This is a genomic window from Serratia sp. T13T92, assembly GCF_047530105.1.
Taxonomy (GTDB): domain Bacteria; phylum Pseudomonadota; class Gammaproteobacteria; order Enterobacterales; family Enterobacteriaceae; genus Chania; species Chania fonticola.
Genome location: NZ_JBLJAK010000042.1, coordinates 1 through 42,005, shown reverse-complemented (window position 1 = coordinate 42,005; position 42,005 = coordinate 1). Strand labels below are relative to the sequence as shown.

Here is a 42,005-nt window from a genome sequence, read left to right as displayed (position 1 = left end):
CAATCTCTCCCACGGGCTCATAGGCACTAGGGTTAGGGGGAGCTCACCGGCTATCTCCCGATGATCAGTCGGGGATCTTCTCCGCTAAGGCGGAGAAGATCAAGACATAAGGGTTGGGGTGAGGGGCCATCACGGCTGATCGACACGCTCTTGACCTGTGCATACAGCCACTGGCCGGGCCTGATAGCCAGATCGTCACGTGCCCATGGGGTGATGCGCGCCCAGAGGATATTTTCCCCGACCATCAGCTTCACCTCAACCTGCCCTGCCACATCCAGACACTCCACCACCTTGGCGGGCAGAATATTACGGATACTGCTGTTGGCTGGCGGTTGTAGCACTAAAGAAACGTCGGCGGCGTTGATACGAATACGCATTTGGCTGCCCACCGGCGCTTCAATACCGCCGACCCACAGCCGCTGATCGCCTAATGCCAACGCGGTCATGGCATAGCGCGGGTGATGCTCAATCACGCTAACGCTCAACACGCTACTCTGATCTTCACGCTGTAGCCAAGGCCGCAGCGCGCTGCTGGCCCAAACCTCCTCCAACCCGCCGTACGCCCGCACCTGGCCGTGATCCAACACCATCACCTGCTCTGCCAGGCGTAAAATCTCGTCCATGCTGTGGCTGACATAGAGGATGGGGATGTTGACGTCTTGCGCCAGCCGCTCCAGATACGGCAACAACTCACGCTTGCGTGGCATATCGAGCGAGGCCAGCGGTTCATCCATCAGCAACAGTTCCGGTGCGGTCAGCAGCGCCCGACCAATCGCGACGCGTTGTTTCTCACCGCCGGAGAGGGTCAAAGGCAAGCGGTTCAGCAACGGCGCAATCCCCAACAGTTCGACAATGCTGTCAAACTGGCCGCGCATACTGGCCGCCATACCGTATTGCAGATTGCCGCGTACCCGATAATGTGGGAACAGGCGCGCATCTTGGAAAACATAACCAACCCGGCGTTTTTCCGGTGGCAAACAGACACCGCTGGCGGTATCCACCAGCGTGCGGCCATTAAGCACAATACGCCCCTGCTGCACCAGCGTCAGGCCACCGATGGCATTGATCAAGGAGGTTTTACCGGCCCCGGAAAGCCCGAAGATCGCGGTGATCCCCTGAGCCGGCAGATTAGCCTGAACGTTGAGATTGAGATCGCCAAGCTGCTGGGAGAAATCCAGTTCTAACATCTATAAGCCCATACGCTTGCGGCCCCAGCGGGCCAGCCATTCGGAAACCATCAAAGCAGCCAGAGCCAACACGATGGCAATCACGCACAAACGCGCTGCCGCCGCTTCGGCCCCTGGCGTTTCGATCAGGGTATACATTGCCAGCGGGATGGTACGGGTTTCCCCAGGAATATTGGAAACAAAGGTGATGGTGGCGCCAAACTCGCCCAAAGAGCGGGCAAAGGCCAGCACCACGCCAACAATCACACCGGGCAGCGAAAGCGGTAAGGTGATGGTGAAAAACACCCGCCACGGATTGGCGCCCAAGGTGCGGGCTGCCTGTTCCAAACGGGTATCCACCGCTTCCAGCGACATGCGGATAGCACGCACCATCAGCGGGAATGCCACCACCGCCGAAGCCAAGGCAGCACCACGCCAGCTGAAACTGAAGCTGAAACCAAACCAGTTGTACAGCCATTCGCCGATAAAGCCGCGCCGCCCCATGGCGATCAGCAGCAGATAGCCTACCACCACCGGTGGCAGGACTAACGGCAGATGAATAATGCTATCCAACAACGATTTACCGGGGAAATTGCAGCGAACCAGGATCCAGGCCATCAAAATACCCAGCGGCAAACTGCAGATCACCGCCAGGCTGGAGACTTTCAGGCTCAGTTCGACCGCCTGCCATTCATACTCACTTAATATCATTTACGCGGGGTGAATCCATAACGTTCGAAGATAGCCGCAGCGGCCGGTGTCTTCAGGTAATCGTAGAAAGCCGTCACGGCTGGCGTTTGGTGATCTTTAACGATGGCCATTGGGTACTCAACCGGCTTGTGGCTGTCTTCCGGGAAGATGGCAATCACTTTGACCTTGTCGCTCGCCACAGCGTCAGAGCCGTAAACGATGCCCAGTGGGGCTTCTTCACGCTCAACCATGGCCATGGCGCTGCGCACGTTATTAGCCCGCGCCAGTTGAGGTTCCAGCGTGGTCCATGCCCCCAGGTTCTGCAACGCTTCTTTGGCGTAGATGCCCGCAGGAACATGATCCGGATCGCCTACGGACAAGCGGCCACCGTTGAGCAATTTGGCCCAGTCGGTTTGCTTGTTGATAGTGATTTTATCTTGTTTGGCCGATTTGGCGGCGATCAGCACCAGTTCGTTGCCTAACAGGGTATAACGGGTGTCTTTCACCATCTGCTGCTTATCGATGGCGTAATCCATCCATTGCTGATCGGCAGAGATAAACATATCCGCAGGTGCCCCTTGCTCAATCTGGCGTGCCAGCGTTGAGGAGGAAGCAAAAGAGGAGACGACTTCGACGTCTTTGCCTTTCTGGTATTCAGTGGCGATATCTTGTAAGGCGTTGGTCAGCGAGGCTGCGGCAAACACGGTGATTTTCTCCGCTGCAGAAACCTGTGCCACCAGCCCGCAAGCCAAGGCCACACCGCCAACCCAGTTAATCCATTGCTGTTTCATTGTTTTCTCCGCAAGTTAACTCTCATCACATCGCTATGTAAAAAATAATATAACGCAGCGAGAACGATTGTCATGCGGTTTATCGGCAAAGCGAGAGATAACTTGAGAAATACCCGCCAAGAGAGCTCAGCGGGCATTTGGGAGGGGGATTAGCTGCGGTTTTCTTTAGGATGGCCAACTTTGGAGAAGAGGTTAAACACCTCGCCCAAGCCATAAATCAAGCCTAAAATAATGGCCATCACTACCGGCACCATTACCACGGCAAACAACAGACTTTTCAATAATTCTAACATCGTAGCCTCACTTGACTGCTTTAAACCGCTGCGTAGGTTTCACTGTAAACCAAAACGCAGGCGAAAACGCGGTTATTTTACCGACTGCGGGAAATTTGTAACCGGCTAAACGTGCTCAGTTGGCGCTTTGCGGCAAATCGGCGACAATAGCCTGACTTACTGCCTTATAAGGACCCATCATGCAGGCCGAGATCCTCCTTACCTTAAAGCTGCAGCAGAAACTGTTCGCTGACCCACGCCGCATCGCGCTCCTCAAGCAAGTGGTGCATACCGGCTCGATCAGCCAGGGAGCCAAGCTGGCGGGGATCAGCTACAAAAGCGCCTGGGATGCCATCAATGAGATGAATCAACTGGCCGAGCAAACGGTGGTCGAACGCGCTACCGGCGGCAAAGGCGGCGGCGGTGCGCAGGTGACCCGTTATGGCCTGCGGCTGATCCAACTTTACGATCTGCTGGGCCAAATTCAGCAGAAGGCCTTTGACGTGTTACAGCAGGACAATTTGCCGTTGGACAGCCTGCTGGCCGCCATCGCCCGTTTCTCGTTGCAAACCAGCGCCCGCAACCAGTTTTTCGGCACCGTGATTGAACGCGACCACCAGCAGGTCCAACAGCATATCAGCCTGCTGCTGGCCGACGGCCACACCCGCCTGACCGCTGCCGTCACTCAGCAAAGCGCCGACCGGCTACAGTTGACGCCAGGCAAAGAGGTGTTGGCCCTGATTAAAGCGCCTTGGGTGAAACTCAGTACCGATCCGGCTTCGACTGGCCTGGCCGATAACGCGCTGCCGGGTTCCGTTGCCAGCATTCAGCCTGGTAGCGATCACAGTGAGGTTCTGGTGACGCTCAACGGCGGAGAAACGCTGTGCGCCACCGTCAGCAACCAGGAACTGGCGCAGTTGAAACTGAGCGTCGGCACGCCGATACACGCCTTGTTCAACGCCGATCGGGTGATTGTCGCGACGTTGTGTTAAACGCAACGTCACGTTGCAGTATTGCCGATTGACATCTTTTCCGCTTGCGCCTATTTCTAAAGCGAAACATTGCAGAATAGGGATTAGAAGATGTCGTCGTTGCACATTTCGCAAGGTTCATTTCGTTTAAGCGATACCCGCACGCTGGAGCTGGATCGGCTTGATATTCAGTCCGGCGATAGCTGGGCGTTCGTCGGAGCTAACGGCAGTGGGAAATCTGCGCTGGCCCGGGCGCTGGCCGGTGAGCTGACGTTACTGAAAGGCGAACGCCACAGTGATTTTCACCACGTAGTACGGCTCTCCTTTGAGCAGTTGCAAAAGCTGGTCAGCGATGAATGGCAGCGCAACAATACCGACCTGCTCAGCGCGGACGAAGACGACACCGGCCGCACCACGGCGGAAATCATTCAGGAAGAGCACAAAGATCCCGCTCGCTGCGCACAGTTGGCCGAGCAGTTTGGCATCACGCCCCTGCTTACGCGCCGTTTCAAATATCTCTCTACCGGTGAGACCCGTAAAACCCTGCTCTGTCGCGCCCTGATGGCCCAACCCGATTTATTGATCCTCGATGAGCCGTTCGACGGGCTGGACGTCAATTCACGCGCTCAGCTCGCCACCCTGCTTGGCAAACTTTCACAGCAGGGTTATACCGTGGTCCTGGTGCTCAACCGGTTTGATGAAATCCCAGGTTTCATTGAGCAGGTCGGCGTGCTGGCCGATTGCACCCTCACCAGCCAAGGGCCACGGGAGCAGGTGATGGCCGACGCGCTAGTCGCCCAGTTGGCTCACAGTGAAAATCTCAACGGCTTGACGCTGCCAGAAACCGAAGATCCCACCCAGGTCATCAGGCTGCCGGACGATCGGCCACTGATCGTTCTGCGTGATGGCGTAGTGAGCTACAACGATCGCCCCATCCTCAACCAACTCAGTTGGCAGGTTAATCCCGGTGAACACTGGCAGATCGTCGGCCCAAACGGGGCGGGAAAATCCACTCTGCTCAGCCTGATCACAGGCGATCATCCGCAAGGCTATAGCAACGATCTGACGCTGTTTGGCCGCCGACGCGGCAGTGGGGAAACCATCTGGGATATCAAACGCCATATCGGCTACGTCAGCAGCAGCCTGCATCTGGACTACCGGGTCAGCTCCAGCGTGCGTAACGTGATCCTGTCCGGCTTCTTCGATTCGATCGGTATTTATCAGGCGGTTTCCGATCGTCAGCATCAGTTGACCTCGCAATGGCTGGCGCTGCTCGGGCTTGGCGCTATGGGCGATGCCCCCTTCCAAAGCCTGTCCTGGGGGCAACAACGCCTGGCGCTGATCGCCCGGGCGTTAGTCAAACATCCGGCGCTGCTGATCCTCGATGAGCCACTGCAAGGCTTGGATCCGCTAAACCGCCAGTTGGTAAGGCGCTTCGTGGATGTGCTAATCCAACAGGGCTCGACCCAGTTGCTGTTTGTTTCACACCACGCAGAAGATGCGCCGCAATGCATCACCCACCGTTTCTCCTTCATCCCTGAAGGCGATGGCTACCGCTATCAGCAAGACGTCCTGGCTTAACCTACTCGGGATGAGTGCTACAGCGCTCATCCTGGGGACATATCCGGCAACACTTCCTCCATAACGCATCACATTTGGCCTTTTATCATTAAAGGATACAGAGACGTTTTTGGAGAAGGTATGTCCGCCGCGCTGATTATTATTGACCTGATTGAAGATCTGGCTGGTCCTAAAGGGCGGGCGAATCACTGCCGCGAACAGATCGTAACGCGTGATGTGATCGCACACGTCAATGCTGCTGCGGCCTACGCGCGGGTGCGTAAAATCCCGGTGATTTGGTTACGCACCGGTTTTGCCGACAATTACCACGATATTCCCCGACACTCGCCGCTGTTCAATCAGCTCAAACATATCGGCGCGCTGCGTTTAAGTAACGGGGGATGCCATTGGCTGGCCGGTCTGGAGGTAAAAACCGAGGATCTGTGCCTGGAAAAGAAAGGGCTCAGCGCGTTTGCCGGTAACAATTTGTTAGCCTGGTTACAGCAGCATCGCTGCCACCACCTGTTATTGGGCGGTATCAGCACCCCGCTAGCCATTGAGAGCACCGCCCGGCAGGCGCACGATGCGGGCTTACAGGTAACAGTGCTACAAGATCTGTGCGCCGCCCCAACGGAAGAGATCCACCAGCAAAGCCTGGAGACCTTGCAGAACCTTGGGGAGGTTATACGTTCGCAGGCGTGGATGAAGGGTTAAAACCGTTTGCGCACGATTAACTACTGTCCCGACCTTTACTAGCGCTAGCTTGTGCTACTATCCCAATTAGTGCTCATTTAACCAGACATTAACACGCCGGACTTCCGGCATTGAGCGCCGTGTATCTATTTTAAAGGGATAGCTATCATGTGGGGCGTACTTTCGGCTTCGTTGTTTTTTTTGCCATTTAATCGGCTGATTGCCTCGGTAGTATTGGCTGCGGCTGCCGCAATGGGGATTTACCATCATATCCTGACGCCCGTCGGGCTGGGCTATTTGGCTGTTATCGCCATTGCCATCTGGCTTCATCAGCATTATCGCCAACAGCGCAGCATCGCGCTAGCGCTGGAAGTGTTTTTAGTCGCCTGCTCAATCGCGCTGTTTTATCACCTGATACCGGGCTTCAATAACCAATTGATGGTCGATCAGGACAAAGTGGGCCCGATGAGCTCGCTGTATTCCATGTATTACAACTTCGATAAGGCACTGGTGCCCTTTTTGCTGGTAGCCTGCCTGCCCACGCTGTTTAACGCGGGTAAGCCCGACAAACAAGTAGGCATCAGCGCCTGGCTGATCCTGGTGCTCTGTGTACCTGCGGTGCTGCTATTGGCGGTGGCGCTCGGTGGGCTGAAAGTTGAGTTGCACCTGCCCTCCTGGATCCTGGCTTTCATTATGGCCAACCTGTTTTTTGTTTCGATGGCAGAAGAAGCGCTGTTCCGTGGCTATTTGCAGCAGCGTTTGCGCCAGTGGCTGGGTGCCTATCCGGCACTGATTATCACCGCCCTGCTGTTTGGTGCAGCCCACTTTGCCGGCGGCACGTTGATGATGGCATTTGCCACGCTGGCGGGGGTGATTTATGGCTTGGCCTGGATGTGGAGCGGTCGCCTATGGGTGCCCATTCTCTTCCACTTTGGGCTAAATCTGGTCCATTTGCTGTTCTTTACCTACCCGGCTTACCAATATTAGTCCCCTACAGGCTGGCAGATTTCACTGCCAGCCTGCGCCGTGTAATCGCTACCACTTAACCAACCCCGCAGCCTTACCTACCTCAACCGGATTAAAGCCTCAATCGATGTAAGCGATTCCATTTTTCGCGCTAGATCACCTTTTTATCACCGCGACCGTGCTATCTTCTAGCCATTATTTTCCAAAATGCACTCGGCTAAAGTCGGTCACACAGCAGGTGAAAGCGATTACAACTAGCCCCGTCGCGAGATAAAGGAAGCGCAATGCCTGATTTCAATCCTATCGATCATCCACATCGCCGTTTTAATCCCCTTACCGGGCAATGGGTGCTGGTATCTCCGCACCGGGCCAAACGCCCGTGGCAGGGCCAGCAGGAATCCCCCGCTCAGGAAACACTGCCAGCCCACGATCCCGACTGCTTCCTTTGCCCAGGCAACACGCGCGTGACCGGTGATAAAAACCCTGACTATCCGGGCACCTACGTGTTCACCAATGATTTTGCCGCACTGATGCAAGATACCCCGCAGGCACCGGAAAGTGACGATCCACTGATGCGTTGCCAAAGTGCCCGTGGCACCAGCCGGGTGATCTGCTTCTCCCCCGATCACAGTAAAACGCTACCGCAGCTGACGCTACCCGCGCTGGAGCAGGTGATCGCCACCTGGCAGGAACAGACCGCCGATCTGGGGCGCAGCTACCCCTGGGTGCAGGTGTTTGAAAATAAAGGGGCCGCGATGGGCTGTTCCAATCCTCATCCACACGGTCAGGTATGGGCCAACAGCTTCCTACCGAATGAAGCCGAACGAGAAGATCGCCTGCAACAGGAGTATTTCAGCCAGCATCAATCCGCCATGCTGGTGGACTATGCTCAGCGCGAGCAGGCCGACGGTAGCCGTACGGTGGTGGAAACCGAGCACTGGTTAGCAGTTGTTCCTTATTGGGCTGCATGGCCCTTTGAAACGCTGCTGCTGCCAAAAGCGCCGGTACAACGCCTGACCGACCTTAGTGCAGCACAAAGCCGCGATCTGGCCATCGCGCTGAAGAAACTCACCAGCCGCTATGACAACCTGTTCCAATGCTCTTTCCCTTATTCCATGGGCTGGCACGGCGCGCCCTTCAACCAGGCCGATAACCGCCACTGGCAACTGCATGCCCACTTCTACCCGCCGTTACTACGCAGCGCCACGGTGCGCAAATTTATGGTGGGCTATGAAATGCTGGCGGAAACCCAACGCGACCTGACCGCAGAACAAGCCGCTGAACGCCTGCGTGCGGTCAGTGATATCCATTACCGCGAAGCCGGAGTGAAATAATGAGTCTAAAACAACTTACCCAAGCCCTGTTTACCGAACACTTTGGCTACGCACCCACCCTGACGATTCAGGCTCCGGGCCGAGTCAATCTGATCGGTGAACACACCGATTACAACGACGGCTTCGTCCTGCCCTGCGCCATTGATTATCAAACCGTGATCAGCGGAGCTCCACGTAACGATCGCCAGATCCGCGTATTGGCCGCCGATTACGAGAACCAGCAGGATCAATTTTCGCTGGATGAGCCGATCGTCAGCCACGCCAATCTGCGCTGGGCCGATTATGTACGCGGCGTGGTGAAACACCTGCAGACCCGCGATGCCAGTTTTGGCGGTGCCGATCTGGTGATCAGCGGCAACGTCCCGCAGGGCGCCGGGCTTAGCTCTTCCGCCTCACTGGAAGTGGCCGTCGGCCAAGTGTTGCAGGCGCTCTATCAATTGCCGTTGGACGGCGTAGCGCTGGCGCTCAATGGCCAGGAAGCAGAAAACCAGTTTGTCGGCTGCAACTGCGGCATTATGGATCAACTGATTTCTGCGTTGGGCAAGAAAGACCACGCCCTGCTGATCGACTGCCGCTCTTTGGAAACTCGGGCGGTGCCAATGCCAGCCGATGTCGCGGTGGTGATCATCAACTCCAACGTCAAACGCGGCCTGGTCGACAGCGAATACAACACCCGCCGGCAACAGTGCGAAGCGGCAGCTCGCTTCTTCGGCGTCAAGGCGCTGCGCGACGTGAGCCCGGATCTGTTTTTCCCGATCATGCATGAACTTGATCCGATCGTGGCCAAACGGGCGCGCCATGTGATCACCGAAAACGATCGCACCTTGGCCGCTGCCGATGCCTTGGCCGCTGGCAACCTGAAGCTGATGGGCAAACTGATGGCCGAATCGCACGCATCGATGCGTGATGACTTTGCCATCACCGTGCCCCCTATCGATACGCTGGTCGAGATCGTTAAAGAGGTCATTGGCGAGCGTGGCGGTGTGCGCATGACCGGAGGGGGCTTTGGGGGTTGCATTGTGGCCCTGATGCCGCAGGATCTGGTAGAGTCGGTACGTACGGCGGTAGCTCGCGAATATCCATTGCGAACCAACGGCCTGCAAGAAACCTTCTACGTCTGCAAAGCTTCACAAGGATCCGGCCTATGCTGAGCGATAATTCCGCCGTTGCCCCAGACGGCCAGCCCTTTATTCTCACCACCCTGCGAAATGCCGCGGGAATGACTGTCACGTTTATGGATTGGGGCGCAACCTGGCTTTCCGCCGTGCTGCCCTTAAAATCAGGGGAACAACGTGAGTTGCTGCTGGGATGCCAAACCCCGCAGGACTACCTGCATCAGGGAGCTTATCTGGGGGCCACGGTCGGGCGCTATGCCAACCGTATTGCACATGCCAGCCTGAACATTGATGGCAAGCCACACCCGCTGATCGCCAATCAAGGGGAGCATCAGTTGCACGGCGGGCCAAACGGCTTCCACGCTCGCCGCTGGCAGATTGTGAAGCAGGATGAGCAGCAGGTGAGTTATCAGCTCCATTCGCCAGACGGCGACCAGGGCTTCCCTGGCAACCTCGACGTAACGCTAACTTATCGACTCACCGCCGATCACCGGCTGGAGATTGAGTATCAGGCACAGACCGATCGCGCCTGCCCGGTCAATCTGACCAACCATGCCTATTTCAATCTGGATAGCGCAGGCCACGACGCCCGACAACAGCGCTTGCAGCTGTTCGCCGACCGTTATCTGCCCGTAGACGGCGATGGCATCCCCAGTGCCGATCCGACGGCGGTTGCAGGCACCGGGATGGATTTCCGCCAGCCGAAGACCCTGCAGCAAGATTTATTGCGCGACCGCGATCAGCAACGGGTAAAGGGTTACGACCATGCTTACCTGTTGCACGATACCTGCCACGGGTTGGCAAGCCCGGCGGCTCACCTGTGGTCTGCCGACGGCAAGGTCGCGATGACGGTGTTCACCACCGCGCCAGCGCTCCAGCTATACAGCGGCAATTATCTGGGTGGCACACCTGCGCGTGACGGCGGTAGCTACCAAAATTACGCCGGGGTGGCGCTAGAAAGCGAGTTCCTGCCGGACAGCCCGAACCACCCCGAATGGCCACAGCCGGATTGTTGGCTACAACCTGGCCAGCGTTATCAGAGCGCAACGCACTATCAGCTTATTCCTATCTGAGCCGCCACGCCCCTTGTCACGCGGTAAGGGGCTTAATTGTTATAATTGCTTACATTGCCCACCTAGGCCGTTACCTTTCCTTATTGCCAACCCCGCACTAGAATCAGGCTACCGTGGTATGCACAAGCCCGTGAGTGATATCACAATTTTCGGCCTGCTGGCCGTTCAATAGCTGAAGGAACACCTAATGCGTCTGATCACTGCACTTCCATTACTGGCAGGTTTACTGCTGAGCACCAATCTGATGGCTGCCGACACCGCAGCAAAAACGCCTTCTCCGGCGCAGGCTGCCCAGCAAAAACGCATGACCGATTGTAATCAACAGGCTACCACCCAATCGCTGAAAGGTTCTGACCGCACCACCTTCATGAGCACCTGCCTGAAGGCCGAAGGCCACCATACCGAGAAGGCCCTGACGCCGCAGCAGCAGAAGATGAAAGACTGTAATGCCGACGCCGCTAAAAAGAGCCTGAAAGGTGACGAGCGCAAAACCTTCATGAGTAGCTGCCTGAAAAAAACCGCCTGATCGCATTAACGCTGTGGCGCGAGTGAATAGCTCTCATTCGCGCCCTTCGACCAGCCTGAACGATTCAGCTTTTTCCTTTGCCCCCCTCTTACCTTGCGGCCAAAAATTGGCTATGGTTAACACTATGCCCAGTGGCAGTAAGGGTTAGACAATGTCGCATGTCGTACGAAACCCTCGACTTTTAGTGGATATATTCACGGGTATATCGATTGCCGAGTAAGTAGCAGCGGAATATAATGATATTCGTTATCATTAAACCTTCAGATTATTAAGGAGTTAAGCTATGGCTGTAACTAAGCTGGTTCTGGTGCGCCACGGCGAAAGCCAGTGGAACAACGAAAACCGCTTCACCGGTTGGTATGATGTCGATCTGTCCGACAAAGGCCGTACCGAAGCAAAAGCAGCGGGCAAGCTGTTGAAAGACGAAGGCTTCTCTTTCGATTTCGCTTACACCTCCGTACTGAAGCGTGCTATCCACACTCTGTGGAACATTCTGGACGAGTTGGACCAGGCCTGGCTGCCTACCGAAAAGTCCTGGAAGCTGAACGAACGCCATTACGGCGCGCTACAGGGTCTGAACAAGGCTGAAACCGCAGAAAAATACGGTGACGAGCAGGTCAAGCAATGGCGCCGCGGCTTCGCAGTCACCCCACCAGAGCTGACCAAAGAAGATGAGCGCTACCCGGGTCACGATCCGCGTTATTCGGCGCTGAGCGACAAAGAGTTGCCGCTGACCGAAAGCCTGGCGCTGACCATCGATCGCGTTATCCCTTACTGGGACGAAGAGATCCTGCCACGCATCAAGAGCGGCGAGCGCGTGATCGTCGCGGCTCACGGTAACTCCCTGCGTGCGCTAGTGAAATATCTGGATAACCTGAGCGAAGACGAAATCCTCGAGCTGAACATCCCAACCGGCGTGCCGTTGGTGTATGAGTTCGATGAGAACTTCAAGCCAATCAAGCGTTACTACCTGGGTAATGCCGATGAGATTGCAGCCAAAGCTGCGGCCGTCGCCAACCAGGGTAAAGCGAAGTAAGTTTTCGCCCCTGAAAAGCAACAAGCCCCCGGTGTTGAGCCCGGGGCTTTTTTATTGCTCTTTGATCCTGGCCGCTTCGATAGCCTGCAAACGCGCCTGCATCTCTGGATGGGTACTTAACCACTCCGGCACCTCTAGTGCCACGGTTGACGTACTTGCCGCCTGTTGCAATGCGCGGTAAAGATCTTCCATCGCCAATAACGAACGTCCCTGGCGTTGCATTTCTGCGATTGCCCAGTCGTCTGCCTCACGCTCCACGCTGCGGGAGAACTGCATTTCATGCATAAATGAGGCTGATTGCAGCAAGGTATCACCAATGCCACTGACATCGCCGGTCATCCACATAAACGTCAGTGCCACCAGGGATGAACGCACCACCATGCGCATGGGATGACGGTACGCATGATGCCCCATTTCATGGAGCATCACCGCAGCCAGACCGTCGTCATTGGTCGCCAACTTGGCCAGATCGTCGGTGATCACCAAAGTCCCGTCAGGTAACATGAACGCATTGGCAACCTCTGGCACCGCCAGTAATTTCAACTTGAGCGGAGTGCGCTCATGCCGCATCTGCTCCGGCATCACCTGCAGGAATAGCTTCTGTATCGCCAGCTGTTTCTCGGTGGGCAATTGCGACGGCTTGAAGCCACTGGTTTGCAGGAAATCGAGCGTATGTTTACCCAGCTTCTGTTCGGCCGCAGTAGGAATGCGCATGGCGATTTCACTGCTCGCCCAAGGGAGAACCAGGAAAACATAAACCAGGGTCAACAGAACGGTTAGCAACAACGTCAGCAACACGCCACGCTTATAACGCTCTAAGCGGTGCACCAACCCCGGTGAACGGCGTTGATAAAACCACTGGCGGAATAATGCATCATCGGCGGGCACAAACCTGCCACCGTCTGGGAAGGTCAGGGTCAGCGGAATGCGACCCAATGACTCGGAAACGGTAATTTGCGCTAAAGAAAAATAGCGATGTTCGCCATCATATTGCAGCGTTACCCCATCGCCCATATCGTTTAACAGCAGCCGGGCCGCCTGTTGGGCGGCCCGGCCAGGGCACTGATAGTGTCCTTCAAGGATCATCAGTCTTTACTCAAAAACTGGTGCCCAGATCGAGCGCCTGTACGGCTTCTTCAGCGATAGCGGTATTAGCCGTATCGTGATGAGCCTGTACCGACAATAGCGACAGATCGCCTTCAACCTGAGTTGACTCAGCAATATAGCGAGCATGACGTACATGGGCCACCGGGGCTGCAAGGCCCAATGAGAACACGGTGATCAGGCTGTTGGTGATCAACAGTCCCATATACGGCAGAGTCTGCATGGAAGAACGCAGTTTAACCTCGCCTTGCAAGGTGGTTTGGTTAAATACGTAGTTACGCTGAGCGACAACCATATAACTGCTGGATACCATCACACCTAGCAACAGCACCAACATCATCATGAACAGGCTACCAATATTATTTGCCATCTGGGCTTGCAGCATTGCATCGGACATACCGCCAAACAGCGCCATTTGGAATAAGCTGACAAAGAACGAGCCAACCAATACCAAGGCGATGACCAGGAATGGCAAGAAGATCAGCAGGCTGAACAGCGCAATCTTAATGAACTCCGCTTTCTTGAATTTGGCCACAAATGGTGAAGTGCCAAAACGCAGGTTGTTCACATACAGATCATGTTGCAGGGTCGCCAGGATACCATTGATTGCGGCCAGCATCGGCACAAACAGGATGACCGTAATAGCTGCCAACACAATGATCGCAGTCGGGCTGCCCAGACTGCTGCCAATCACACCCAATACGATCATAACCGCATACAGACCAATCACTAGCAGTATCGGGCAGAACAGTAATACCCAGTAGGCGCGCCCGGTTTGGCATAAGTAATTGAAGCGAACACCACGATAGCTAGACATAATCGCGTTATAACGCCAGCTACGGATAATAATCCAAGGGATCAACGCAAGGAGTGCCAGCATGGCTACCATGCCAAGCAATGGGTTGATAAATAAAAGAATATAGAACAGGATCACGGCGCCGATCACCAGCAGACGGCCCTTGAGGATTTGCATTGGCTGCGCGTGGTAATCAAAGCGGTCGCCATTCAATTCGGTATTGCCATAAAAATAACGACGACGACGCACCGTTGCCCAAGCTGAGTATATTCCCAACGTAATAGCCGTCAGTAATATGTTAACCAGCCAGATTGCGAAATACTCCCCACCCGTACCACGAAAATAAATTTGATGCCGAGAACTATTGTTTTCCATCAGCTATTCATCCTGAAATTAAAGTCATTCACCATCATGCCCTTATTTTTAGATTGGGTATTTTGGTTGTAAAAAACGCATCATCATAATCATACCGTGCGGCAAGAGCAAATTGTGTTTAACGAGTAACAGTTACGCAAGATGAAAACCGCGGCGGGCCAAATAAGATGTTTCCTGGAAATAAAAAGTATAGCCGGTAACACCGACTTATTATCATCAGAAAAGGCCCAGCAGAACGAGGAAAGCTCTACAAAATTAGTATAACGTCAGATTTTGTTCTGGTGATATTGTTGCATGAGGCATTTCTTAAAACCACACTAAACTTGGCCCCGCAGCAATGCTACAGGGCCACAAACACGGTTAGCTTATCGGCTACGGCGCGCCTTCACCGCTGCGGCCAGATCGCGCAGTACGGTTTCGGTATCTTCCCAGCCAATACAGGCATCGGTCACGCTTTTGCCGTAAACCAGCGGCTCGCCGCTTTCCAGGTTTTGATTTCCTTCCACCAGGTGGCTTTCGATCATCACCCCGATAATGGCTTTTTCACCACCACGCAGTTGCTGGCAAACGTCCGCGTTCACCTCCAGCTGTTTTTTAAACTGCTTGCTGCTGTTGGCGTGGCTGAAGTCGATCATCACCTGTGCAGGTAAGCCCGCTTTGGCCAGACCCTCTTTCACTTCTTTCACATGGGCCGCGCTGTAGTTTGGCTCTTTGCCGCCACGCAGAATAATGTGGCAGTCGCCATTGCCGCTGGTGTTAACAATCGCGGAATGACCCCATTTGGTGACGGACAGGAAACAGTGCGGTGCGCCTGCGGCATTGATAGCATCGATCGCGACCTTGATGGTGCCGTCGGTGCCGTTTTTGAAGCCCACCGGGCAAGACAGGCCAGAAGCCAGTTCACGATGCACCTGGGATTCCGTGGTGCGTGCGCCGATAGCTCCCCAGCTCATCAAATCTGCCAGGTATTGCGGAGTGATCATATCAAGGAACTCGCCCGCAGCAGGCAAACCGCCGTCATTGATATCCAGCAGCAGCTTACGCGCCAAGCGCAGGCCTTCGTTAATCTGGAAGCTGTTATCCATCTGCGGATCGTTGATCAGCCCTTTCCAGCCAACGGTGGTACGTGGTTTTTCGAAATAGACCCGCATCACCACTTCCAGCTCACCGTTGAGCTCCTGGCGCAGGGTCATCAGGCGCGCGGCATACTCTTTCGCCGCTTTGGTATCGTGAATGGAACAAGGCCCAATCACCACCAACAGGCGATCGTCATTGCCACGCAGGATGTTGTGGATCGATTGGCGAGCCAGTGACACCGTCTCTGCTGCCTGAGCCGAAGCCGGAAACTTTTCCAACAGGGCCACTGGCGGCAGGAGTTCCTTGATTTCTTTAATACGTAAGTCGTCGTTTTGGTAATTCATCACTTTTCCATTCGGTATCGGGTGTATCGCACAGCGCGTAGAGTAGATTTTACCAATCTAGCTTGTGAGGCTGGCGCTGTAAATCACCTTTAGATCCCATAATCGCTATCGGCAAATATTCAGCTCTCTACCAAGGACGCCTATAATGAGCTAAGTAACGGCCAAACTTAGACTTTGGCACCCGACAAATTTTGCAAAAGGATAAGTAATGTCTGGAGCTTCCCATGTCCATCAGCCTAAAGACGGCAACAGTAAGCGCCTACTAGCCGCATTTTTAGTCACCACCCTGTTCATGGTTGTTGAGGCCATTGGCGGATTACTTTCTGGCTCACTGGCGCTGCTGGCAGACGCCGGGCATATGCTGACGGACTCCGCAGCCCTGCTCGTCGCGTTGATGGCGGTGCACTTCTCACAGCGAAAACCCAACGCCCGCCATACTTTTGGCTATCTGCGCCTGACCACCTTGGCCGCCTTTATCAATGCTACCGCATTACTGCTGATCGTCGTATTCATCCTGTGGGAAGCCGTACGGCGTTTCTTCGAACCACAGCCAGTGATGGGTACCCCAATGCTGGTGATCGCCGTAGCGGGTCTGCTGGCTAACCTGTTCGCCTTCTGGCTGCTGCACCGCGGCAATGAAGAGAAAAATATCAACGTGCGTGCCGCCGCCCTACATGTTCTTGGCGACCTGCTCGGCTCAGTCGGGGCGATCGCAGCAGCCATCATCATTCTCACTACCGGCTGGACCCCCATCGATCCGATACTCTCGGTCCTGGTTTCCTGCCTGGTATTGCGCAGCGCCTGGCGCCTGCTGAAGGAGAGTTTCCATGAACTGCTGGAGGGAACACCGCAGGAGGTAGATATCAATAAACTGCAAAAGGATTTGTGCCTGAATATTCCGGAAGTGCGTAACATCCATCACGTGCATGTCTGGCAGATTGGCGAACAAAAGCTGATGACGCTCCACGCCCAGGTGATCCCACCCCACGATCATGACGGTCTGTTACGCCGCATCCAGGCCTATTTGCTGGAGCATTACCAGATTGGCCATGCGACGATCCAGATGGAGTACCAGCATTGTGATACCCCTGACTGCGGCATTGCGAGTGACCACTCACACTCCGGCCATCTGGGGCATCATCATTAACATCCAGGGGTGCTTGTTGCGCCCCTGGCGTACTAAGGTGCTGAAGAAAGCGGTTGGGAGTGATTCTTCGCGGCGCTGCGTATCCATAGCCAAGAGCCATTGAGCGCAATCAGCGTCAAAATGACGTATTCCAGCGCCATGGCGTACACGCCCTGGTAAGCAAAGATCGCCACGCTGATCACATCAATCACTACCCACAGCAGCCAGTTTTCGACGTATTTTCGCGTCATAAGGATCATGGCGACGATAGACAGCACCATCATGGCAGAATCCCAGAACGGGAAAGCGTCCGGTTGCAGTTCTGGCATCTGTACGTTAAGACCCAGCCCCTGCATGACCGCCACCGCAATTTGTGTCAGGTAGGCAAATACCCGGTCGATATTAAACGTCATCAACGCGATACCAACCACGCACACCGCCCCCCATGCCAATGCTTTAGGCAGTGGCAACCAACGGATCTGCAATTCCGCCTGATTATCCTGCGTCTGGCGGCTCCAGGCGTACCAGCCGTAAATATTGGCCACGAAGAAAAACAGTTGCAGCAACAGGCTGGCGTACAGTTGGATCTGGAAGAAGATCACCGCAAACAGCGTGACGTTGATCAGCCCAAACAGATAGTTGATGATTTTCTCTTTGCTGGCATACCAGATACAGAGTAAACCAAACAGCGTACCGATGGCCTCAATCCACGACAGGTCATACCCCCCTGCACCAATCGGAATATGGACCAGAATGTTGCCAGTGCTGAAAAAGCTCATATGTCTTCCTTATAAAACGTCAGCCTGGATTCAGGCGTTGCCTTTAACCTGCATTTTCAACTGCGCTGCAAAGTCCAGCATGCGGTTGAGCGGAATAAGCGCCTGCTCACGCAGTGCGCCATCAACAAAAATCTCATGCTGTGAACCGCCTTGTTCCAACCCTTCGGCAATGGCCTTCAGGCCGTTCATCGCCATCCACGGGCAGTGGGCACAGCTGCGACAGGTGGCCCCCTCGCCGGCAGTAGGGGCTTCAAACAGTTCTTTATCCGGACAAGCTTGCTGCATCTTGTAGAAGATACCGCGATCGGTGGCCACGATCAGTTGCCGGTTGGGCAAGGTTACCGCCGCCTGGATCAGTTGGCTGGTCGAACCGACGGCATCAGCCAGATCGACAATCGCCTGCGGTGACTCTGGATGCACCAGTATCGCGGCCTCCGGATATAGGGCTTTCATACGTATCAGTGCCTGGGTTTTAAACTCGTCATGCACGATACAGGCCCCCTGCCAGCATAGTACGTCTGCGCCGGTCTGCTTCTGCACATAGTTGCCCAGATGGCGATCCGGCGCCCAGATGATTTTCTCCCCCAGGCTATCGAGATGTTCAATCAGCTCAACGGCAATGCTGGAAGTGACCACCCAATCGGCACGCGCTTTGACGGCGGCGGAAGTATTGGCGTAAACCACCACTGTCCGATCAGGATGGCTGTCGCAGAACGCGGCAAACTCCGCCTCAGGACAACCGAGGTCCAGCGAGCACTCGGCATGCAGCGTTGGCATCAGCACCTGTTTTTCCGGGCTGAGGATTTTGGCCGTTTCCCCCATAAAACGCACGCCAGCAACCAGCAAAGTAGACGCAGGATGTTGGCTGCCGAAACGCGCCATCTCCAGTGAATCGGCGACACAGCCACCAGTCTCTTCGGCCAGTGCCTGGATCTCCGGATCGGTGTAGTAATGGGCTACCAGGACCGCATCACGCTGCTTGAGCAAGGTTTTGATCTTCTGCCGATAAAAAGCCTTCTCTGCGACGTCTAACGGCACCGGTTTCGGCGGGAATGGATATATCGCCGCATTGACATCAAACATTTCACTCATCGCTGTTATCTCTATGCTAGGCTGTGGGTCTGCTTTTTAGGCTGTATCTTGCCGCTTGCTCAACCGCTTCGTTTTATATACTAAACAAAATACCTAATTTTTGGCTAAAAGTCGCTGAACATTTCTTTTTTTGGCTTTATTTGTTTATTAGATTGAAAATCTCGGATTACAAAAGGGAGCGGCGGCTGGCAATACACAGGCTGAGCAAAGTAGGGGCGCTGCATGCTGCGCCCACCTGACCGATAAATTGGCGAGATTAAGTGTTGAGGAATTAAAGGCAAGTTAGACGGGAGTACGATTCAAGAACTGGTGGGTCTGGCAGGATGACCGGCTGCCGCCGTTGTCTCGCAAGCGAGACTCGAACCTGAGCGCAGGATCTCACCTACACGACTGGTTCAATATGCGATTTTATTGCTGGGATTTTATTACTGAGAATTCTTTAAGATGGTGGGTCTGGCAGGATGACCGGCCGCCGCCGTTGTCTCGCAAGCGAGACTCGAACCTGAACGCAGGATCTCACCCGCACGACTGGTGCGATATGGTGCGCTGGAGTTTAGTACTTTGGAATTTTTAAGATGGTGGGTCTGGCAGGATGACCGGCTGCCGCCGTTGTCTCGCAAGCGAGACTCGAACCTGAGCGCAGGATCTCACCTACACGACTGGTGCGATATGCAATTTTATTGCTGGGATTTGATTACTGAGAATTCTTGAAGATGGTGGGTCGTGCAGGATTCGAACCTGCGACCAATTGATTAAAAGTCAACTGCTCTACCAACTGAGCTAACGACCCACTGATGTGGTTTACTGCTGAACCGCGTTAGCAACGAGAGGGACTCGACTGCAATGCTTTACCAATTCATCAAGAATTGGTGGGTCGTGCAGGATTCGAACCTGCGACCAATTGATTAAAAGTCAACTGCTCTACCAACTGAGCTAACGACCCACTGACGTGGTTTACTTCTTAATACGAGAGCAACGAGGAAGGACTCGAATGCACATAATGGTGGGTCTGGCAGGATTAACGGCTATTGCCGTTGTCTCGCTTCGCTCGGCTCGAACTTTTAACGGTTCTCATCCTCACGATTTGACTCACAAATAAATCTTAAAAATGGTGGGTCGTGCAGGATTCGAACCTGCGACCAATTGATTAAAAGTCAACTGCTCTACCAACTGAGCTAACGACCCACTGTAGTGGTGGGTGATGACGGGCTCGAACCGCCGACCCCCTCCGTGTAAAGGAGATGCTCTACCAACTGAGCTAATCACCCACTGTCGTGGTTACTACTCCACTCATAACCAATTCACTATGAATTGGTGGGTCGTGCAGGATTAGCGGCCATGCCGTGGTCTCCCTACGGTCGGCTCGAACCTTTGACGGTTCTCATCCTTCACGATTCCAGCTTTACCAACCCATTAAGAATTGGTGGGTCGTGCAGGATTCGAACCTGCGACCAATTGATTAAAAGTCAACTGCTCTACCAACTGAGCTAACGACCCACTGATGTGGTTTACTACTAATTTCCTAGCTGCTTTAACATCTTGCAAGTTGTCTTGGCAACGGCGGCATATATTACTAATTTATCTCAGCAGCGCAACCTAAATTTTGGCGCAATAGGTTCAACTGCTTGTTCTTCACGCGAATGAGCCCAGAATTCGGTCAAATCGACTAACTTCTGGGCTCGATTTTTACTTACAAACTCGCTTCGCGTTTCTTGGCCTGCTTGGCCGCATCGCTGGTCGGGTACGATTTGATCACCTGCTGGTAAACGGCTTTGGCTTTATCAGCCTGCCCTTTTTCCTGCATGATCACCCCAACTTTATACATTGCGTCCGGCGCCTTGGGTGATTTTGGGTAACTCTTAACCACCACTGCATAATAGTATGCCGCGTCTTCCTTCTTACCCTTGTTGTAGTACAACTGGCCCAGCCAATAGTTGGCATTAGGCAGGTAATTGGATTTCGGATACTGCTTTATGAAAGCCTGAAAAGCGGAGATCGCCTGGTCATACTGCTTTTTTTCCAGCGCCAGTGAAACAGCGGCGTTGTAGTCGCTGTTTTCATCGCCCGTACTAGCCGCAGCGGCTGTCGCACCCGCAGGAGCGCTGCCAGCGCCGTCAGAAGACGCCGCGGCGGCTGTACCACCTGCGGCCCCTGCTGCTGCACCAGCGGAATTCTGTGCGCCACCCTGGCTAAGGCTATCCATCTGTTGATAGATCTGTTTCTGGCGTTCAACTACCTGATTCAACTGATACTGACTTTCCTGGATCTGCCCACGGAGCGTATCGATATCGCGTTGGTTGTCAGAGAGTTGTTGCTGGAGTTGGTTCAAAAGCTGGCCCTGAGCATTACTGATACGCTCAAGTGATGTGACACGGTCTTCGACCGAGCCGGACCCGACATTACTGATTGGCGCTTGGGCAGTAGCGGCCCATGGGACCGCTACGCCAACCAGTAACGCCAGACTCAACAAGTGACGTCTGAAGTTACTGTTCATGCGATTCTCTTAGTAAACCAGAACGGCACGACGGTTTTTAGCATAGGCTGCTTCGTCGTGGCCCAGTACTGCTGGTTTTTCTTTACCGTAAGAAACGATAGAGATTTGGTCAGCAGAAACGCCTTTGCCTTGCAGGTACATTTTAACTGCATTAGCACGACGCTCACCCAGAGCGATGTTGTATTCTGGCGTGCCGCGCTCATCCGCGTGACCTTCAACAGTCACTTTGTAGGATGGGTTGTTACGCAGGAAAGCAGCATGCGCATCCAGCATCTGAGCGAACTCAGAGCTGACGTCATATTTGTCCAGGCCGAAGTAAACAATGTTGTTACGTTGCAGTTCTTGCATCTGCAGACGTGCTTGTTCTTCAGAAGACAGGTTGCTGCTGCCGTTTTCTGTACCAGTGCCAGCGCCCATACCGGATTGATCGTTATTAGCGCTTTTGTTAGAACTACAAGCTGCTACAGCCAGAACTGGCAGTGCCAGCAGAAGCCCTTTCAGCACTTTGTTCAGTTGCATTTCTTTGATCCTTTTATAGTTTTTGCCATACATATTTTAAACATGCATCACAGATACGGCGACCAGGCAGGGAATTTGACCTGTCCATCGGTTGCCGGAAGACGCGCTTTGAAGCGCCCATCAGTCGATACCAACTGCAGCACGGAGCCCATACCTTGCGTGGAGCTATAGATCACCATGGTGCCGTTTGGTGCGATACTAGGCGTTTCATCCAGGAACGTGTCCGTTAACATTTGAACGGCTCCCGATCCGAGATCTTGTTTGGCGATATGCTGAACCCCATTATTGGAGCTCACCATCACCAGGAATTTACCGTCGAAGCTGACATCAGAGTCCTGATTCTGGGCACCTTCCCAGGTCAGACGCTGTGGTGCGCCGCCGTTGGCACCAACCTTATAAATCTGTGGGCGACCGCCCTGGTCAGAGGTATAAGCCAGAGATTGACCATCTGGGAACCAGCTTGGTTCGGTGTTGTTGCTACGACCATCGGTGATCTGGCTGATTTGGCCAGAGCCCAAGTTCATCACGTACAGGTTCAGGCTGCCAGTTTTAGACAGCGCGAATGCCAAGCGGCTACCATCTGGAGAGAAAGCAGGAGCACCGTTGTGACGTGGGAATGAAGCTACCTGACGGATAGCACCATCAGACAGATTCTGGATCACCAGCGCAGATTTGCCGCTCTCAAAGGTCACGTAGGCCAGTTTGCTGCCATCCGGCGACCAGGCTGGTGACATCAGTGGCTCTGGTGAACGATGCACTGGAACCTGGTTATAGCCATCGTAATCCGATACGCGCAGCTCGTACGGGAATTTCCCGCCGTTGGTCTGCACCACGTAAGCGATACGGGTACGGAATGCGCCCTTGATACCGGTCAGCTTCTCAAATACGCCATCACTGGCGGTATGAGCCGCATAACGCAGCCACTGTTTGGTCACTTTAAACTGGTTTTGTGCCAATACGGTGCCAGGCGAACCTGAAGTATCGACCAGTTGGTAGGAAACCAGATAGCTGCCGTCGGCACCAGGCTGAACCTGGCCAACCACTACGGCATCGATGCCTAGCGCAGTCCAGGCCGCTGGCGTTACTTCAGACGCGGTGGTTGGCTGCTGCGGCATACGTGCCACATCAATCGGGTTGAATTTGCCACTGTTACGGAGATCTGCGCCAACGATCTGGCCAACATCTTCCGGTGGCGTGCCTGGGCCCGCCCATTTAAACGGCACCACGCCAATTGGACGAGCAGAGTCGACCCCTTGGGTGATTTCAATGCGAACTTCCGCGTGCAGCACGGATGCCCACAGAACAATAAGACCTAACGCTACTCGAAATGCCTGCTTCATCTCATCTCCCTTATCCAGGCGGTATGCCTGCGATAATTTAGCAGAATTTTAACAAACCAACGCCAACAACACTACATATTCCCTGTTGGTTACCTTGGTACATCCATGCGTTTAACTCAGCTATAACAACAGTTATTGCGGCTTAAATTCAAGTATAGAACTCTTAAATTGCTGATAAACTGCATCACTTGGCGGTTTAGGAATACGCGCCTGTTTTGCAGCTGCAACAGCAGCCTGACACAAGGCAGGATCGCCCCCCACAGCCTCCACTTCATACATAAAGCCATCAGGTCTTAGCTTAATACGCAAATCACAGGTTTTGCCCACATACAAACCAGCATCATAGAACTTGCTCTTGATAGCGGCCTGAATCTGACTCTTATAACCACTGATATCCGCTCCACTTGCCCCTGCAGTTTTGGCATTCCCCTCACCTTGCGCCTTGGCTGCGTCACCTTTAGCCTTGGCACCGCCACCTTTCGGCGCGTTTTTACCATCGGCCAAGCTACCGAATAAGTCATCTACATCAGCAGACTGTTTGGCTGCTTCAGCAGCGGCCTTCTTCTTGGCATCTGCGGCTTTCTTGGCGGCAGCAGCCTTCTCGGCAGCGGCGGCTTTTTTCGCTTCTTCTGCGGCAGCTTTTTTCTCAGCGTCGGCAGCGGCTTTCTTCTCTGCAGCCTCAGCTGCTTTCTGTTCAGCGGCCGCAGCGGCTTCTTTCTTCGCCTCTTCCGCCTGCTTTTTAGCAGCGGCGGCAGCGGCAGCTTCTTTCTTGGCTTCCGCTTCGGCTTTCTTCTGTGCGTCTGCCTGCGCCTTGGCTATTTTATCCGCCTCAGCTTTAGCTTTTGCCGCAGCTTGCTCAGCTGCCTTCTGTTGTTCTTTGGCCTTCGCCGCAGCGGCTTCTGCTGCTTTCTGCTGCTCAGCGGCTTGCTGTTGCTGCTCGGCAGCTTTCTTCTGCTGTTCGGCCTGTGCCTTGGCGTCCTGCGCGGCTTTTTCCTGCGCGGCCAAACGCTCTTGTTCCAGTTCTTTCAGGCGCTGCTGTTCCGCCGCCTGCTTCTGCTGCAGCTCTTCAGCCTGTTGCTCCGCCTTCTTCTGGCGCTGCTTTTCTGCACGCTGTGCATCGCTGCTCTGTTGTTGCTGGCGATTGTACTGCTCTACCACCGCCCCTGGATCGACCATCACGGCCCCGACCACGGAACCATCACCGCCACCGCCTGCACTACTCATTTCAGTATTTTCGTACAGCGAACCCCAAATCAACAGGGCAATCAATAGAATGTGCAGAACCACCGATACAATCACGGAGCGGTTCAGCTTATCATTTTGCTCAGTTGCCTTTACCAAAATAGAATCCCAAAAACTGCTGCTTAAACGGGGTTCCTGCGCCACAGGGCAGGAACCGGGTTGCCACTGACCTTACGGTTAGATTGGCTGGGTCATCAACCCTACGGAAGCGACACCCGCCTGATGCAGAATATTCAATGCCTTGATAATCTCATCGTACGGTACTTCCTTGGCCCCACCGATCAAAAACACCGTCTTCGGATTAGCTGCCAGACGCGACTTGGCTTCGGCTGCCACCTGCTCAGGCGGCAACAGCTCCATACGGTTGTGATCAACCACCAGGGTGTACTGACCTACGCCGGAAACTTCCAGGATCACCGGTGGATTATCATCACTGGACACCGTCTTGGAATCGGTGGCATCAGGCAAATCAACTTCAACGCTTTGGGTGATGATTGGTGCAGTTGCCATAAAGATCAGCAACAGCACCAACAAGACGTCCAGCAGCGGAACAATGTTGATTTCCGACTTCAGCTCACGCTTGTTACGACCACGAACTCTCGCCATGCTACCCTCCTACTTCTTATTTGCTGTCGCTGGAGAAGGCCTGACGATGCAGAATAGCGGTGAACTCTTCCATAAAGTTGTCGTAATTCTGCTCAAGCTTGTTAACGCGCTGGTTTAGGCGGTTATAGGCCATAACGGCAGGGATCGCGGCAAACAGACCGATGGCCGTGGCGATCAACGCTTCGGCGATACCCGGTGCTACCATCTGCAAGGTGGCTTGTTTTACCGCGCCCAGGGCGATAAAGGCGTGCATGATCCCCCACACGGTACCAAACAGGCCGATATACGGGCTGATGGAACCCACGGTGCCGAGGAAAGGAATATGGTTTTCCAGCGTTTCCAGCTCTCGATTCATCGAAATACGCATCGCACGCGTTGCGCCTTCGATCACCGACTCCGGCGCATGGCTGTTAGCGCGGTGCAAACGGGCAAACTCTTTGAAACCGGAATGGAAAATCTGCTCTGAGCCAGTCAGGCTATCGCGACGCGCCTGGCTTTCCTGATACAGACGGGAAAGCTCGATACCAGACCAGAATTTGTCTTCGAAGGCTTCGGCGTCGCGAGTGGCCGCATTGAGGATGCGGGTCCGCTGGATGATGATCGCCCAAGAAGCCACTGAAAAGCATATCAAAATCAGCATGATAAACTTGACCAGCAGGCTCGCCTTCAAGAATAGATCTAGGATGTTCATGTCAGTCACTGCTTAAACTCCGCGACAATAGACTTAGGAAGCGCTATCGGCTTCATTTGGTGTGGATCAATGCATGCAATCAATACATCGGCCTGACTCAAGAGAGTACCGTCAGAATTAACAATGCGTTGAGCAAACGTAAGAGAAGCCCCGCGTATTGAGGTGATTTTGCTCTGCACTTCCAGCAGATCGTCAAGACGAGCTGGTGACAGATAATCCACCGTCATACGCCGGACAGCGAAAGCGACATGTTCTTCACTGAGCAGCTGCTGTTGATGAAAGTTATGTTGACGCAGCATCTCGGTGCGCGCTCTTTCATAAAAAGCGACGTAACGGGCGTGGTAGACCACACCACCGGCATCGGTGTCTTCAAAGTAAACACGAACCGGCCATCGAAACAACTTAATACTCACGAGACTTCCAAACCAAGGCAATTGAACGATTGCTACTATACGCAAGACGGATCGGGTTGGGAATGGGTTACTGAATGGGAATGAAAATAATTATGGGCCTGAACGGCCCATAACATGGGGGATGCGTAATAGATTATAAAGAAACGTAAAGTAATCCTGCGGCCAGGATCACAATTGCAGGTAATGGCGCGAAAAATGCACGCCAAAACGTGCTCTGTGACCGGAAGCCGACACCGTGAACGATGCCCGCACATACCGCCCAGATCAGCAAGATGCCCTGCCAGATCTCTAACGAGCTGGTACGTGCTGCAAAACGGCTAGGATCCCAAAAGATACATCCCGCCAAAATCACCGCCAGCACCAATGAAAGGGCCCGAACCGGGCCCTTGTCGGTGATAGCGTACAGCTTATCCACCAGTGACGAACTCATCACTTACCGTCTTGCTGCGCTTTTGAATCTTCACTGTGCTCAAGCGCCAGCGCCGTGATGATACCGAAGGCACAGGCAAGAAGCGTTCCGAGGATCCAGGCAAAATACCACATGGTTTAGCTCCTTTTGCTTAGTACAGCGAATGCTTATTTTTTTCGATGAAGTTCTTATCCAGGCGACCAAACATTTTGTAGTACGCCCAAGCGGTGTACGCCAGAACGATTGGCACGAAGATAATGGCAACAACGGTCATCACCTGCAGCGTGAACAGGCTGGAAGTCGCATCCCACATGGTCAGACTGACGTTAGGCACGGTGCTTGATGGCATAACGAACGGGAACATGGTTACCCCAGCCGTCAGGATCACACAGGCAATCGTCAGTGATGAACTCAGGAACGCCATCGCAGCTTTGTCCAAACGGGCAAACAGGATAGTGAACAGTGGCAGAACCACGCCCAACGCCGGCAGTGCCCACAGGGATGGATACTTATTGAAGTTGATCAACCAGGCACCCGCCTGATGAGCCACTTCTTTACGCAGTGGGTTGGATTCCGCTGCCGTATCCAGTGCTGAGGTGATCACGAAACCGTCGATACCTTTCACCAGCCAGATACCCGCCAACAGGAAGCATACGCCCATCACCAGCGCAGAAATCTGCGCCGCAGCGCGTGAGCGCAGGTGAATCTCGGCAGTGGTACGCATCTGCAGGTAGGTTGCCCCCTGAGTCACCAGCATGGTCAGGCTGACAATACCGGCCAGCAAACCAAACGGGTTCAACAGTTGGAAGAAGTTGCCGGTATAGAACAGACGCAGATATTCATCGATATGGAACGGCACGCCCTGTAACAGGTTACCGAACGCCACGCCGAACACCACCGCAGGCACGAAGCTACCAACAAAGATGCCCCAGTCCCACATGTTACGCCAGGTGCTGTTTTCCAGCTTCGAGCGGTAGTCAAAACCGACCGGGCGGAAGAACAAGGCAGCCAGCACCAGGATCATGGCCACATAGAAACCAGAGAACGCGGCAGCATAAACCATTGGCCAGGCGGCAAACAATGCGCCACCGGCGGTGATCAACCACACCTGGTTACCGTCCCAGTGCGGGGCAATGGCGTTGATCATTACCCGGCGCTCGGTATCGGTTTTACCGATGATGCGCATCAGAATACCGACACCCATATCGAAACCATCGGTGACGGCGAAACCGATCAGCAAGATGCCAACCAGGAGCCACCAGATAAATCGCAGTACTTCGTAATCAAACATATCTTGGACTCCTGTTTAGCGCGCTTCCTGCACGGCGGCAGTCGGTTGTTCAAAGTGGTAGCGGCCAGTTTTCAGGCTGCTTGGACCCAGACGTGCAAACTTGAACATCAGGTACATTTCAGCCACCAGGAACAGGGTGTACAAGCCGCATATCAGCCCCATTGAGAACAGAATGTCGCCTGCGGTCAGCGAAGAGGTGGCGACTGCGGTTGGCAGCACCTCACCTATCGCCCACGGCTGACGGCCATACTCTGCCACGAACCAGCCCGCTTCAACGGCAATCCATGGTAATGGCAGGCCGAACAGCGCAGCGCGAAGCAGCCATTTCTTCTGACCGATACGACCACGTACCACGCTCAAGAATGACAGGCCGATGATAAACAGCATCAACACGCCAGCCGCCACCATGATACGGAAGGCGAAGTACAGTGGAGCAACGCGCGGGATAGAATCTTTGGTTGCCTGCTGGATCTGCGCTTCCGTTGCGTCGGTGACGTTTTCGGTATAGCGCTTGAGCAGCATGCCGTAGCCCAGATCCTGTTTGGTATCGTTGAATGCGGTACGCACTGCCGGATCGGTATTACCGCTACGCAGCTCTTCCAGCAGTTGGTAAGCCTTCATACCGTTACGGATACGTACCTGGTGCTGTGCCATCAGATCGCGCAGGCCGATAACCGGGGTGTCGATAGAACGGGTAGCAATCAGGCCGAGCGCCCAAGGAATTTGAATCGAGAAGGAGTTCTCCATTTTCTCCTGGTTCGGAATACCGAACAGGGTAAATGCGGCCGGAGCCGGTTGAGTTTCCCATTCGGCTTCAATGGCAGCCAGTTTGGTTTTCTGCACGTCCCCCATTTCGTAACCGGATTCATCACCCAGCACGATAACGGAAAGGATAGCAGCCATACCGAAGCTGGCAGCAATGGCGAATGAACGCTTGGCAAAAGCAACGTCACGCCCTTTCAGCAGATAGTAAGAGCTGATACCCAGCACGAACATCGCGCCGGTGGTGTAGCCAGCAGCTACGGTGTGAACGAACTTCACCTGTGCAACCGGGTTGAAGACCAGCTCGGAGAAGCTGAGCATCTCCATACGCATGGTTTCAAAGTTGAAGTCGGAGGCGATTGGGTTTTGCATCCAGCCGTTGGCGACCAGGATCCACAACGCAGACAGGTTTGAGCCGAGGGCAACAAACCAGGTGACCGTCATGTGCTGGATCTTGCTCAGGCGATCCCAGCCGAAGAAGAACAGACCGACCAGCGTCGATTCCAGGAAGAACGCCATCAGACCTTCGATAGCCAGCGGGGCCCCGAAGATGTCACCGACGTAATGAGAGAAGTACGACCAGTTGGTCCCGAACTGGAACTCCATGGTCAACCCGGTGGCCACACCCAGAGCAAAGTTGATTGCAAATAACTTGCCCCAGAATTTGGTCATATCTTTATAAATTTGTTTGCCGGACAGCACATATACCGTTTCCATAATTGCCAGCAAAAACGCCATACCCAGCGTTAATGGGACAAATAGGAAGTGGTACATCGCCGTTAAAGCAAACTGTAAGCGCGACAGTTCGACAATATCAAACATCTTGACTCCTTGCTCCTCGCAGGAAGACTCCGACTTGCGGTTATCGGTATTACTCCCGAAAGAGTAGCCGGTAACGCCCCGCAGTGAATGCCCTTAAACACAACAAAATTTGATCCAGCCTCTCCGCTTTCAACCGTACGTTCAGAGCCAGACCACGAGGGGCGGGAGCAAAACGCACCAATGAAAACCGACAGCGGGTAACAAATGCAACAAGATCAACCATCCATAATTACACAATGGCATGATACTCGCCAAAGCCCATACAATAAATAGGTATTTGCGTGACGCAGGTTGGACTTTTGGCCACAGGTCAAAAATCAGCCTAAATAGGTAGCTAGGCCAATATTGATCTAAAACAATTTAAGCCTATCTGCATATTATTGCTAGGCTCATTACACATTTTACTGTAATTTCCCAGCGCCCATGTTAAGCAATGGTTTAATTGTTTTTTATTGATATCTTTGTGTTAAATAAATGTAATTTAAAATATCCCCAATTGTATTACTTCAGCATTACCATTCGATAGATATTAACTTTTTATTTTCAATGGCGATTGTAGTGAGTTAACTCACAAATCTGCTTTTTGCTAAGTAATCATAGACCATGTTGCGAGGTTGATCCCAGAACCTGCAAGCACTGAGTGGTCAGCTCGCACCTCCAGCAACAATGCCTTGCAAAACGCCCTTCTCTCTCAGTGACATACAAAAAAGGCCGCCCAAAGGCGGCCAAACATGTCGAGATATTATTATTTGCTATACGGTACTAACGATTCAGGATCGCCTTCACTGCATCACCGATATCAGCCAGGCTGCGTACGGTTTTAACCCCTGCCGCTTCCAGAGCCGCGAACTTCTCATCCGCAGTCCCTTTGCCGCCGGCAATGATGGCGCCAGCATGGCCCATACGCTTGCCTTTCGGTGCAGTAACACCGGCGATATAACCGACTACCGGCTTGGTGACGTGCTCTTTGATATAGGCCGCCGCTTCTTCTTCCGCGCTGCCGCCAATCTCACCGATCATCACGATAGCTTCGGTCTGTGGATCTTCCTGGAACAACTTCAGGATATCGATAAAGTTGGAACCCGGGATCGGGTCACCACCGATACCGACGCAGGTAGACTGCCCCAGACCGGCGTCAGTGGTTTGTTTTACCGCTTCATAGGTCAGGGTACCTGAACGGGAAACGATGCCCACCTTACCTGGCAGGTGAATATGGCCAGGCATGATACCGATCTTGCATTCGCCTGGGGTGATCACACCAGGGCAGTTCGGGCCGATCATGCGCACGCCGGCTTCATCCAGCTTCACTTTCACGGTCAGCATATCCAGGGTCGGGATGCCTTCAGTGATGGTGATGATCAGTTTGATGCCTGCATCGATAGCTTCCAGAATGGAATCTTTGCAGAATGGCGCTGGCACGTAGATAACAGACGCGGTAGCGCCGGTCGCTTCAACAGCCTCACGCACGGTGTTGAACACTGGCAGACCCAGGTGCTGAGTACCGCCTTTGCCTGGAGTCACGCCACCCACCATTTTGGTGCCGTAAGCGATAGCTTGTTCGGAGTGGAAGGTACCCTGGCTACCGGTGAAACCCTGGCAGATTACTTTGGTGTTCTTATCGATTAAAATGGACATTATTTACCCTCCACTGCCGCAACAACTTGCTGAGCCGCATCAGTCAGGCTGGTCGCAGCAATGATATTCAAACCGCTGTCCGCCAGTTTCTTGGCGCCCAGTTCGGCGTTGTTCCCTTCCAAGCGCACTACCACCGGGACGTTAACGCCCACTTCAGCTACCGCGCCAATGATACCGTCGGCGATCAGATCGCAACGCACGATGCCACCGAAGATGTTAACCAGTACCGCTTTCACCTTGTCGTCAGACAGGATGATTTTGAAGGCTTCGGTCACGCGCTCTTTGGTCGCGCCACCGCCCACATCCAGGAAGTTGGCTGGTTCGCCACCGTGCAGTTTCACGATGTCCATGGTACCCATCGCCAGACCTGCACCGTTCACCATGCAACCGATGTTACCGTCGAGGGCGACATAGTTCAGTTCCCACTGGGCCGCACGGGATTCACGCTCGTCTTCTTGAGAAGGATCACGCATTTCACGCAGTTCGGACTGGCGGAACAGGGCGTTGCCATCGGCACCCAGCTTACCATCCAGGCAGATCAGATCGCCCTGCTTGGTCACTACCAGCGGGTTGATCTCAACCATCGCCAGATCGCGCTCCAGGAACAGCGTTGCCAGCCCCATAAAGATTTTGGCAAATTGGCCGACTTGCTTACCGGTCAGGCCCAGTTTGAACGCCAGCTCACGACCCTGGTAAGGCTGTGGGCCTGCCAGTGGATCGATGGTCATTTTGTGGATCAGTTCCGGGGTCTCTTCCGCAACTTTCTCAATTTCAACGCCGCCTTCGGTAGAAGCCATAAACACTACGCGACGGCTGGCACGGTCAACTACCGCCCCCAGATACAGCTCTTTGTCGATATCAGTGGCCGCTTCTACCAGGATCTGGTGAACCGGCTGGCCCAGCGCATCGGTCTGGTAGGTCACCAGGCGTTTACCCAGCCAGGCTTCGGCAAAAGCACGGATATCTTCTTTGCTGTTAACGACTTTAACGCCACCAGCTTTACCACGGCCGCCAGCATGAACCTGACATTTTACCACCCACGGGCCGGAGCCGATTTTAGATGCGGCTTCTTCTGCTTCACGCGGAGTGGTACAGGCGTAACCGGTTGGTGCTGGCATGCCATACCGAGCAAACAGCTGTTTTGCCTGATATTCGTGTAAATTCATGATGTTCTATCCATTCAGGTCAGAAAGTTTTAGCCGGGTCACTTTCGCGGTATTCCGCATGACTTATCGGCCACATAGCACAGGGTGTGGGCGCGGCAAAAACCGCGCCCTTGCAGGGATTAAACGTCCAGCAGCAGACGAGCCGGATCTTCCAGCATGTCTTTCACCGTCACCAGATAACTCACCGACTCTTTGCCATCGATCAGACGATGATCGTAAGACAGAGCCAGATACATCATCGGCTGGATCACGACCTGACCATTGACCGCCATTGGGCGATCCTTGATGGCGTGCATACCCAGAATGGCGCTCTGCGGTGGGTTAATGATCGGAGTAGACATCAATGAACCGAACACGCCGCCGTTGGTAATGGTGAAGTTACCGCCAGTCAGCTCTTCCACGGTCAATTTGCCGTCACGGCCTTTGATCGCCAGCTCTTTGATTTTCTTCTCGATGTCCGCCATGCTCATGGAATCAACGTCACGCAGTACCGGGGTTACCAGGCCACGCGGGGTCGATACCGCAATGCTGATATCGAAGTAGTTGTGGTAAACCACATCGCTACCGTCGATAGAGGCGTTCACTTCCGGGAAGCGTTTCAGCGCTTCGACTACCGCTTTGATGTAGAAGGACATAAAGCCCAGACGTACACCGTGGCGTTTTTCGAAGGCTTCGCCGTACTGCTTGCGCAGATCCATGATCGGCTGCATGTTGATTTCGTTGAAGGTGGTCAGCATCGCGGTGCTGTTCTTCGCTTCCAACAGGCGCTCGGCCACGCGTTTGCGCAGGCGGGTCATAGGAACACGTTTTTCGCTACGGCCGCCCAAGGCTGGCTGAGGTGCCGCCGCTGGGGCTGCTGCCGGTGCCGCTTTCTTGCTGGCAGCCAGGTGCGCTTCTACGTCTTCACGCGTGATACGGCCACCCACGCCGCTGCCTTTGATGGCGGCAGCATCGAGATCGTGTTCGGCAATCAGGCGGCGGATCGCCGGGCTGAGTGCGTCGTTGTTCTCTTCTTCCAGGCTGGCGGTTGCGCGCTGTGCCGGAGTTGACTCAACGCTCTGAGCTTTCGCTTCGGTCGGCTTGCCAGAGCTGTCACCCTGACGGATACGCCCGAGAAGCTGACGTGAAGTCACGGTTGCGCCTTCGTCTTCCAGGATCGCTTCCAGTACACCGGCTTCACTGGCTGGCACTTCCAATACAACTTTGTCGGTTTCAATCTCAACCAGCACTTCGTCACGCTGAACGGTATCACCCGGTTTTTTATGCCAGGTGGCGACGGTCGCATCGGCAACGGATTCAGGGAGGTCAGGAACCAGAATATCTACGCTACTCATTAGCTTTCCTTTAAATTTTTTCTTCAATATTCAGCGCGTCATTCACCAGAGCCTGCTGCTGCTTCTGGTGTACGGACATATAACCTACCGCCGGAGAGGCAGAGGCTGGACGTCCTGCGTAACGTAAAGAGGCCCCAAACGGGATCACTTCACGGAAATTGTGTTGGCTGCAATACCAGGCGCCCTGGTTCAACGGTTCTTCCTGACACCAGACGAAATCATGCACGTGGGCATACTGTTCCAATACCGCTTGAACGGCCTGATGCGGGAACGGATACAGCTGCTCGATACGTACGATGGCCACGTCCTTCTGGTCGTTCTTACGGCGTTGTTCCAGCAGATCGTAATAAACCTTACCAGAACACAGCACCACGCGTTTTACCGCTTTGGCATCCAGCTCGTCAATTTCGCCGATGGCCGGTTGGAAGGTGCCGTTTGCCAGTTCTTCCAGGGAAGAGACTGCCAGCGGATGACGCAGCAAGGACTTCGGTGACATCACCACCAGCGGACGGCGCATACCGCGCAACGCCTGACGGCGCAGCATATGGTAGACCTGTGCCGGAGTGGACGGGATGCACACCTGCATGTTCTGTTCTGCACACAGCTGCAGGTAACGTTCCAGACGCGCAGAGGAGTGCTCTGGGCCCTGGCCTTCGTAACCGTGCGGCAGCAGCATCACCAGGCCACACATACGGCCCCATTTCTGCTCACCGGAGCTGATGAACTGGTCGATCACTACCTGAGCACCGTTGGCAAAGTCACCAAACTGCGCTTCCCAGATGGTCAGGGTGCGCGGCTCTGCGGTGGCGTAGCCATATTCAAATGCCAGAACGGCTTCTTCAGACAGCACCGAGTCCCAGACTTTGAATTCGCCCTGGCCGCTGTGGATATTCGCCAGCGGGACATAGACAGAACCATTTTTCTGGTTGTGCACCACCGCATGACGGTGGAAGAAGGTGCCACGGCCAGCATCTTCACCAGAAATACGGATCGGGATGCCTTCATCAGCCATGGTGGCGTAAGCCAGCGTTTCCGCTGCGCCCCAGTCGAACGGTTTGTTGCCTGCGGCCATCTCGGCACGATCGCCGTAGATTTTCGCGACGCGCGACTGCATTTCGATCGCTTCCGGTACGCTGCTGATGCGGCGAGCCAGTTCCTGCAGGCGCTTCATCTCAACCTTGCTTGGGTACTCTTCGTCCCATTCATGGTTCAGGTATGGCGACCAGGTGAAGGAGTGCAGGTTCATCGGACGCCACTCTTCAACCACGCAGTCACCGCGATCGAGAGCATCGCGATACAGGTTGACCATTTCCGTGGCATCTTCCAGGCTGGCAACCTTCTGTTCGGTCAGCACGTCAGCGTAGAGTTTGCGTGGCGTTGGGTGTTTCTTGATCTTCTGATACATCACCGGCTGGGTTGCACTTGGCTCATCGGCCTCGTTATGCCCATGGCGACGGTAGCAGACCAGGTCGATCATCACGTCACGTTTAAAGGTGTTACGGAAATCCAACGCCAGGCGGGTGACAAAGGCCACCGCTTCCGGATCATCGGCATTCACGTGGAAAATTGGAGCCTGCACCATCTTGGCGATATCGGTACAGTATTGGGTGGAACGCGCGTCCAACGGGTTGGAGGTAGTGAAACCAACCTGGTTGTTGATGACGATACGCACCGTGCCGCCCACCTCATAACCGCGAGCCTGCGACATGTTCAGGGTTTCCTGAACCACGCCCTGCCCGGTGATTGCTGCGTCACCATGAATAGTGATTGGCAGAACCATGTTGCTGCGCGCTTCGTCCAGACGGTCACGGCGGGCACGTACAGACCCCATGACAACCGGGCTGACGATTTCCAGGTGCGACGGGTTAAACGCCAGCGCCAGGTGAACCATGCCGCCTTCAGTTTCCACGTCGGAAGAGAAGCCCTGGTGATATTTCACGTCACCGGTGCCCAGGTGTTCTTTATGCTTGCCGGCAAACTCGTCGAACAGGTCAGCCGGTTTTTTACCCAGCACGTTGATCAACACGTTCAGACGGCCACGGTGGGCCATACCCAGCACCACTTCACGCGTGCCGTTTTTGCCTGCGTGACGCACCATTTCTTTCAGCATCGGCACCAACGCGTCGCCACCTTCCAGCGAGAAGCGTTTGGCCCCAGGGAATTTGGCACCCAGGTAACGTTCCAGCCCTTCGGCTGCTGTCAGTTCGCTCAGGAAACGGCGTTTCTCATCGGTGGTGAAGCTGGCACGCCCCGCTACCGATTCAATGCGCTGCTGGATCCAGCGTTTCTCTTCGGTGTTGGTGATGTGCATATACTCGGCACCGATCGAACCGCAGTAGGTCTGCTTCAGCGCCGCGTACAGATCGCTCAGCTTCATGGTTTCTTTGCCGATGGCAAAAGAACCCACGTTGAAGGTTTCCTGGAAGTCGGCTTCGGTCAGGTTGTGGTACGCCGGATCGAGATCGGGAACGCGCTCCTGTTTCCACAGGTCTAACGGGTCGAGGTTGGCGTGCTGATGCCCACGGAAGCGGAAGGCGTTGATCAGCTGCAATACCTTGACCTGCTTGGCATCGGTTTCAGGATCGTTGATGGTGGTGTTATAACGAGCAGAATCTTTCGCCAGGCGGCGGAAGTAATCTCGCGTTTGGGAGTGGAGCTGATCGGGTTTGACACCCGCAGTTGGTAGTTGCTGGAAAATCGAACGCCAACTATCTTCAACGGAACTCGGATCGGTTAAAAAGTCTTCATAGAGCTGCTCTATGTAGGACTGGTTCGCGCCCGCCAGATAGGAGGAATCCAGCCAGGCCTTCATTGCGCCGTTCTGCATTTTGATCCCTTAAGCTTGAAAGCTTCAGTTTTCGCCGTGGTTAACATAATTACCGTAATGGTACGCTTAACGGTTCACTAGACGTGCTTATACAAGTGCACGTTCTGTTTTGGACCTTGCGGCCCCATACAAGGAACCTCTAAAAACCGGCGGGACAAACCTGATTGCCTTTAACCACAATCACGGGTCAGTTTTTAGAGATCCCCTCTTGGGATGTGCGCCGGTAAAGCCACCGGCGCAGCATCTCGTTCTGTTTATGCGCCGCGTTGCAGCAGCATAGACTTGATATGACCAATTGCACGGGTCGGATTCAAGCCCTTAGGACATACACTGACACAATTCATAATGCTATGGCAGCGGAAAACACTGAAAGCGTCGTTCAGATCGTCCAATCGTGCTTCAGTTTCCGTATCACGGCTGTCGATCAGGAAGCGGTACGCCGCTAACAGACCGGCCGGGCCAACAAACTTGTCAGGGTTCCACCAGAACGATGGGCAAGAGGTGGAGCAACAGGCACAGAGAATACATTCGTACAATCCATCCAGTTTTTCCCGCTGATCCGGCGTTTGCAGGTGCTCACGCGCCGGAGGATTCTTGCCATCATTAATCAAGAACGGCTTGATCTTTTCATACTGGGTATAGAACTGCCCCATATCCACCACCAGATCGCGCACCACCGGTAACCCCGGCAGCGGACGGATCACAATCTTGTTGTTGCCTTTACGCAACGACGAGACCGGGGTGATACAGGCCAGACCGTTCTTACCGTTCATATTGATGCCGTCTGAACCGCACACGCCTTCACGGCAAGAGCGGCGGAAAGATAAGGTCGGGTCCTTTTCTTTCAGCTGGATCAACGCATCCAGCAGCATCATGTCACGGCCTTCTTCCGCTTCCAGGCTGTAGTCCTGCATATGCGGGGCGCTATCAACATCCGGATTATAGCGATAGATAGAGAATTCAAGTTTCATCAATCGAGCTCCGCAATTAGTAAGAACGCACTTTCGGCGGGAATGCCGCGCGCAGCTTCGGTTGCATGTTCACTTCACGACGCGTCATGCTTTCCGATTGCGGCAGATACAGCGAATGGCACAGCCAGTTGGCATCGTCACGCTCCGGATAGTCGAAGCGGCTATGCGCGCCACGGCTCTCGGTACGGAAGTTGGCCGACACGGCGGTGGAATACGCGGTCTCCATCAAGTTATCCAACTCCAGGCATTCGATGCGCTGGGTGTTGAATTCGCTGGAGGTATCATCCAGGCGTGCGTTCTTCAGACGTTCACGGATCACTTTCAGCTCTTCCAATCCTTTCGCCATCGCATCACCTTCGCGGAACACCGAGAAGTTATGCTGCATACAGGATTGCAGTGCCTTACGAATTTCCACCGGATCTTCACCAGAACGGGTGTTGTTCCAACGGTTCAGACGATCCAGCGAAGCTTCGACGTCCGATTCGCTGGCTTCGCGGCTTTCGCCCTGCTCTGCCAACGACTCTTGCAGGTGCATACCGGCAGAGCGACCAAACACCACCAGATCCAGCAGCGAGTTGCCGCCCAGACGGTTGGCGCCGTGTACCGATACGCAGGCAATTTCGCCTACCGCGAACAGGCCCGGGATCACCACGTCTTCGCCTTTCTCGTTCACAGTCAGCGCCTGGCCGGTCACTTTGGTCGGAATACCGCCCATCATATAGTGGCAAGTTGGAATGACCGGGATCGGCTCTTTCACCGGATCGACGTGGGCGAAAGTACGGGACAGTTCCAGAATGCCCGGCAGGCGGGACTCCAGCACGTCTTTGCCCAGGTGGTCCAGTTTCAGCTTGGCATGTGGGCCCCATGGACCGTCACAGCCGCGGCCTTCACGGATCTCAATCATGATCGAACGTGCCACAACGTCACGGCCCGCCAGATCTTTGGCATTTGGCGCATAACGTTCCATGAAACGTTCGCCATGTTTGTTCAGCAGGTAACCACCTTCACCGCGGCACCCCTCGGTGACCAGTACGCCAGCCCCGGCAATACCGGTTGGGTGGAACTGCCACATTTCCATATCCTGCACCGGTACACCGGCACGCAGCGCCATACCGACACCGTCACCGGTATTGATGTGGGCGTTGGTGGTGGATTGGTAAATACGGCCTGCCCCACCGGTAGCCAGAATGGTTGCCTTGGCCTTGAAGTACACGACTTCACCGGTTTCGATACAGATAGCGGTGGTACCGACTACCGCACCATCCTGGTTTTTCACCAGATCCAGCGCATACCACTCGGAGAAGATGGTGGTGTGATTTTTCAGGTTCTGCTGATAAAGGGTGTGCAACAACGCGTGACCGGTACGGTCTGCCGCCGCAGCGGTACGGGCCGCCTGCTCGCCACCAAAGTTCAGTGACTGGCCGCCAAACGGGCGTTGATAAATGCGGCCATCGTCCAGACGGGAGAACGGCAGGCCCATGTGTTCCAACTCCAGAATCGCTTCCGGGCCGGTTTTACACATATATTCAATGGCGTCCTGGTCACCGATATAGTCGGAACCTTTCACCGTGTCGTACATATGCCATTCCCAGTTGTCTTCGTGGTTATTGCCCAAGGCTACGGTAATGCCGCCTTGGGCAGACACGGTATGGGAACGGGTCGGGAATACTTTGGAAAGCAGGGCACAGGTTGAGCCCGCCTGGGAAATCTGCAGCGCCGCGCGCATACCTGCGCCACCAGCACCGATAACAACTGCATCAAACTCTCTGATTGGCAGTTTCATTTAAGCACCCCACACTACGATTGTTCCGTACAGTAAATAGACCAGCAACGTGACGACAATCGCCAGTTGCAGCACCAGGCGTAACGCCAGTGGCTTGATATAGTCCGTCAGCACCTGCCACATTCCCACCCAGGCGTGAACCAGGATCGACAGCAATGTCAGCAAGGTGAATACTTTCGTAATGGAGGTGGCGAAGAAGCCGCGCCAGATTTCATAGGTGATGTCCGGAGCCGTAGCCACGAAGCCCAGGATATAGAGAACATACAGGGTGATGACGATAGCGGAAGCACGCAGTAACAACCAGTCGTGTACGCCGTTACGTCCTAATGCAGAAACGTTGCTTACCATACGAGGACTCCAGCCAGAATTGACAGCACGACGGTCAGACCGAACGCCACCTGGGCAGAACGGGTACCTGCGGCTAAACTCTCTTCGATATAGCCAAAATCCATTAACAAGTGACGAATGCCACCGCAAATGTGATAGGCCAACGCGGTGAGGATCCCCCAGAAAATGAATTTCACGAAGAAGCTATTCATGATGGCAGCAGCGTGCAGGAAGCCCTCTTGAGAAGAGAGAGAGATACCCAGCAGCCAGAGGAGAATGCCCACGGCAACGAAAGTAATTACGCCAGAGACTCGGTGTAAGATGGACGCTATCGCAGTTACAGGAAACCGGATCGTTTGCAGATCCAGATTGACAGGTCTTTGTTTTTTCACGGTTTTGCCCACACAGCTCTTATTATTTTCCTTCCTCCGGACCTGGGTGGGGATCAGACAGCGTCCAAGAGTTTTCACTCTTACACCTCACGCGCTCAAACATCGACATCCTAGTGCTTAAACGGCGCGTAGTGATAACGCTGGGTGCTCCTACTTCAGGGTAATCCGGAGACCTGGCGGCAGTATAGGAGGTTCACATTCTTATTACAATTCCCATACAATCCCTTTGGTCACATTTCCCCAGAACAGTGATTTAGATCACGATTATTACATTTAGCACGAAATTAATTATCTGATTTGACAAGAGATCAACATTTCCATTACAAATAGGGCAGCAATCAACCCTATGATGCACTAGCGGTCACCGGATACACTTCCCCCTAAGCACAAGTTATGCAACAGTGTAGCGATAGTGTATGTGGTTAACATTCCAAACAGATCGTAGGTAATGATTAAAAGAAAATAACGAATCCCGATGAATCGTTAACGGCTGCTAACCCGTCTTGTTCGCCTGGTGCAAACTCTGTCCCCTACCGGCGCAAATGCGCTGTCGCTCACAGAGTTAGCGTTCGCTCGACTTTAATGCGGGCAACCTGCGGAGATTTAAGGTATTTCAGTTGTTAGAGGTTTTTAAAATAAGGCGTTAAGGAGACTGTAAATGACTGATAAGAAAGCGACGCTAAGCATCAACAACGGCGAAGCTCCGATCGAACTGGGCGTACTCACCCCTTCACTGGGCCCTGATGTTATTGACGTACGCGCCCTGGGCTCCAAAGGTTATTTCACATTTGATCCCGGCTTTACTTCTACCGCTTCCTGTGAATCCAAAATCACGTTCATCGACGGCGACAAAGGTATCCTGCTGCACCGCGGCTTCCCGATTGAGCAGTTGGCAAAAGAGTCCTCCTACCTGGAGGTGTGCTACATCCTGCTGTACGGCGAAACCCCGAGCGCTGAAGAGTTCGAAACCTTCAAAACCACGGTAACCCGCCACACCATGATCCACGACCAGATCACCCATCTGTTCCGTGGTTTCCGCCGTGACTCGCACCCAATGGCGGTGCTGTGCGGCGTGACAGGTGCCCTGGCTGCGTTCTATCACGATGCGCTGGACGTCAACAATGAACGTCACCGTGAGATCACCGCGTTCCGCCTGCTGTCCAAAATGCCTACCGTGGCAGCGATGTGTTACAAGTATTCTCTCGGCCAGCCGTTTGTTTACCCACGCAACGACCTGTCCTACGCCGGTAACTTCCTGCGCATGATGTTTGCTACACCTTGCGAAGAGTACGTGGTGAACCCGGTGCTGGAACGCGCCATGGATCGTATTCTGATCCTGCATGCCGACCATGAGCAGAACGCGTCCACCTCCACCGTGCGTACCGCCGGTTCATCAGGTGCCAACCCGTTTGCCTGTATCGCGGCCGGTATCGCTTCCCTGTGGGGGCCAGCGCACGGCGGTGCCAACGAAGCGGCACTGAAGATGCTCGAAGAAATCAAAACCGTTGAGCACATCCCTGAGTTCATCAAACGCGCCAAAGACAAGAATGACTCGTTCCGTCTGATGGGCTTTGGCCACCGCGTGTACAAAAACTACGATCCACGCGCCACTGTGATGCGTGAAACCTGTCACGAAGTGCTGAAAGAACTGAACAAGAAAGACGACAACCTGCTGCAGGTCGCGATGGAGCTGGAACACATCGCGTTGAACGACCCGTACTTCATAGAGAAGAAACTGTACCCGAACGTCGATTTCTATTCAGGTATCATCCTGAAAGCAATGGGTATTCCTTCTTCCATGTTTACGGTGATCTTCGCAATTGCCCGTACCATTGGCTGGATTGCCCACTGGAACGAAATGCATGACGAAGGCATCAAGATCGCTCGTCCACGTCAGTTGTATACCGGCTATGCCGAGCGTGAGTTCAAGTCTCAGGTTAAAAAGTAAGCTTTAGCAGGGGGCGATATCGGCCCCTCACCCTAACCCTCTCCCACAGGGCTGAGGAATCCCCAGAAAAAAATGAAAGGCACGATGAAGTGTGATCTACTGGTTGCGCTAACAAAACAGAAGAGACCTCATCGTGCCTTTACAAAC

At 54.1% G+C, this 42,005-nt stretch carries 38 protein-coding genes, 5 tRNA genes and 1 pseudogene; 11 read left to right on the top strand and 33 right to left on the bottom strand.

Features of this window, described 5'->3' with window-relative positions; genetic code table 11:
- Positions 1-116: 116 nt before the first annotated feature.
- From modC to ACMV5I_RS24410, 4 genes and pseudogenes are all read right to left on the bottom strand, one after another.
- Positions 117-1,187 (bottom strand): annotated as a pseudogene (gene modC / locus ACMV5I_RS24425) (molybdenum ABC transporter ATP-binding protein ModC); the annotation flags it as partial.
- Positions 1,188-1,877, bottom strand: coding sequence for a molybdate ABC transporter permease subunit (gene modB, locus ACMV5I_RS24420; protein WP_024483123.1), 690 nt, complete (start codon positions 1,875-1,877; stop codon positions 1,188-1,190).
- Entirely contained in the window at positions 1,874-2,647 is a 774-nt protein-coding gene (gene modA, locus ACMV5I_RS24415) for a molybdate ABC transporter substrate-binding protein (protein WP_202726986.1), read from the bottom strand. The genes modB and modA overlap by 4 nt, the downstream gene beginning before the upstream one ends.
- Positions 2,648-2,796: 149 nt before the next feature.
- The gene (locus ACMV5I_RS24410) at positions 2,797-2,940 is read right to left on the bottom strand and encodes an AcrZ family multidrug efflux pump-associated protein (RefSeq protein ID WP_024483125.1); all 144 of its coding nucleotides are present in this window, start codon (positions 2,938-2,940) and stop codon (positions 2,797-2,799) included.
- Positions 2,941-3,119: 179 nt separating this feature from the next.
- Between ACMV5I_RS24410 and modE the strand changes: the two genes are divergently transcribed.
- The 9 genes from modE to gpmA all read left to right on the top strand — a co-directional run bounded on the left by modE (position 3,120) and on the right by gpmA (position 12,193).
- The gene (gene modE, locus ACMV5I_RS24405) at positions 3,120-3,911 is read left to right on the top strand and encodes a molybdenum-dependent transcriptional regulator (protein ID WP_262187233.1); all 792 of its coding nucleotides are present in this window, start codon (positions 3,120-3,122) and stop codon (positions 3,909-3,911) included.
- A gap of 90 nt (positions 3,912-4,001) precedes the next feature.
- Positions 4,002-5,471, top strand: a complete 1,470-nt coding sequence (gene modF / locus ACMV5I_RS24400) for a molybdate ABC transporter ATP-binding protein ModF (protein ID WP_414825480.1) — start codon at positions 4,002-4,004, stop codon at positions 5,469-5,471.
- Positions 5,472-5,591: 120 nt separating this feature from the next.
- Positions 5,592-6,164, top strand: a complete 573-nt coding sequence (locus ACMV5I_RS24395) for a cysteine hydrolase family protein (RefSeq protein ID WP_414825479.1) — start codon at positions 5,592-5,594, stop codon at positions 6,162-6,164.
- Positions 6,165-6,311: 147 nt separating this feature from the next.
- Positions 6,312-7,130 (top strand): lysostaphin resistance A-like protein, encoded by an 819-nt coding sequence (locus tag ACMV5I_RS24390; protein ID WP_414825478.1) that lies wholly within the window; start codon positions 6,312-6,314, stop codon positions 7,128-7,130.
- 263 nt (positions 7,131-7,393) lie between these two features.
- Positions 7,394-8,443: a galactose-1-phosphate uridylyltransferase gene (gene galT, locus ACMV5I_RS24385; RefSeq protein ID WP_021180330.1), complete on the top strand. Its 1,050-nt coding sequence runs from the start codon at positions 7,394-7,396 to the stop codon at positions 8,441-8,443.
- On the top strand, positions 8,443-9,594 hold the full coding sequence (galK, locus tag ACMV5I_RS24380) for a galactokinase (protein WP_414825477.1): 1,152 nt from the start codon (positions 8,443-8,445) through the stop codon (positions 9,592-9,594). Before galT ends, galK begins: the two co-directional genes overlap by 1 nt.
- Positions 9,588-10,631, top strand: coding sequence for a galactose-1-epimerase (galM, locus tag ACMV5I_RS24375; protein ID WP_414825476.1), 1,044 nt, complete (start codon positions 9,588-9,590; stop codon positions 10,629-10,631). The genes galK and galM overlap by 7 nt, the downstream gene beginning before the upstream one ends.
- A gap of 187 nt (positions 10,632-10,818) precedes the next feature.
- A complete protein-coding gene (locus tag ACMV5I_RS24370) occupies positions 10,819-11,157 on the top strand; it encodes a PsiF family protein (RefSeq protein ID WP_024483131.1) in 339 nt (112 codons plus the stop codon).
- Positions 11,158-11,440: 283 nt separating this feature from the next.
- Positions 11,441-12,193: a 2,3-diphosphoglycerate-dependent phosphoglycerate mutase gene (gpmA, locus tag ACMV5I_RS24365; protein WP_024483132.1), complete on the top strand. Its 753-nt coding sequence runs from the start codon at positions 11,441-11,443 to the stop codon at positions 12,191-12,193.
- 51 nt (positions 12,194-12,244) lie between these two features.
- Here the strand turns inward: gpmA and ACMV5I_RS24360 are convergent, their stop codons facing one another.
- The 3 genes from ACMV5I_RS24360 to aroG all read right to left on the bottom strand — a co-directional run bounded on the left by ACMV5I_RS24360 (position 12,245) and on the right by aroG (position 15,889).
- Positions 12,245-13,279, bottom strand: a complete 1,035-nt coding sequence (locus ACMV5I_RS24360; protein WP_202726982.1) for a M48 family metallopeptidase — start codon at positions 13,277-13,279, stop codon at positions 12,245-12,247.
- A gap of 10 nt (positions 13,280-13,289) precedes the next feature.
- The gene (locus tag ACMV5I_RS24355) at positions 13,290-14,468 is read right to left on the bottom strand and encodes a YjgN family protein (RefSeq protein WP_141131643.1); all 1,179 of its coding nucleotides are present in this window, start codon (positions 14,466-14,468) and stop codon (positions 13,290-13,292) included.
- Positions 14,469-14,833: 365 nt separating this feature from the next.
- Entirely contained in the window at positions 14,834-15,889 is a 1,056-nt protein-coding gene (gene aroG / locus ACMV5I_RS24350) for a 3-deoxy-7-phosphoheptulonate synthase AroG (protein ID WP_021180323.1), read from the bottom strand.
- Between the two features lie 208 nt (positions 15,890-16,097).
- Here aroG and zitB point away from each other — a divergent pair, with 208 nt between their 5' ends.
- Complete coding sequence (gene zitB / locus ACMV5I_RS24345; protein WP_414825475.1) at positions 16,098-17,036, top strand: CDF family zinc transporter ZitB; 939 nt, start codon at positions 16,098-16,100, stop codon at positions 17,034-17,036.
- 32 nt (positions 17,037-17,068) lie between these two features.
- Here zitB and pnuC read toward each other — a convergent pair whose 3' ends face one another.
- The 26 genes from pnuC to sdhC form a co-directional block, all read right to left on the bottom strand.
- Complete coding sequence (gene pnuC, locus ACMV5I_RS24340; RefSeq protein ID WP_024530526.1) at positions 17,069-17,794, bottom strand: nicotinamide riboside transporter PnuC; 726 nt, start codon at positions 17,792-17,794, stop codon at positions 17,069-17,071.
- A 30-nt stretch (positions 17,795-17,824) separates the two neighbouring features.
- Positions 17,825-18,886: a quinolinate synthase NadA gene (gene nadA, locus ACMV5I_RS24335; RefSeq protein ID WP_024483135.1), complete on the bottom strand. Its 1,062-nt coding sequence runs from the start codon at positions 18,884-18,886 to the stop codon at positions 17,825-17,827.
- 714 nt (positions 18,887-19,600) lie between these two features.
- A tRNA-Lys gene (locus ACMV5I_RS24330) sits at positions 19,601-19,676 on the bottom strand.
- 77 nt (positions 19,677-19,753) lie between these two features.
- Positions 19,754-19,829, bottom strand: a tRNA-Lys gene (locus ACMV5I_RS24325).
- Between the two features lie 166 nt (positions 19,830-19,995).
- A tRNA-Lys gene (locus ACMV5I_RS24320) sits at positions 19,996-20,071 on the bottom strand.
- 7 nt (positions 20,072-20,078) lie between these two features.
- A tRNA-Val gene (locus tag ACMV5I_RS24315) sits at positions 20,079-20,154 on the bottom strand.
- Positions 20,155-20,307: 153 nt separating this feature from the next.
- A tRNA-Lys gene (locus tag ACMV5I_RS24310) sits at positions 20,308-20,383 on the bottom strand.
- A gap of 193 nt (positions 20,384-20,576) precedes the next feature.
- Positions 20,577-21,380, bottom strand: a complete 804-nt coding sequence (cpoB, locus tag ACMV5I_RS24305; protein WP_024483136.1) for a cell division protein CpoB — start codon at positions 21,378-21,380, stop codon at positions 20,577-20,579.
- Positions 21,381-21,389: 9 nt separating this feature from the next.
- The gene (gene pal / locus ACMV5I_RS24300) at positions 21,390-21,899 is read right to left on the bottom strand and encodes a peptidoglycan-associated lipoprotein Pal (RefSeq protein WP_021805257.1); all 510 of its coding nucleotides are present in this window, start codon (positions 21,897-21,899) and stop codon (positions 21,390-21,392) included.
- A 47-nt stretch (positions 21,900-21,946) separates the two neighbouring features.
- Positions 21,947-23,239 carry a Tol-Pal system beta propeller repeat protein TolB gene (tolB, locus tag ACMV5I_RS24295; protein WP_024483137.1) on the bottom strand — a complete coding sequence of 431 codons (1,293 nt, stop codon included), beginning with the start codon at positions 23,237-23,239 and terminating at the stop codon, positions 21,947-21,949.
- Positions 23,240-23,371: 132 nt separating this feature from the next.
- Complete coding sequence (tolA, locus tag ACMV5I_RS24290; RefSeq protein ID WP_037375210.1) at positions 23,372-24,580, bottom strand: cell envelope integrity protein TolA; 1,209 nt, start codon at positions 24,578-24,580, stop codon at positions 23,372-23,374.
- Positions 24,581-24,658: 78 nt separating this feature from the next.
- Positions 24,659-25,087 carry a colicin uptake protein TolR gene (gene tolR, locus ACMV5I_RS24285; protein WP_021805261.1) on the bottom strand — a complete coding sequence of 143 codons (429 nt, stop codon included), beginning with the start codon at positions 25,085-25,087 and terminating at the stop codon, positions 24,659-24,661.
- 16 nt (positions 25,088-25,103) lie between these two features.
- Positions 25,104-25,787: a Tol-Pal system protein TolQ gene (gene tolQ / locus ACMV5I_RS24280; RefSeq protein ID WP_024483139.1), complete on the bottom strand. Its 684-nt coding sequence runs from the start codon at positions 25,785-25,787 to the stop codon at positions 25,104-25,106.
- Positions 25,784-26,191 (bottom strand): tol-pal system-associated acyl-CoA thioesterase, encoded by a 408-nt coding sequence (ybgC, locus tag ACMV5I_RS24275; protein ID WP_261281073.1) that lies wholly within the window; start codon positions 26,189-26,191, stop codon positions 25,784-25,786. The genes tolQ and ybgC overlap by 4 nt, the downstream gene beginning before the upstream one ends.
- Positions 26,192-26,324: 133 nt before the next feature.
- Complete coding sequence (gene ybgE / locus ACMV5I_RS24270; RefSeq protein ID WP_021805264.1) at positions 26,325-26,621, bottom strand: cyd operon protein YbgE; 297 nt, start codon at positions 26,619-26,621, stop codon at positions 26,325-26,327.
- On the bottom strand, positions 26,621-26,734 hold the full coding sequence (gene cydX / locus ACMV5I_RS24265) for a cytochrome bd-I oxidase subunit CydX (RefSeq protein ID WP_021805265.1): 114 nt from the start codon (positions 26,732-26,734) through the stop codon (positions 26,621-26,623). The genes ybgE and cydX overlap by 1 nt, the downstream gene beginning before the upstream one ends.
- Positions 26,735-26,751: 17 nt before the next feature.
- Positions 26,752-27,891 (bottom strand): cytochrome d ubiquinol oxidase subunit II, encoded by a 1,140-nt coding sequence (gene cydB / locus ACMV5I_RS24260; protein ID WP_021805266.1) that lies wholly within the window; start codon positions 27,889-27,891, stop codon positions 26,752-26,754.
- 15 nt (positions 27,892-27,906) lie between these two features.
- Positions 27,907-29,475, bottom strand: a complete 1,569-nt coding sequence (cydA, locus tag ACMV5I_RS24255) for a cytochrome ubiquinol oxidase subunit I (RefSeq protein WP_414825474.1) — start codon at positions 29,473-29,475, stop codon at positions 27,907-27,909.
- Positions 29,476-30,237: 762 nt separating this feature from the next.
- Positions 30,238-31,110: a succinate--CoA ligase subunit alpha gene (gene sucD / locus ACMV5I_RS24250; RefSeq protein WP_024483143.1), complete on the bottom strand. Its 873-nt coding sequence runs from the start codon at positions 31,108-31,110 to the stop codon at positions 30,238-30,240.
- Positions 31,110-32,276 (bottom strand): ADP-forming succinate--CoA ligase subunit beta, encoded by a 1,167-nt coding sequence (gene sucC, locus ACMV5I_RS24245; protein WP_004949756.1) that lies wholly within the window; start codon positions 32,274-32,276, stop codon positions 31,110-31,112. The genes sucD and sucC overlap by 1 nt, the downstream gene beginning before the upstream one ends.
- A gap of 119 nt (positions 32,277-32,395) precedes the next feature.
- Positions 32,396-33,610: a 2-oxoglutarate dehydrogenase complex dihydrolipoyllysine-residue succinyltransferase gene (gene odhB / locus ACMV5I_RS24240; RefSeq protein WP_024483145.1), complete on the bottom strand. Its 1,215-nt coding sequence runs from the start codon at positions 33,608-33,610 to the stop codon at positions 32,396-32,398.
- Positions 33,611-33,620: 10 nt separating this feature from the next.
- Complete coding sequence (gene sucA, locus ACMV5I_RS24235) at positions 33,621-36,437, bottom strand: 2-oxoglutarate dehydrogenase E1 component (RefSeq protein WP_024483146.1); 2,817 nt, start codon at positions 36,435-36,437, stop codon at positions 33,621-33,623.
- A 254-nt stretch (positions 36,438-36,691) separates the two neighbouring features.
- Positions 36,692-37,408, bottom strand: a complete 717-nt coding sequence (locus ACMV5I_RS24230; protein WP_021805271.1) for a succinate dehydrogenase iron-sulfur subunit — start codon at positions 37,406-37,408, stop codon at positions 36,692-36,694.
- A gap of 16 nt (positions 37,409-37,424) precedes the next feature.
- A complete protein-coding gene (sdhA, locus tag ACMV5I_RS24225; RefSeq protein WP_121606213.1) occupies positions 37,425-39,191 on the bottom strand; it encodes a succinate dehydrogenase flavoprotein subunit in 1,767 nt (588 codons plus the stop codon).
- Positions 39,192-39,539, bottom strand: a complete 348-nt coding sequence (sdhD, locus tag ACMV5I_RS24220; RefSeq protein WP_024483148.1) for a succinate dehydrogenase membrane anchor subunit — start codon at positions 39,537-39,539, stop codon at positions 39,192-39,194.
- Complete coding sequence (gene sdhC / locus ACMV5I_RS24215) at positions 39,533-39,922, bottom strand: succinate dehydrogenase cytochrome b556 subunit (protein WP_024483149.1); 390 nt, start codon at positions 39,920-39,922, stop codon at positions 39,533-39,535. The genes sdhD and sdhC overlap by 7 nt, the downstream gene beginning before the upstream one ends.
- Before the next feature lie 646 nt (positions 39,923-40,568).
- Between sdhC and ACMV5I_RS24210 the strand changes: the two genes are divergently transcribed.
- Positions 40,569-41,858 (top strand): citrate synthase, encoded by a 1,290-nt coding sequence (locus tag ACMV5I_RS24210; RefSeq protein WP_021805275.1) that lies wholly within the window; start codon positions 40,569-40,571, stop codon positions 41,856-41,858.
- Positions 41,859-42,005 lie beyond the last annotated feature (147 nt).

Coding starts and splice junctions, on each gene's coding strand:
- modB (WP_024483123.1), bottom strand. CDS start 1,877: ATGATATTAAGTGAGTATGAATGGCAGGCGGTCGAACTGAGCCTGAAA.
- modA (WP_202726986.1), bottom strand. CDS start 2,647: ATGAAACAGCAATGGATTAACTGGGTTGGCGGTGTGGCCTTGGCTTGC.
- ACMV5I_RS24410 (WP_024483125.1), bottom strand. CDS start 2,940: ATGTTAGAATTATTGAAAAGTCTGTTGTTTGCCGTGGTAATGGTGCCG.
- modE (WP_262187233.1), top strand. CDS start 3,120: ATGCAGGCCGAGATCCTCCTTACCTTAAAGCTGCAGCAGAAACTGTTC.
- modF (WP_414825480.1), top strand. CDS start 4,002: ATGTCGTCGTTGCACATTTCGCAAGGTTCATTTCGTTTAAGCGATACC.
- ACMV5I_RS24395 (WP_414825479.1), top strand. CDS start 5,592: ATGTCCGCCGCGCTGATTATTATTGACCTGATTGAAGATCTGGCTGGT.
- ACMV5I_RS24390 (WP_414825478.1), top strand. CDS start 6,312: ATGTGGGGCGTACTTTCGGCTTCGTTGTTTTTTTTGCCATTTAATCGG.
- galT (WP_021180330.1), top strand. CDS start 7,394: ATGCCTGATTTCAATCCTATCGATCATCCACATCGCCGTTTTAATCCC.
- galK (WP_414825477.1), top strand. CDS start 8,443: ATGAGTCTAAAACAACTTACCCAAGCCCTGTTTACCGAACACTTTGGC.
- galM (WP_414825476.1), top strand. CDS start 9,588: ATGCTGAGCGATAATTCCGCCGTTGCCCCAGACGGCCAGCCCTTTATT.
- ACMV5I_RS24370 (WP_024483131.1), top strand. CDS start 10,819: ATGCGTCTGATCACTGCACTTCCATTACTGGCAGGTTTACTGCTGAGC.
- gpmA (WP_024483132.1), top strand. CDS start 11,441: ATGGCTGTAACTAAGCTGGTTCTGGTGCGCCACGGCGAAAGCCAGTGG.
- ACMV5I_RS24360 (WP_202726982.1), bottom strand. CDS start 13,279: ATGATCCTTGAAGGACACTATCAGTGCCCTGGCCGGGCCGCCCAACAG.
- ACMV5I_RS24355 (WP_141131643.1), bottom strand. CDS start 14,468: ATGGAAAACAATAGTTCTCGGCATCAAATTTATTTTCGTGGTACGGGT.
- aroG (WP_021180323.1), bottom strand. CDS start 15,889: ATGAATTACCAAAACGACGACTTACGTATTAAAGAAATCAAGGAACTC.
- zitB (WP_414825475.1), top strand. CDS start 16,098: ATGTCTGGAGCTTCCCATGTCCATCAGCCTAAAGACGGCAACAGTAAG.
- pnuC (WP_024530526.1), bottom strand. CDS start 17,794: ATGAGCTTTTTCAGCACTGGCAACATTCTGGTCCATATTCCGATTGGT.
- nadA (WP_024483135.1), bottom strand. CDS start 18,886: ATGAGTGAAATGTTTGATGTCAATGCGGCGATATATCCATTCCCGCCG.
- cpoB (WP_024483136.1), bottom strand. CDS start 21,380: ATGAACAGTAACTTCAGACGTCACTTGTTGAGTCTGGCGTTACTGGTT.
- pal (WP_021805257.1), bottom strand. CDS start 21,899: ATGCAACTGAACAAAGTGCTGAAAGGGCTTCTGCTGGCACTGCCAGTT.
- tolB (WP_024483137.1), bottom strand. CDS start 23,239: ATGAAGCAGGCATTTCGAGTAGCGTTAGGTCTTATTGTTCTGTGGGCA.
- tolR (WP_021805261.1), bottom strand. CDS start 25,087: ATGGCGAGAGTTCGTGGTCGTAACAAGCGTGAGCTGAAGTCGGAAATC.
- ybgE (WP_021805264.1), bottom strand. CDS start 26,621: ATGAGTTCGTCACTGGTGGATAAGCTGTACGCTATCACCGACAAGGGC.
- cydX (WP_021805265.1), bottom strand. CDS start 26,734: ATGTGGTATTTTGCCTGGATCCTCGGAACGCTTCTTGCCTGTGCCTTC.
- cydB (WP_021805266.1), bottom strand. CDS start 27,891: ATGTTTGATTACGAAGTACTGCGATTTATCTGGTGGCTCCTGGTTGGC.
- cydA (WP_414825474.1), bottom strand. CDS start 29,475: ATGTTTGATATTGTCGAACTGTCGCGCTTACAGTTTGCTTTAACGGCG.
- sucD (WP_024483143.1), bottom strand. CDS start 31,110: ATGTCCATTTTAATCGATAAGAACACCAAAGTAATCTGCCAGGGTTTC.
- sucC (WP_004949756.1), bottom strand. CDS start 32,276: ATGAATTTACACGAATATCAGGCAAAACAGCTGTTTGCTCGGTATGGC.
- odhB (WP_024483145.1), bottom strand. CDS start 33,610: ATGAGTAGCGTAGATATTCTGGTTCCTGACCTCCCTGAATCCGTTGCC.
- sucA (WP_024483146.1), bottom strand. CDS start 36,437: ATGCAGAACGGCGCAATGAAGGCCTGGCTGGATTCCTCCTATCTGGCG.
- ACMV5I_RS24230 (WP_021805271.1), bottom strand. CDS start 37,408: ATGAAACTTGAATTCTCTATCTATCGCTATAATCCGGATGTTGATAGC.
- sdhA (WP_121606213.1), bottom strand. CDS start 39,191: ATGAAACTGCCAATCAGAGAGTTTGATGCAGTTGTTATCGGTGCTGGT.
- sdhD (WP_024483148.1), bottom strand. CDS start 39,539: ATGGTAAGCAACGTTTCTGCATTAGGACGTAACGGCGTACACGACTGG.
- ACMV5I_RS24210 (WP_021805275.1), top strand. CDS start 40,569: ATGACTGATAAGAAAGCGACGCTAAGCATCAACAACGGCGAAGCTCCG.